General features: G+C 45.3%; 39 protein-coding genes. 20 read left to right on the top strand and 19 right to left on the bottom strand.

Going from position 1 to position 53295, the window contains the following annotated elements:
* The 4 genes from C7Y66_RS10530 to C7Y66_RS10515 form a co-directional block, all read right to left on the bottom strand.
* Positions 1-1156 (bottom strand): serine/threonine-protein kinase (locus tag C7Y66_RS10530; RefSeq protein ID WP_106545536.1); only part of this gene is annotated, 1156 nt, incomplete at its 3' end.
* 100 nt (positions 1157-1256) lie between these two features.
* On the bottom strand, positions 1257-1445 hold the full coding sequence (locus C7Y66_RS10525; RefSeq protein WP_106545535.1) for a DUF4089 domain-containing protein: 189 nt from the start codon (positions 1443-1445) through the stop codon (positions 1257-1259).
* Positions 1446-1447: 2 nt separating this feature from the next.
* On the bottom strand, positions 1448-2935 hold the full coding sequence (locus C7Y66_RS10520; protein ID WP_106545534.1) for a carotenoid oxygenase family protein: 1488 nt from the start codon (positions 2933-2935) through the stop codon (positions 1448-1450).
* Between the two features lie 213 nt (positions 2936-3148).
* On the bottom strand, positions 3149-4609 hold the full coding sequence (locus C7Y66_RS10515; RefSeq protein ID WP_106545533.1) for a folate/biopterin family MFS transporter: 1461 nt from the start codon (positions 4607-4609) through the stop codon (positions 3149-3151).
* A gap of 238 nt (positions 4610-4847) precedes the next feature.
* On the opposite strand from C7Y66_RS10515, the gene C7Y66_RS30490 reads away from it, so the two are divergent.
* Both C7Y66_RS30490 and C7Y66_RS10510 read left to right on the top strand, forming a co-directional pair.
* On the top strand, positions 4848-5117 hold the full coding sequence (locus C7Y66_RS30490; protein ID WP_146149769.1) for a hypothetical protein: 270 nt from the start codon (positions 4848-4850) through the stop codon (positions 5115-5117).
* Between the two features lie 339 nt (positions 5118-5456).
* Positions 5457-6263, top strand: a complete 807-nt coding sequence (locus tag C7Y66_RS10510) for a mechanosensitive ion channel family protein (protein ID WP_015154762.1) — start codon at positions 5457-5459, stop codon at positions 6261-6263.
* A gap of 39 nt (positions 6264-6302) precedes the next feature.
* Here the strand turns inward: C7Y66_RS10510 and hisB are convergent, their stop codons facing one another.
* Positions 6303-6935: an imidazoleglycerol-phosphate dehydratase HisB gene (hisB, locus tag C7Y66_RS10505; RefSeq protein ID WP_015154761.1), complete on the bottom strand. Its 633-nt coding sequence runs from the start codon at positions 6933-6935 to the stop codon at positions 6303-6305.
* 264 nt (positions 6936-7199) lie between these two features.
* Positions 7200-8939, bottom strand: a complete 1740-nt coding sequence (locus tag C7Y66_RS10500; RefSeq protein ID WP_015154760.1) for a polysaccharide biosynthesis/export family protein — start codon at positions 8937-8939, stop codon at positions 7200-7202.
* Between the two features lie 123 nt (positions 8940-9062).
* Between C7Y66_RS10500 and C7Y66_RS10495 the strand changes: the two genes are divergently transcribed.
* A complete protein-coding gene (locus tag C7Y66_RS10495; RefSeq protein ID WP_015154759.1) occupies positions 9063-9323 on the top strand; it encodes a hypothetical protein in 261 nt (86 codons plus the stop codon).
* On the opposite strand, the gene C7Y66_RS10490 is transcribed toward C7Y66_RS10495, so the two are convergent.
* On the bottom strand, positions 9317-9457 hold the full coding sequence (locus C7Y66_RS10490; RefSeq protein WP_281168650.1) for an ATP-binding protein: 141 nt from the start codon (positions 9455-9457) through the stop codon (positions 9317-9319). The two genes, C7Y66_RS10495 and C7Y66_RS10490, sit on opposite strands and share 7 nt — an antisense overlap.
* 495 nt (positions 9458-9952) lie before the next feature.
* Here C7Y66_RS10490 and C7Y66_RS10485 point away from each other — a divergent pair, with 495 nt between their 5' ends.
* The 5 genes from C7Y66_RS10485 to C7Y66_RS10465 all read left to right on the top strand — a co-directional run bounded on the left by C7Y66_RS10485 (position 9953) and on the right by C7Y66_RS10465 (position 15340).
* On the top strand, positions 9953-10615 hold the full coding sequence (locus C7Y66_RS10485; protein ID WP_106545532.1) for a restriction endonuclease: 663 nt from the start codon (positions 9953-9955) through the stop codon (positions 10613-10615).
* Complete coding sequence (locus C7Y66_RS10480) at positions 10612-12063, top strand: SAM-dependent methyltransferase (protein ID WP_106545531.1); 1452 nt, start codon at positions 10612-10614, stop codon at positions 12061-12063. Before C7Y66_RS10485 ends, C7Y66_RS10480 begins: the two co-directional genes overlap by 4 nt.
* Positions 12064-12282: 219 nt before the next feature.
* Complete coding sequence (locus C7Y66_RS10475; protein WP_015154758.1) at positions 12283-12507, top strand: hypothetical protein; 225 nt, start codon at positions 12283-12285, stop codon at positions 12505-12507.
* Positions 12508-12545: 38 nt separating this feature from the next.
* Positions 12546-14717: a polyphosphate kinase 1 gene (gene ppk1, locus C7Y66_RS10470; protein WP_106545530.1), complete on the top strand. Its 2172-nt coding sequence runs from the start codon at positions 12546-12548 to the stop codon at positions 14715-14717.
* 212 nt (positions 14718-14929) lie between these two features.
* Positions 14930-15340, top strand: coding sequence for a response regulator transcription factor (locus C7Y66_RS10465; protein ID WP_015154756.1), 411 nt, complete (start codon positions 14930-14932; stop codon positions 15338-15340).
* Positions 15341-15455: 115 nt separating this feature from the next.
* Here the strand turns inward: C7Y66_RS10465 and C7Y66_RS10460 are convergent, their stop codons facing one another.
* The 5 genes from C7Y66_RS10460 to nfi all read right to left on the bottom strand — a co-directional run bounded on the left by C7Y66_RS10460 (position 15456) and on the right by nfi (position 21472).
* Positions 15456-15638: a hypothetical protein gene (locus C7Y66_RS10460; RefSeq protein WP_015154755.1), complete on the bottom strand. Its 183-nt coding sequence runs from the start codon at positions 15636-15638 to the stop codon at positions 15456-15458.
* 113 nt (positions 15639-15751) lie between these two features.
* Positions 15752-16279, bottom strand: a complete 528-nt coding sequence (locus C7Y66_RS10455) for a hypothetical protein (protein WP_106545529.1) — start codon at positions 16277-16279, stop codon at positions 15752-15754.
* Positions 16280-16363: 84 nt separating this feature from the next.
* Positions 16364-18499: a cation:proton antiporter gene (locus C7Y66_RS10450; RefSeq protein WP_106545528.1), complete on the bottom strand. Its 2136-nt coding sequence runs from the start codon at positions 18497-18499 to the stop codon at positions 16364-16366.
* Positions 18500-18753: 254 nt separating this feature from the next.
* Entirely contained in the window at positions 18754-20694 is a 1941-nt protein-coding gene (locus C7Y66_RS10445) for a serine/threonine-protein kinase (RefSeq protein ID WP_106545527.1), read from the bottom strand.
* Between the two features lie 112 nt (positions 20695-20806).
* A complete protein-coding gene (nfi, locus tag C7Y66_RS10440) occupies positions 20807-21472 on the bottom strand; it encodes a deoxyribonuclease V (protein WP_106545526.1) in 666 nt (221 codons plus the stop codon).
* 283 nt (positions 21473-21755) lie between these two features.
* On the opposite strand from nfi, the gene C7Y66_RS10435 reads away from it, so the two are divergent.
* Complete coding sequence (locus C7Y66_RS10435) at positions 21756-22574, top strand: prohibitin family protein (RefSeq protein ID WP_106545525.1); 819 nt, start codon at positions 21756-21758, stop codon at positions 22572-22574.
* Positions 22575-23100: 526 nt separating this feature from the next.
* Positions 23101-23973 (top strand): sulfurtransferase, encoded by an 873-nt coding sequence (locus tag C7Y66_RS10430; protein WP_015154620.1) that lies wholly within the window; start codon positions 23101-23103, stop codon positions 23971-23973.
* A 116-nt stretch (positions 23974-24089) separates the two neighbouring features.
* Here C7Y66_RS10430 and C7Y66_RS10425 read toward each other — a convergent pair whose 3' ends face one another.
* On the bottom strand, positions 24090-24686 hold the full coding sequence (locus C7Y66_RS10425; RefSeq protein WP_106545524.1) for a gamma-glutamylcyclotransferase: 597 nt from the start codon (positions 24684-24686) through the stop codon (positions 24090-24092).
* A gap of 272 nt (positions 24687-24958) precedes the next feature.
* Entirely contained in the window at positions 24959-27985 is a 3027-nt protein-coding gene (gene sbcC / locus C7Y66_RS10420; protein ID WP_106545523.1) for an exonuclease subunit SbcC, read from the bottom strand.
* Positions 27986-28393: 408 nt separating this feature from the next.
* Here sbcC and C7Y66_RS10415 point away from each other — a divergent pair, with 408 nt between their 5' ends.
* Positions 28394-29017: a DJ-1/PfpI family protein gene (locus tag C7Y66_RS10415; protein ID WP_106216058.1), complete on the top strand. Its 624-nt coding sequence runs from the start codon at positions 28394-28396 to the stop codon at positions 29015-29017.
* 383 nt (positions 29018-29400) lie between these two features.
* Positions 29401-30342, top strand: coding sequence for an ABC transporter ATP-binding protein (locus tag C7Y66_RS10410; protein WP_106545522.1), 942 nt, complete (start codon positions 29401-29403; stop codon positions 30340-30342).
* Between the two features lie 140 nt (positions 30343-30482).
* Here C7Y66_RS10410 and lysS read toward each other — a convergent pair whose 3' ends face one another.
* On the bottom strand, positions 30483-31988 hold the full coding sequence (gene lysS, locus C7Y66_RS10405; protein WP_106545521.1) for a lysine--tRNA ligase: 1506 nt from the start codon (positions 31986-31988) through the stop codon (positions 30483-30485).
* A 151-nt stretch (positions 31989-32139) separates the two neighbouring features.
* On the bottom strand, positions 32140-33114 hold the full coding sequence (locus tag C7Y66_RS10400; RefSeq protein WP_106216057.1) for a M48 family metallopeptidase: 975 nt from the start codon (positions 33112-33114) through the stop codon (positions 32140-32142).
* 320 nt (positions 33115-33434) lie between these two features.
* Here C7Y66_RS10400 and C7Y66_RS10395 point away from each other — a divergent pair, with 320 nt between their 5' ends.
* From C7Y66_RS10395 to C7Y66_RS10380, 4 genes are all read left to right on the top strand, one after another.
* Entirely contained in the window at positions 33435-35072 is a 1638-nt protein-coding gene (locus C7Y66_RS10395; protein WP_015154613.1) for a helicase C-terminal domain-containing protein, read from the top strand.
* Positions 35073-35242: 170 nt separating this feature from the next.
* Positions 35243-35458, top strand: a complete 216-nt coding sequence (locus C7Y66_RS10390; RefSeq protein ID WP_015154612.1) for a DUF2839 domain-containing protein — start codon at positions 35243-35245, stop codon at positions 35456-35458.
* A gap of 433 nt (positions 35459-35891) precedes the next feature.
* On the top strand, positions 35892-36236 hold the full coding sequence (locus C7Y66_RS10385; RefSeq protein WP_106545520.1) for a DUF1815 family protein: 345 nt from the start codon (positions 35892-35894) through the stop codon (positions 36234-36236).
* A 124-nt stretch (positions 36237-36360) separates the two neighbouring features.
* Complete coding sequence (locus tag C7Y66_RS10380) at positions 36361-37137, top strand: MBL fold metallo-hydrolase (protein ID WP_106545519.1); 777 nt, start codon at positions 36361-36363, stop codon at positions 37135-37137.
* 98 nt (positions 37138-37235) lie between these two features.
* Here the strand turns inward: C7Y66_RS10380 and ftsZ are convergent, their stop codons facing one another.
* Positions 37236-38501 (bottom strand): cell division protein FtsZ, encoded by a 1266-nt coding sequence (gene ftsZ / locus C7Y66_RS10375; RefSeq protein WP_106545518.1) that lies wholly within the window; start codon positions 38499-38501, stop codon positions 37236-37238.
* Between the two features lie 916 nt (positions 38502-39417).
* Entirely contained in the window at positions 39418-40248 is an 831-nt protein-coding gene (locus C7Y66_RS10365; protein WP_106545537.1) for a cell division protein FtsQ/DivIB, read from the bottom strand.
* Between the two features lie 203 nt (positions 40249-40451).
* Between C7Y66_RS10365 and aroC the strand changes: the two genes are divergently transcribed.
* Positions 40452-41543 carry a chorismate synthase gene (gene aroC, locus C7Y66_RS10360; RefSeq protein WP_106545517.1) on the top strand — a complete coding sequence of 364 codons (1092 nt, stop codon included), beginning with the start codon at positions 40452-40454 and terminating at the stop codon, positions 41541-41543.
* Positions 41544-41612: 69 nt separating this feature from the next.
* On the opposite strand, the gene C7Y66_RS10355 is transcribed toward aroC, so the two are convergent.
* Positions 41613-42146: a vitamin K epoxide reductase family protein gene (locus C7Y66_RS10355; RefSeq protein WP_106168098.1), complete on the bottom strand. Its 534-nt coding sequence runs from the start codon at positions 42144-42146 to the stop codon at positions 41613-41615.
* Between the two features lie 270 nt (positions 42147-42416).
* Between C7Y66_RS10355 and C7Y66_RS10350 the strand changes: the two genes are divergently transcribed.
* The 3 genes from C7Y66_RS10350 to C7Y66_RS10340 all read left to right on the top strand — a co-directional run.
* Positions 42417-45842: a non-ribosomal peptide synthetase gene (locus C7Y66_RS10350; RefSeq protein WP_106545516.1), complete on the top strand. Its 3426-nt coding sequence runs from the start codon at positions 42417-42419 to the stop codon at positions 45840-45842.
* Positions 45839-50785: a non-ribosomal peptide synthetase gene (locus C7Y66_RS33250; RefSeq protein WP_106545515.1), complete on the top strand. Its 4947-nt coding sequence runs from the start codon at positions 45839-45841 to the stop codon at positions 50783-50785. The genes C7Y66_RS10350 and C7Y66_RS33250 overlap by 4 nt, the downstream gene beginning before the upstream one ends.
* Positions 50782-53295, top strand: a 2514-nt coding sequence (locus tag C7Y66_RS10340) for an amino acid adenylation domain-containing protein (RefSeq protein WP_106545514.1), incomplete at its 3' end; no start/stop codon positions are given. The genes C7Y66_RS33250 and C7Y66_RS10340, both read left to right, overlap by 4 nt.

The raw sequence follows: 53295 nt of genomic DNA, 5'->3' as shown, positions 1-53295 counted from the left end.
CTACGGGACTAGCGGGAGATTCTCGCTCTGTCGTCCCCCTTTGTAAGGGGGGTTGGGGGGATCTATCCGTTGGTACGGGAAGATCTACCGACACAGGGGCAGGTGGCGATACTGGCAATACGGACGATCGCGGTGCTGGCTGGGGAACGAGACTAAAAACTGTAGCAGTACTGAGCAATCCACCAATGAGCAACCCGCCAAAAATAAGATATTTCTGCTTTTTGCCCGAACTCTGTCGAATTGTAGGAGGGGGTATAGTTTGAGTTTCTAAAGTCTGCTGGTGAGGGGGAGCGATCGCATCTCGATCGACTTCCTGGCGCGAGGATATAGTATCTACAGATTGCAAATCGTTAAGCATTTTAATCGCAGTTGAGTAGCGATCGCGTGGCTGATACTCAACTGCTTTATTCAGTACCGCTGCTAAACTAGGACTCACGTTTGCCGCGTACTGCTGCCAGATAACTCTTTCGGTATGGGGGTCAACCTCTAACTCTTGTGGCAACTTACCAGTCAAAAGATAAATTGCTGTCATGCCCAAACTGTAAATATCGCTGGCGTAGATCGGTCGCCCTACGGCTTGTTCTGGAGCCATGAAACCAGGAGTCCCCAGCACCATTGTATAAATCGATCTACCTTGAGCCGCGATCGCCGTTGCCATTGTTTCCTTGACCGCACCAAAATCAATCATGACTGGCTGGCAGTCCGGTTGACGCAAAATAATATTGTCCGGCTTAATATCGCGATAAATAATTCCCTTACTATGGACGTAATGTAGGACTTTAAGTAGACTCACTAAGATTTTCCAGACAGTTGCTTCGCTCAGCACCCCTTCAGAGGTAACTTTTTTCGTGAGAGTTTCGCCCTCAATCCACTCCTGAATCAGGTAAAACTGTCCGTTTTCGCTAAAGTAGGCGTACAACTTGGGAATTTGATCGCTACCTGCACTCAAAGCTTCTAAGGTTGCAGCCTCACGCTGGAATCTGTCTTGAATGATTTGATACAGTTGCAAATCGTTTGCTACGGGTTTGAGTTGCTTGACTACGCAAGGACGGCGAGACGGCAAATATGTATCTGCTGCCAGAAAAGTTTCGCCAAATCCTCCTGCTCCCAGTAACTTAATTGTTTGATAGCGATTATTGAGTAGCGCAGTTGTCATGGAAAGTTTACTAGCAGTTTTTATACTGCTCGAATGCCATAACTCTACAGTAGCTATTTATTCAGATATCATCTGCTACCAAAAGAAACACCTAAGTCGATTAGGGTTCAAATACTGTAGCCGCTTCAATATCTTCTGGCAAAGCGAAATCGTTGACGATCTGGGCGATCGCTTTTATCTTGGCAAAATTATCTACCACTCCCGACCGATAAGCGGCTGGAATTGGTAAATCCAATACCAGCGCCATGCGATCGACATATTCAGCTAAATCTAAGTGCTGCTCGTCCATGATTAACTAGCGATCGTGCAATCTGGGGCAAAGTTACCGTGCAGTCCGTAGGGAATATGGTGCTTGAGATGTAAAGTCGCGATCGCTCCTTTATTCAAATCCCGACCATCCAAAATTACCACATCAGAACGGTGGTGGGTAGAATCATAAACCACACTCAGTACCCAGCCATCATCTTCTAGCGTCGAGTCAGGACGGGGGACAAAAATCGGTTCGCTGATAAAGCCACGCGGCGCAGCACTCCAAAGTTGCCGTTCTCCAGATTCTAAATCGATTTTAAGAATTGCTTGCAAAGGTGCATTTCCAGTCGATTCATGCGCCGCACCCATAAAGAGATAGCGATAAGGTCTACCGACTTTATTCTTATGAATGCTAGGAAATTCGCAACATCTCTCCTCTATGAGTTCTCGCGATACTGTTTTCTCTTGTAAGTTGAGATGAAAGCGCCACAATTGCCCAGGCTTGAGCGCATCAAAATCTACTTGCTTGAAATCGCTAGCTGGTTCGACTTCGGGGAAAGACTCGTAGCAAATTGAATCAACAACAATTTCCCCATCTTGTTCAAAAGCGTTGGCGTGGTGAAACACAAACCCAGCGTGAGTTTCTAAAATCTGAACCGACTCTTTAGGATGGCGGGGAATTAGGACAATGCGCGTTTTTTGGTGGGGTTGGAACTTGATACACTCTGCTGCCCCTCTTAACCCTAATGTAAAAGGTATTGGGTTAAAAGCAACGGGGTTTTGGAAAAGAATGCAGTAGTTAGGAGTAATAGCGAAATCGTGAATGAAGGCAAACCCAGGAATACTATGGGCGTGCTGGCGAATAACTTTTCCGGCGGGATTCAGTTCAAAAATAGTAACTGTGGTAGATAGACCAACCTTGAGGGAGAAATTCACCAAGCAAGGTTCACCGCCGTCCATATCGCAACTAGGATCGAGGCGAGGATGTGCTGCAAAAGGATCGCCTTCTGCGATCGCACCGTCCAGAAAATCTTTTCCCAAGGTTTCCAGATTGTGAGGATCGAGGCGATGGGGTTCTGCTGCTTCCCACAGTGCCAACAGCTTGCCACCCCAGTAGATCACGTTAGTGTTGGCAATATTCTTGAGTTTGAAGTCAAAGGCATTTGCCAACCAACCGCCAGGTTTTTGCGTACCAAAGACACCGCGATACAAAATTTTTCCAGCTTTTTGTTCCTCTACATACGCTTCTGTACGAATATAGCGATTGCGGAAGTGGGCGCGACCGTCACGAAATGCGATCGCGCTAATCATACCATCGCCATCAAAGGGGTGGTGAACTGGTTGTCCGTTGATATCCAACAAACCAGGTCCATTGCGGAATAGCGTTCCGCACAGTTCGGCAGGAATTTCCCCTTCGACATCATCAATTGAATAGTCGTATTCTTGTTTGAGCGATTCGTATCCTCGCTGCCAATCGTGGCGCTGGTATGACTTAGGAGAAACTGTTGTGGCGCGTTCGTGAAGTTGCATAGTTAGGGAGTCGGGAGTCGGGAGTCGGGAGTCGGTAGGGGCGGGTTTACTCAAAATCTCTGTTCGGAGCGAAGTTTGTTTTGGAAAACCCGCCCGTCCGGGGATCGAGCAAAAAAATGCCTTGCCCGTACAGATACAAAAATCAAGTCAAGATAAATTACAAATTATGACTATAACTTCATAATTCATCATGCAGCATTCATCTTTCATCCGTCACTCGGCAGGTTCTTCGACTGGTTCTTGTCGCAAAGAAGATGGTACTAACTCTGACAAGTTAGGTAGCAAAGTTTGCCCGATCTCTTTATTGTTAGTTGCATCTGGGGCGATCGCAGGTTGACCGCTAGCAGCAGTAATTTCTTCTTTAGCGGGCAGCCAGCTTAAAAATGGCAGGGGTAAAAGCGTTGATAAGTTAGTAATGACTACCAGAAGCCAGAGCAAATCGAAGTTATTCTGAGAAATGCCAAACCACCGCATCAAAATCGCTCCCATTTGATAAGAAGCTAGGGAGGCAAGATTTGATACAGACATCAACAAGGCAAACAAGGTTGCTTCTACTCCTGGGGGGCAAAGCCTTGCTGCCAACACCAAAACAGGCATGTAGGCAATTTGTCCCATCACCGTGAGGACAAGACTATCGCCTAAGCTAAACCAGCGATCGTCAATTCCTAAACTGCGGTTGGTATGAGTGACTAATAGCAGCATACTCATACCCAGGACGGCTGAAAGTAAAGTACTCCAAGCAAAAATGACGCGGAAAGATACACCTTTGAGGAAGCGCTGAAAAATCCACACGCCAACGAGGGAAGCGATACTCGTCACCAGACGTACCCTACCTAGAAATTCTGGTTCAAACCCTAATTCGTTGGTGGTGAAGAAAAAGAAGGCTGCATCAGCCGTGGGAGTGGCTTGCCAGAGAAAAATAAAGGCGGTAGGAAGCCAAATTGTTCTTTGGGCGATCGCTTGTCGTAGTTGTTTAATTTGAGTGTTGACACTAGACCAGTTGGCAAACGCTTGCGAGTCATCTGTTTTGCTGACTGGGACTTCGGCAATAAACCAAGCAATGAAAGAAACTATGAGGGGAAAAGTTGCCGTAATCAAAAATACCGTGCGGGTGGTGAAATGTTCTAGCAGCCAACCGCTGAAATAAGCTGTAATTAAACCACCAAAGGCTGAAGTTCCCCAACATAGAGATTGCAGCGAACCCGCATCAGCTTGAGATTCGACTCTTGCTCGTTCTACCACTAAAGAGTCTACAATCACGTCGCTGACGGCAACCGATAAAGAGCCTAGCGCGATCGCTCCTACAGCTGCCATTGGCGTATGTACGACTGTCGCCATACTCACCCAGGAAATCGCCCCTAAAATTCCCGATAAGATCAGGTAAGGACGGCGGCGATAGCCAAAAATGGGTAAACCATCAGAGACAAACCCAAATACTGGTTTAATAATCCAGGGCAGCGCCACAATGCCTAATAAGGACGAGACTTCGGCTGGACTCAATCCCAGTTCGTCTTTAAAGAAAAAGCTGACAGCAAGGCGGGCTAAGCCGAGAATTCCCTGGACGAAGTAGACAGTCAGGATTGCGATTAACTCCGTACTGGGTTCTTGACCGAAGAAAATCTTTTCTTTTAACGAGTCTTTTACCTTGGACAAGCCAGACGCGGAAATCAGCATTGATTAAAATAAATAAAATTTAAGATTTATCGACTTTTATATCATATCTACTTTGAAGATGTTAGCTGTCGGTGAGGCGATCGCAGCAGTACGAGTACGGCAGGGCTGTGCTTTTGCGGATATCCATAGTTTACCCGTGCTACCCATACTACAAAACTAAACGGCGATCGGGCGATCTCCTGAACTCAAACCCAACTTCATCGTCGCCAATACTACTCCAGAGTTGAAGATTTAACGATTGAAACGATCGGTTTCAGCCCTTGATAATTACAGTGCGGCGATCGATCGCCAGCGAATTTTGAGTTTTTCTAAAGGGCGATGCTGCCAAAACTTGACTTCGCCTGAGATTTTATACGAAGAAGAACATCAGTTGATAGCAATTCTCGATTGTGTAGATGACATTTGTAGGGGCGCACAGCTGTGCGCCCCTACCAGACGTGTATTGTATCCAATTAAAAATTGCTATGAATTAGGAAACAGATACGAACATATTGGCAAAAACACCTGATTTACACTTAGAATCAACTGTTCAAGAGTAGCTGTTATTACACATAAAATATCAGTGTTTCAAGAACTACCATAAAAGCTGCTTTTCGTGTCGCAAATATAGACACAGATCGCACAGAAGCATGGCTATACGCTCGATATTATTACTATTTTGAAATAGAAATTCTGCATTTGTTGCCATCTATAAATTTATTTTTAAACAGAGATTTAACTCACAAATTTACTATTTCTTAAAAAAAGTTGAATAAGTATAACCGCAGAGAGATGACATGGGAATATCTAGCCAAGACGAAAACCTAAGTCTGTTTGGATAGTCATCAAATTTTTCTTAATACAAAATATGGACATAGCGCAAATTGTGCAGACAGCTTCGCAAACACTAACTCAAGTAGGGTTGAAGCTCATTGGGGCAATTGTTTTCTGGATTGTTGGTCGATGGTTGATTAACGTTGCGGCTAGCCTTTTATCCCGCAGCCTCAAGCACCAAAAAGTTGATAAAACAATTTTGAGCTACTTAGTAGCTACGGTTAAAGTCACGCTGAATATTATTTTAGTCGTGGCAATTTTGGGCTTTTTTGGCATTGAAACCACCTCTTTTGCAGCTTTACTAGCGGCGGCTGGTGTGGCGATTGGTGCAGCTTGGAGCGGACTGTTAGCGAATTTTGCCGCAGGTGCGTTTCTCATGATTCTGCGACCCTTTAAGGTAGGTGACTTCATTACTGCTGGCGGCGTGACGGGAACCGTGCAGGAAATTGGTTTGTTTGCCACCACGATTAACACTCTAGACAACGTACACACGGTTGTAGGCAACAACAAAATCTTTTCCGACAATATTCAAAACTTTTCGGCAAATACTTATCGTCGCGTCGATCTAGTGGCTCAACTCAACCACAACACAGATCATAATGCCGCGATCGCCATGTTAAAAGAACGGCTGAGTCGAATTCCCAACGTTCTTTCTAATCCTGCCCCAGATGTAGAAATCTTAGAATTTAATTTAGCTGGTCCCGTGTTAGCAGTGCGTCCTTACTGCAATAATGCCGACTACTGGCAGGTTTATTTTGATACCAATCGCCTGATCCGCGACAGCTTTGGCGAAGCTGGATTTTCTGCGCCAGAACAACTTTACGCCATTCGGAATAATTAGAAATTTGTAGAGACGTTGCACGCAACGTTTCTACAATAATTACAACACGCCTTTAGAACTGGGAATATTCCCAGCCCGACGCGGATCGATTTCTACAGCCATGCGCAGCGATCGCGCCAAAGCTTTAAAAGTTGCTTCAATAATATGGTGAGAGTTAATTCCGTCGAGTTGACGAATATGCAGCGTCATTTGACTATGGTTAACCAGTGCTACAAAGAATTCCCGCACCAATTGAGTATCATAGGTTCCCACTCGTTGGGTGGGAATTTGCAGTCCGTAACTGAGATGAGGACGACCGGAAAAATCTAAAGCAACCTGAATCAATGCCTCATCCAGGGGGGCGAGAAAATGCCCAAACCGGATGATGCCCTTGCGATCGCCTAAAGCCTGGTGAAAAGCTTGTCCGAGGGTAATTCCCACATCTTCATTCGTGTGGTGGTCATCAATTTCAATATCGCCAGTCGCCTTGACTTCCAAATCGAATAGTCCGTGGGAGGCTATTTGATGCAGCATGTGGTCTAAAAATGGGATTCCCGTCGCCGCAGTGCATTTACCCGTTCCATCTAAATTCAGCGTTACTTGGACATCGGTTTCGCCTGTAGTCCGGCGGACAGAAGCAGTCCGTGCGGCAAATGTGACTTCGTTAATTGAGGGGCGATGGCTAATCTGCATGACTGAAATTTAGGGAGTAGGGAGCGGGAAGTAAAGCGATCGGATTCCATTTTTACTTCTTTCATCTTACTGTTAATAGTTCTAGCCATTCATCATCTTTAGGGATGTGACAGCAATTCTTGATTGCGTGCGTGACATCTGTAGGGGCGCACGGCTGTGCGCCCCTACAGATCGTATGAGGTAAATGTTGCTGCCACATCAAACAAATAGGGTACGTTGTTAGCGCACCCTACCCGCGATCGAACTAAACGCTATCTCAAAACGTTATCTCAATATATTCACGATTCCTAGCACCGGACTTAAGACAGGTCCAAATACAGCGCCAATTGCGTCACCAACCCCCGCTGCACTATTACGTCTGACGACAATAATGTCGTTGTCACGCATAGTTGGGTTATTTTCGTCGTTGATTCCTTTAGAAAAATCAAGCTTGACTCGGCGACTCGTAACCGTACCATCAGGATTGAGACGAATTAAATCTGCCGAACCCCTTCTAGCACGGGCGTTATCAAATCCTCCTGCGGTCAACAGCGCTTGGTTAAGCGGCGTATTGGGCTGCAAGTTGACTAGTCCTGGTGTTTTGACTTCTCCCACAACGCTAACTTGAATTGTCGCTGGAGAAAAACTGGCATCTGCTAAGGCAGTAGCATCTGCTGGGCTGATGTTTGTTGCCGTCGAAACGACTACAGTGTCACCTTCTTGAACGATCGTATCTTGGTTAGGATCTCCTTGCAGCAATTTCCAGAAACTCACGGTCATCTTTTGTTCGCCGCCATTTCTGGTCGGACGACGGATTTGAATGTTTCGCACGTCAGCCGAACTTGTAATTCCGCCAGCTAGCTGAATCGCCCGTGAGACTGTGGGCAAACCACCACCAGCACCTCCGCCGCCATCAATAGCTCCGCCGCCCCCTCCTTGGGTGTTACCTGGGGTAGTTGCAGCAGCAGCAGCAGTTCCACCCCCAATGATTACATAGGAACCAGGACGATTAACTTCACCTACAACTGTGACGGTACGGGGACGGTTGGAAGCCATAGCAAAGCTAGCATTAGAAAAGGCGCGAATATCTGCCATATTCACTTCAGTCGCCGTTGGTACGAAGACTGTATCGCCATCCCGTAAAGTGATGTCTTGTGGCAAAGTACCTTTTCTCACTAGTTCCATCAGATCCAGATTGATAATTCGCTCCGGTCCCAGTCCCTGCTTGCGCTTAAGCTGCACTTGCCTCAGATCGGCTGCTAGGGTGACTCCCTCTGCTAAAGTCAACGCGCCAACAATCGTAGGATATTGTACCCCTGGATTATCGCCTGCACCACCTTGCAAGCCCACAGTATACGAGCCAGGACGGACAACTTCACCCGCAATCACAACGTTAATTGGGCGTGGGGAAATTAGACTCACTGTGACTAGAGGACGCTTTAAGTAGCGAGAGTATTTTGCCGCGATCGCATCTGCTGCTTCTGCCTGGGTTAACCCTAAAATGTCTACAGGTCCGACCAGAGGCAAGAACAACTGACCACCAGGGGGAATCTGATAATCTCCGGTATATTCCGGCACTTCAAACACGTTGATGCGGATGCGATCGCCGCCTCCAAGAGCATAATCTACTGGTGTTTGGGCGGGTTGGTTGGCTGCTGGAGCTGTCGCCGGAGCGTTTGCTGGAGCTACATTGGGAAGTGGAGCTGCATTATTTCCTGGCGCTACTGGAGTAGTGGTTGGAGCCGTATTGTTGCTTGGCGCTACTGGGGTAGTGGTTGGAGCTGTATTATTACTTGGTGCTACATTTGGTTGAGCTGCGGGTTTGGTTGTTGGTAAAGACGGAAGAGTACGTGTTGGGCTAGCGGGACTGGTTGTTTCTTGCGCTTTTATTGGCGCTGGGCAAGCCATCGCCACTAGAGCAAAAAGTGTTAAACCTGCAACTGGCTTGGTAATTGCTTTAGACATACGTGTAGATTTCTGTGCGGAAATATAAGCAATTTCTTGCTGTTTTCTAGACTTCACCATTTTATGTTTTGTTGCCAGATATGGAATTTACTAGATATTCAGTATTAAGTATGCAAGATCGACATGAGCGGGCTTGAGAGTGGATTATGCCACACTTAGGCAAGCTTTGTAAAACTTCATTTAATGTCACAAAAAATCCGCTCTTACGAGCTGAGTGAAAGAGTAGCGGCGATCGCACAACAGAAAGCAGGGAAGCAACTATCAATTCACACTCTTACGCTGCGCTACACTACCCCTACGATACTCGCAAGCTACGTGTTAGCCAAAGGCGAAGCGTTCACGCAGTGTAGTGCGGCGTTTAGCGTTACGCAATTTACAATTAACTCCGAATTCCGAATTCCGAATTCCAAATTCTCCCCACACCCTACACCCTTTCTTCACTGATAACTGATAACTGATAACTGATAACTGACCAAGGGAATCGCGACAATAAATTTAGTTCCCATACCAACTTGTGTTTCAAACCAAATTTGTCCCTGGTGAGTTTCGACAGCTTTTTTTACAATTGCTAATCCCAAACCCGTTCCAGCAATATGGATAAAATTTCGCTAGTTCTAGCTTATTATTCCCCATGTCAGCTAGAAGATTTTAAGTTGAGAATGTAGCAACTATTCAAATTTCCAGTAGCTAGTTAAGTGATTTTACAAATACGATCGCTGTTAGTCTTGGCAATGAGTTGCGATCGCCAATCTCAATCTTATTTCTGGACACTTGCCACGGGCTATCCAAAATAGTATATTCTTTTTAACTATATTGCTAAAAGCTACAAAATATTTGTTAGCAAGTTCATTTTCTACTAGTGCTTGCTATAAGTCAGCAGGAACAATTAATTGTTTAATATAGCAATCCAAATTGATTTGTAAACGTTCCCCGTGTAGAGACGTTACATGTAACGTCTCTACACGGGGAATCGATTTCACGATTCATCTAGAATTGCTATAGTATCTAAAGTATTCCAAGAACCATCTCGTTTTGCATTTTTATAATCTTTAACGCGATCGCCAGTTGTAAATATGTCAATTTTGACCGTAGACACTCTTTGCTCTGAGGCAGTATTATTCTCATCTGCTGAGTCTCGTCACCCAGAACCTATATTATATGGTGTCACAGATGGAAAGGCTGTTGGAACATATTTGGAGCAGAAATTCAAGCTCTATCTGAAGGAGAAATACGAGTTTGTAGAAGGTAATTCAGCAAGTGGTATTGATTTTCCAGAGCTACTGATTGACGTAAAAGTAACAAGCGCTAGGCAACCGCAATCATCATGTCCTTTTAAATCTGCAAGGCAAAAAATATTTGGACTTGGCTATTCGCTAATTATTTTTGTTTATGATAAAGCAGATAACAGCACTAACCGAACAGCAACTCTAAAAATTCTACATACAATTTATGTAAATGCTAAAAGAACAGCAGATTTTCAAATGACACGTGGAATTCGTAATACCCTAGAAAATGAAGGTAATAAAGATGACTTAATTGCTTTTATGCTTGACCGAAATCTACCTGTTGATGAAATAGAAGTGGCTAATATCGCAGATGAAATATTAATAAGTCCACCCGCACAGGGATTTCTAACTATTTCTAATGCTTTGCAATGGCGGCTTCAGTATGGCAGAGTCATTGAACGTGCTGGTAAAGAAGAAGGTGTAATTGCTGTTTACAGATCTAACTTATGATTTCAAACAGTCAGAAAACAAAAATAGAGTACGGAGATTTTCAGACACCTCTGGAACTAGCCAATTTAGTATGTCAGAAATTGCTAGAGCTTAATATTAGCCCCAGTCTTATTATAGAGCCAACTTGTGGAGTTGGAAATTTTCTGGAAGCAACTGCACATTGCTTTAAGTTAACAAATAAAATTATTGGAGTTGAAGTCAATCATAGCTATTTACAAAAATTGCAAGTAAATCAACAACTTATTCAAGATGAGAGGATTGAGATTATAGCTGGAGACTTTTTTCAATATGACTGGATACCTTTGATAGAACAATTCAATGAAAAGATACTTGTAATAGGTAATTTTCCTTGGGTGACAAATTCACGACAAGGAACGATAGGTAGTAGAAACTTGCCCAGAAAAACTAATTTTCAGAAATATAGTGGTTTAGACGCAATTACAGGTAAGAGTAACTTTGATATTTCCGAATGGATGCTCATTCAGACAGTTCACTGGCTACAGAAAGATGGTGGTTACTTAGCAATGCTTTGCAAAGCTTCTGTATCAAGGAAAATACTAAGATATATTTATTCTAAAAGATTAAATATTGCTAGCTGCTCGACATATAAAATAGATGCCAAAAAATATTTTAATGCAAATATTGAAGCTTGTTTGTTAGTATGTGAATTCGATTCGTGTTCGCAAAACTATTATTGCAATGTCTTTGACAGTTTGGAAAGTTTAAACTCATATCGCATAGGATATGATAATAATCTTCTTGTTAGAAATTTAGAGTCTTTTCAAAAATTAAGCGCGTTATACGACGCAAATGCTACTATCAAGTGGCGCTCTGGCATCAAACATGACTGCTCAAGCGTGATGGAATTTCGTAAAATAGATAGCATGTTTATCAATGGTTTAGGAGAAATTATCGATTTAGAAGAGGATTATCTCTTTCCTCTCATTAAAGGCTCTGATGTTGCTCAAAATCGGATTGATACCACAAATCGATATATTCTAGTTACTCAAAAGTTTGTTGGTGAATCAACAGATTCTATCAAGGACATCGCCCCTAAAACTTGGCAATATCTAACTTCTCATGCAGAATATTTAGATAATAGAAAAAGCAAAATTTATCAAAATAATCCTCGATTTTCAATTTTCGGTGTGGGTGAATATACTTTTGCTCCCTGGAAGATTGCAATCTGCGGACTCTACAAAAAACTAGATTTTAAATTGGTAGCAAACCTGTTTAATAAGCCTGTAGTTTTTGACGACACCGTTTATTTTCTTAGTTTTACCGATTGGCAAATTGCTAATAAAACATTCGATTTATTGACTTCTCAAGTAGCAACAGATTTTTATTCATCTCTTATTTTCTGGGATGAGAAGCGTCCGATTAAAACTAGTATCTTAAATTGTCTCAACTTGAAAGCACTAGCAGAAATAAACGTAGGTAAGACTTAAGCTACTTAAATTTAATTGACACATACTATCCGATCTGGAGCGATCGCCTCTACGCGCTAATACCATTTTACTAAAACTATGCTACAGAAGATCCCCCAACCCCCCTTATCAAGGGGGGCTAGGGGGGATCTCTTTTGTCGTAGTCAAAGAGTAAATTAGTATAACATCTCAACAGAGTTAAAAATTTATTACCATTTGGTTAAATTACAATTAAAACTCATGAATAGTGAAGAACTAGCGCGCTACATCGAAAGCACAGATGGTATATCTAAACCCTGGCTGCTATTGCAATTGCGCCTGAAGAAGCTGCAAGAGCGATCGCACCTACTCACCCCAGAGGAATATGCTAAAGAGTTGGCAGACATACACCAAGGATTGATGAATCTGGGAGAATGGTGGCGGGGGATAGAGGACGAGGCGTTCGGAGTTGACTATCCTCTGTAGAGTAGCGACAACATTCTAGCTTTGCAGCCAAAACTTCTATGCCTAGAACTAAAAAAACAACCACTACACAAGAAATTGCTACTGAAATTAATTTCACAGATCCGCAATACTACTTCAATCGCGAGTTGAGCTGGTTAGAGTTTAATAATAGAGTTTTACATGAAGCGTGCGACCCGCGATCGCCTTTACTAGAACGATTGAAGTTCTTAGCAATCTTCAGCTCTAACTTGGATGAATTCTTTATGGTGCGTGTAGCAGCTTTACGCCAGCAACTAGCGGCTAAAGTCAGCAAACTCAGTCCAGACGGACGCACCCCAGAAGAACAGCTAGAAGCAATTGCTCAACGCCTGCGTCCCTTGGTATCGCAACAACACCGTCATTTCGAGCAAGTCCTCAGACCCGCTTTAGCGCGAGAAGGAATTTATATTTTAGACTACATGGACTTGAACCAGGAACAGCGGACGTACCTGGAACATTACTTTGACGAACAAATATTTCCCGTCCTCACCCCCCTAGCTGTAGATCCGAGTCACCCCTTTCCCCACATTTCTAATCTCAGCTTGAATTTAGCTGTAGTCATGAAAAATCCAGTGACGGAAGAAGAATTATTTGCACGGGTGAAAGTGCCAAAAGTCTTACCGCGATTTTTACCGCTTCCAGAAGAACTGCGGGTACAACACCATGACAAACCCGCGCATTGGACGGGAGTACCTCTAGAACAAGCGATCGCCCATAACTTAGAATCCTTGTTTCCAGGGATGAATATTTTAGAATATCACCTGTTTCGGATTACCCGCGACGCTGACATAGAACTGGAAGAAGACGAAGCCGACGATTTATTATTGGCGATCGAACAAGAACTGCGCAAGCGCCGTATTGGTGGATCGGCAGTTAGGCTCGAAATTCACTCTCAAATGCCAGACCTAGTACGTAATAGACTCTTACGAGAACTCGATTTAGAAGAAAGGGCAGTTTATGAAATTGATGGCATATTGGGACTAGGAGATTTAATGTCATTTATGGCATTACCGCTACCAGAACTGAAAGATCCACCTTGGAAATCCGTCGTTCCTCCACGCTTGCAACGCCTCAATCCTGCTTTAGCAGATACTGAAGAAGGAACTGATTTTTTCAGCCTGATTCGAGAAAAGGATGCTTTAGTTCACCACCCATATCATTCTTTTTCCTCCACCGTACTGCGGTTTATTAGCAGTGCCGCTCACGACCCGGATGTTTTAGCGATTAAAATGACGCTGTATCGCACCTCTGGCGATTCCCCCATTCTTAACGCTTTGATCGCCGCCGCTGAAAACGGTAAACAAGTCGCAGTGTTAATGGAACTCAAAGCGCGGTTTGACGAAGAGAATAACATTTACTGGGCGCGACGGTTAGAAAAAGCTGGAGTTCACGTAGTCTATGGCGTTGTCGGACTGAAAACCCACTCGAAAATCGTTATGGTCGTGCGGCGGGAAACAGATCGCATCCGACGTTACGTCCATATCGGCACGGGTAATTATAATCCCAAAACAGCCAGAATTTATACTGACATGGGACTCTTTAGCTGTCGGGAGGAATTGGGAGCCGATCTGACAGACTTATTTAATTACTTGACTGGATATTCGCGCCAACAATCATATCGCAAGCTATTGGTTGCACCAGTTAATTTGCGCGATCGCATGGTGGCTTTAATTCAGCGCGAAACTGAGTGTTGTCGCAATGGTGGTAGTGGTCGAATTGTAGCGAAAATGAATGCTTTGGTCGATCCGCAAATTATTGCTACCCTCTACGAAGCCTCTCGCGCTGGCGTGCAAATCGATCTAATTATCCGAGGAATGTGCTGTTTGCTACCCGGACTTAAGGAAGTAAGCGAGAATATTCGTGTTATAAGTATCGTTGGGCGCTTTTTAGAACACTCCCGTATTTTCTATTTCCACAACAATGGGGAAGAAGAGATTTATATCGGCAGTGCTGATTGGATGCCACGCAATCTCGATCGCAGGGTTGAGGCTGTCACCCCAATTGACGATCGCCATCTTGCCAAAGATTTACAAGAAATTCTCGGAGTCATGCTTGCCGATAATCGCCAAGCTTGGGACTTACAGTCTGATGGACGTTACATTCAGCGCCGTCCTGCCGCTAATACACCCCAATCGAGTTCTCAGAAGATATTTATGGAAATGGCTCTCAACCCTGGGACAACCAGTGACTAGGTATGAGTGGTGCATGATGCGTGGTTTAATTATGAATTGAATCGTCTTCCTTGTCTTCCTTGTCTCCCTTGTCTCTTACTCACAATCAACAACTATTAACAGTCCTTCCTACATTCCATCGTAGGGCAGAGGTAGTTTTACCTTGAACAAAAATATACTGTGAAAATCAATAGTTTACGATTGTCCGTCCTGGTAATCTTATTCGGTTTAAAATGCTGATGTTATCTTGCGAACCTTCCATTGTCAGAGTCTTGGTTGTAGACGATCACGAACTTACTCGTCTCACTCTGAAGCTAGCGATCGCTCACCAGGAAAATTTAGAACTAGTAGGATTAGCCAGTAACGGCAAAGAAGCTGTTGAAATGACGCAGCGCTTTCATCCAGATGCGATTGTGCTTGACTTGCAAATGCCAGTTATGGATGGTTGGAGTGCTGCTGCCAAGATTAAAGATATTCAGCCAGAAACTCAAATTATCGCCTATTCTTCTGTAGAAGATCCAAAACTCCACGACCGTCAAGCAATTGCCTGCTTTGATGCAATCTGCAAGAAAGACATCGCTACTCCAGAATTAATCAACATCATTAAAGAATTAAAACAACAACAAGAAATAAATCGCTCGTAAACAATGGTTTGAACAAGATGAGTTCGTAGCGGGAAAGAAGATTTGTTAGCACTGGAAAGCGATTCTAGAAATCGGCTTCCGGTGCTTTTTGTTTAGAAGGGGGGCAAATAATAGATTAGTTAGTCGCGTTGTCAGGAAAAGTGCGCTTAAATTCATCAAGTAAGTCGTCCATTTCTTCTAAAGCTTGATTGACATCTATTCTGAGCGTACCTAAGTTAGGTTGTTCTAACAAGCGCAACAATGATTCGCGTTTTTCTTCAACTAACACAATTCTTGCTTTCAAAGTTTCAATATCCATCGTTGAGTCCTTGTTTGATTCTGCCCTTATTGTAGTAGAAATCAAAAGTTAAAAGTCAAAAGTTAAAAGTTAAAAGCAGAAGTTGTTTCATCTCATCTGCACCTGAAGCTCCCCTACTCCCGACTCCCGACTCCTGACTCCCGACTATTTGATTCACCAGATTCTAGTCGTTTAGCAGTAAAAGCAATTTCTCTAGCTGTCGTACCTATACCGAGTTTACCTACTATCATTTCTGACTGAAACTGACTAGAAATTGCGATCGCATTTACAACTGCTGCTACAGGTCGGCGACAGATTGTCGCTAAAGGGACATTACCAGTTAATTGCAAGGTGCGATCGCTTAGTTTTCCTGTGAGAGTCGGTCTTTTTTCTCCAACCCTAGCCTTATGCGAACTACTCTCTGCTAACAATAAAGACCCGTTTAAGTAAATACCAGATTGCTGTATGTCTAACACCAAGTTTGATAACTCCAAACAATCAGGTAAATTTTGGTCGAGAGACAACAGATAACGCCCTTGAATTGATGTTTGTGCTTTAAGATTAGCCTCCCCATAGGCAGAAACAACTTTAAATAATAGTAAAACCGAACTAATTGCAACACCGTAAAAAGCTAAAGATTTGAGATTGAAATGGTTTTTCATTGTTACTTGTCATTCGTCATTGGTCATTTGTTATTTATGAATAGCTAGTCACCGAATTTTTATCTAGTCACTAGCCACCAGTCACTAACCACTAATAACATCAAGGTGAGAACTGACTTGACTGTGGCGACGGGCAATTAGCAAGGAAGATTGACACTGGATTGCTAATTCATCTGTGTACCTGCCTAGAGTTTGTCGTTCAATTCCCCAAGCGCGACTCATGCCAACTATGGTTAAATCGACACGGGCTGATGCTTCTACGACTGCGAGAATCGGTTCAGAAGTTTCTTTTGGTTGGATTATAGAAATGCGATCGCGCACTTTCTGCGGCAGTTGTTGCATGATGTTGCGTAACTCGTTACTGAACTCGCTTGGCGCTGGTGTTGCTTGCAGCACTGACAAACATGCCGTGTCGCAATTCGCTAGCAGGCGCAGGGCGATGACTAACGCTAGGTCATCGTGAATATTGCCAACATAAGGCACTAACAGCGATTCTAAGTTTTGTTTGCCGCGATCGATGTATACGGCTACGTCTACTGGAGCAACGCTGAGAATTTGACCGACACGTCCACCTAAACGATTGTTGCTAAAAGCCGGACGATGCCAACCGACGACAATTAAACTAATGCTGTCAAGTTTGGCAATCTCGGTTGTCGCTCTAGCAACGTCGTTGCTGACGCGAACGATGGGATGAATCAGAGAACGAATTGACGGTGGTTCTAGAGTTTGAATTAATTCTTCTAGCTGTTGATAGCGCTCTTGAATTAACCTGTCAGCGGCTTCTGGCGTGCTTTGGAAAGCGTAGTCTTCTTCGATTTCGATCAAACTGAGCGGATGGACGATCGCAGCAGCCGATCGCCCGCCAGCGATCGCTGCTGCTAATTGCAACAGTCCTTGTTGAGTACTGGGATTTGCGACTGGGACTAAAATTCTATACGCCGGAGTTACAGGCTCTATATCACCTGCTTGTGGTGGTTCTGGTTCTACCAAATCTAATTTAATCAGTCGCTTCGGATACGTCCATTCCAGCAGTGGTGAGGTCATAAACGTTGTCACCAATGCCATAATCACCAGCATGGTAAACAGTAAAGGCGAGATGACACCTAAGCTCAAACCAATGTTGAGGACGATCAACTCTGTCAAGCCACGGGTATTCATTAACCAACCCAAGGCTGATGCTTCTCGTTTATCGATGCCACTGACACGCGCCGCTACATAAGTACCGATGTACTTTCCGGCGATCGCCACTACCAAAACTAATAAACACAACAGCCACAATTCCGGGCGATTGAGCAAGCCAATTTGGGTTCTGATCCCGCTGTAGGCAAAAAAGACGGGGAGTAAAAAGATTAAAACGAAGTCTTCTGTCTTTTGGGCAATCTCCCGCACCAGATCGTGATCTTTGGGCATGACTGCACCGACTAAGAACGCCCCAAAAATCAAGTGGATACCAATGACTTCGGTAATTAAAGCAGAGATTACCACTCCCATGTAAATGCAAGCTAAGAGAAATTGCGTCAAACGTCCAGTACGATGAAAGAGTTTGGCAAGATACCGTAAACACCAGCGCCCTGCTGTCACCATCAAGCCTATGTAGACGATCGCGGCAATAATTGTCGGGATAGCCTTGACAAAATCACCCTCTTTTGCAACTGCGATCGCCACTGCCAAAACGCACCAAGCCGTGACATCATCTACTGCAGCGCACGTCAGTGCTAAAGTTCCCAAACGCGATCGCTGCAAGTTATTTTCGGTAATAATCCGCGCTAAGACGGGAAAAGCAGTAATTGACATCGCTGCGCCTAAGAACAAAGCAAAGGCAGTAAAGGAAACACTCCCATCAGATACCAAGGGATAAAGAATGATAGCTGAGAGCGTCCCTAAAGAAAAAGGCACTAAAATACTGACGTGAGAAGTAAGAATTGCTATATCTAACTGTCCGCTTAAGTATTTAGGATTTAGCTCTAAGCCAATCAAAAACATGAAAAAAATCAGTCCGATCTGAGACAGCACGTTTAAGTAAGGAAGTGTTTCAGAGGGAAACAATGCTGCGGCAAGATCTGGGGCAATTAAACCAAATAGCGAGGGACCAAGCATAATTCCCGCGATGATTTCACCTATGACCAGCGGTTGCTTGATCCAGCGGCATCCCATTCCCACAATCCGCGAGAGTGCTATGACGATCAGCACTTCAATTAAAACGAGAATGACTGCGTGCATAACTTCCTCCAGCAGCAGATGCCCCTACGATGATCTTTTAATCATCTCTGTAGTGTCAACTAATTTTGAATTTTGGATTTTAGATTTTGGAGTTACGCGCTTGAAAATTGAGATCTCGATCCCCCCTAGCCCCCCTTTTGAAGGGGGGAATTGATAGTCCCCTTTTTAAGGGGGTTGCTCGATCCCCCTAACCCCCCTTTTGAAGGGGGGAATTGATAGTCCCCTTTTTAAGGGGGTTGGGGGATCGGCTACTGCTACGGTACGCGCCAAACATCGATTGTACTATTCCCAGTCCCGCTGACTAATGTTTGTCCATTGGGACTGAAGGCGACAGCATTAAAATATTCTGCATTTCCTGTCACGTAGCCGATTAAGGTGTGGCGTAACTTGCCTGTCTCCAGATTCCACAGCTTGACAACGCGATCGCTACTGTTACTTGCCAGTGTTTTACCATCGGGATCGATCGCCACAGAAGTGACTACGCTGCGATCGCTGCTCAAAGTCCGAACGAGCTGACCCGTATTCAGATTCCACAGCTTAATTATCCCATCACTACTGCTACTAGCAATTTGTCCGTTGTTGCTCGTAGCTAGGGAAAACACATTTCCAGCACCACTGAGAGTCCGAATTAATTTGCCTGTATTCAGATCCCACAACTTAATCGTCTCGTCGCTGCTACCAGTGGCAAGAATTTGTCCATCGCGGCTGATGGCAACAGCATTGACATCGCCGGAATGTCCGTTGAGGTTACGCCGCAATTGACCTGTATTCAAATTCCACAGCTTGACAATTCCGTCATTGCTCCCACTTGCCAGAGTTTGTCCATCGGTCGCGATCGCCACTGAATTAACGTGGTTTAATCCGCCACTGAGAGTTTGGATCAGTTTACCCGTGCGAGGATTCCACAACTTGATCGTGCGATCGCCACTCCCACTAGCAAGAATTTCTCCATCAGGACTCATAGTCAGAGAATGGACGTGACCTGAATGTCCAGTTAAAAGACGCTGTAGTTTACCCGTGTTAAAATTCCAAATCTTAATTGACCCATCACCGCTACCAGTAGCAAACGTTTGTCCGTCTGGGCTGAAAGTGACACAATTATAGTTAGTAAAAATTGGTGCGTTTAGACTTAGAGGAGCGCGGTGAGCATCAACTGAGCGCCCACTTGCCGATCTTTCTAATAGTAAGCTGCTCGGTAAACTCCGCATCACCGCAAATACATCGGCTGGAAATACTCCAAATCGACTGTATGCATAGATTTGAGTTACAAGCAAAAAAAGTAGAAGAGTTGTACCACCTGCAACTAAAGCGCTGAGATTGCGCGGATGTAATCTAATTGGTGGCAGAGTTCGCCTGCGGGTAGGAGTAGAACTAAAGCGTTGAAGTTGTTGTAAGTCGTATAGTACTTTGTCTGCCGATTGGTAGCGATCGCTTATTTGGAAACGCACCATCTTGTCTAAAATTGCTGCTAGGTGAGGTGAAACTTGGGCGCGATCGCGCCAGATAACTTCCCCATCTGCATCTTCGCTTAATTCGCTCGGCGCAACTCCAGTCAAGGCTTGGATTGCCGACATTCCCAGCGCATATATATCGCTAGCATAACGCGGTCTGCCTCTAGCTTGTTCGATGGGCATATATCCCGGTGTGCCGATCGCGCGCGTGAAAGTAACTTGTCCGTTTCCAACAACTATCTGAGTATTAACTTGCTTGACTGCCCCAAAGTCAATTAAGATCGATCTCCCGTCTTTGTGTCGTCGAATGATATTACTAGGTTTAATATCTCGATGAATGACTTGACTCTGGTGGACAAAATTCAAAATTTCTAGTACATCTACAAGTAGATTGAATACCTCTGCTTCTGGTAGCTGCTGACCGTCTGCCAGCAACGTACTTAAGGGATAACCTTCAACGAGTTCCTGTACTAAATAAAATTCTTCGTTTTCAATAAAATAATCGAGTAAGTCTGGAGTTTTCTCGTGTCTTCTTCCCAAACTTTCTAAAACTCTAGCTTCAGAATCAAATAATAGTTTTGCTTCTCGTAATGTGTTTGGATCGTTGCTTGCGGGTTTCAACCGTTTCACCACGCACTGTCTTTTCATTCTGCGCAGGTCTTCAGCGAGGTAGGTTTCCCCATAGTAGCCGCGTCCCAATTGACTAATAATGCTGTAGCGCCCGTCTAGCAGTGTACCTAGCATTAGTCGATCTTATCCAGCAGCAGAGCATCCATATTCTTACCGAGTCAGCGATCGCAGTTAAACATAAAATAAGTCTTCTTTTTACTCCTGTCATCTGCCCTCTGCCTTATTTTCACTTTGACGAAGCTAATTTATCTGCAATGCGCGTAGTTTCTGGCAGACGATATTTTGGCGTACATTGCAAAACATAATCGATCGCAGTGGCTAAGCTGACTCGATGTCCACTAGAAATATACAGTGGTTTTGTTCCAGTTCTGGTTCTGAGTACTGCACCAATAGTTTCCCCTTTATCGGTTAACGGTTGCCAACTACCTCGTTCTTCTGGGACTTCTTGATGTTTGCCAATCAGTAAAGACTTTGCCACGCCTATAGTTGGTATATCCACAATTAACCCTAAATGACAAGCAATTCCAAATCGGCGCGGATGAGCAATTCCCTGACCGTCACACAAAATTATATCGGGCGTAGTGTTAATTTTTTCCAAGGCATCGAGAACGGCTGGAACTTCCCGAAATGATAAAAATCCTGGGATATAGGGAAAACTTGTCGGACGACGCGCGATCGCTGTTTCTTGCAATTGCAGACTGGGAAAACTTAGCACGGCAACCGCAGCTCGACTTATCGTACCATTTGCCTCAAAACCCATATCTACACCTGCAACATACTGTACTGGTGTCGGAATTTTATCTGTAGTAATAATTTCACCTCGTAATTTTTCTTGAATTGCGATCGCTTCTGCTGTAGTTAAAGTCCAAGTATGGCGTTGGTTAATTTTCATGAATCAGTTGTCAGTTATCACTTATCAGTGTAGAGACGTTATATGTAACATCTCTACAAAGTTATCAGTTATCAGCAACCAGTTATCAATAACTCAGGAAGATGCTTATCTTAAGATTTTTAGCAATTTTCCCCAAATTCTATTATTTGAGCGCTTAATACAATTAAAACCAAACAGTACGAATTAGTAATGAATAATTGGTATTGAATAACTGAATGAACAAGTAGACAGTGACTTGACTTTTCACCTAACCACTAGCCACTAGCCACTAGCCACTAATTTTATGAGAAACAGCGACTATCTTAAAACAAGTTTGCCCTTTGCTGGCGGGATCGTTCTATTAATTGTTGCATTCATCTTTCGTCCTTTTGCGATCGTTAATGTAGGGCAAAGAGGCGTAATGATGCAATTTGGCAAAGTTCAAGAGGGAATTCTGGATGAAGGATTACATGCGATCGTACCTTTTGTCACCACAGTTAAAACTTTGAGCGTGCGCGTTCAGAAAAGCAGTTTTAATGCTGATGCTGCTTCTAAGGACTTGCAAAAAGTCACCACAGAACTAGCTGTTAACTGGCACATCGATCCTACACAGGTCAATAAGATTTTTCAACGAGTCGGAGATGAAGAACAAATTGTTGACGGGATCGTTACTCCAGCCGTCTCTGAAGTTCTCAAAGCGGCAACTGCAAAAAAAACTGCGGAAGAAATTATTACCAAAAGAACAGACTTAAAAGCAGAAATTGACGATGCTCTAAAATCTCGTCTGGGAGATTATGGAGTCATGGTAGACGACGTTTCTCTAGTGAATTTTTCCTTCTCGCCAGAGTTTAGCAAAGCTATTGAGTCAAAACAAATTGCCGAACAGGAAGCCAAGCAAGCAGATTTTGTTGCCTTAAAAGCCACAAAAGAAGCACAAGCAGAAGTCAACCGTGCTAAAGGACAAGCAGAAGCGCAAAGATTGCAGCGACTTACTTTAACCCCAGAAATACTGCAAAAACAAGCGATTGAAAAATGGGATGGGCGTTTCCCTACAGTTATGAGCGGTAACAGTAGTATACCTTTAATAAATATCAATCCTGCCGATTTGAACAATAAGAAATAATTATGAGCGATCGGTTGATGGTGAGTGGCTAGTGGCTAGACTCTTTTCTAGTCACTAATCACTAGCCACTAGTCACTGACAACTGATAACTGTTACTTAAACTTTTTGCTTGCATTCATAATATCTCTTGTACTCTTCGTCTAAATTCTCTCGATTGGGAAACTTTTTATACAAAATTTTTTGCTGGAGTGGCTGTAAGCTCCTATACTAGTTATTTATATTTAAAATTCACGGAAAAACATTTATACCGAACTTTCTTTTGTTCTACGTAAAACGAATGCCTATTCCTAAAGATATAAGTCAACTGGTATAGCGAGACACTTTTTATTTGTGCTAGCTACCTTAATACTAGTTAGTGGATAGAACGTTCTATTTAATAGCACCAGTCTTGGTGGAATGCATTAGTTACTGGGTGCGGGTGCTGTCTTTTATAGCCCCGCTTGCCCATTTCACCTGACTGTGATGCTTCAGAGTGAGTCCGTAAGTCCGTAAGATTGTCCAAATCAAATAGGAATAAGGCAAAACAATGAAACCGCTGATTTCCCCAGAAGAACTTGCGACTTTAGTGCAGCAGGAGTCAATAGCGATCGTTGACACTCGCGCTCCAGAAGAGTACGCAATTGCCCATATTCCTGGCGCAGTCAATATTCGCGAGATTTTTACTTATTTAGCTGCCTCTACACCTGAAGGATTGAATAGCCTGCACGCGGAATTTACCAAACTTTTAGGCGTAGCTGGTATTTCAGGTAGAGAAAAGATTGTCATCTACGAAGAGGCGATGAATAAAGGCTTTGGACAATCTTGTCGAGGATACTTTCTACTGAAGTATTTTGGGTGTCAGCAAGTATCCGTATTGCATGGCGGTTATCAAGCTTGGTTGAAGATGGGGTTACCGACAACTGCGGAAGTTCCTACACCAGAACCAACAACGTTTGTGATGGACATCGATCCGGCAATTATGGTGACTACAGAACAGATGTTGCAATCTTTGGACAACCCAGCCATTATCAAGTTAGACGTGCGCGATCGCGATGAGTGGATGGGTGACAGTTCTTCTCCTTATGGCGTAGATTTCTGTCCCCGCAAAGGTAGAATTCCCGGTGCGGTTTGGATTGAGTGGTATGACTTCATGGTTCCCAATACTGAAATTCCTACACTCCGTTCCAAAGAAGAAGTTTTAGCAATGTGTGAGAAGGTGGGCATTACTCCAGAATCAACGGTGTATGTCTACTGTTTCAAAGGTTCTCGCGCCTCCAACACCTTAATCGCCCTTCAAGAAGCGGGAATTAAAAATGTGAGAAACTATTTTGCTTCTTGGAATGAATGGTCTCGCGATCCATCTTTGCCAATTGAGACAGGCAAACCAGTTAACAGTTATCAGTTTTCAGTGACCAGTTAACAGTGAACAAAGGGAGCAGGGAGCAGGGAGCAGGGAGCAGTAGAGAGTGATTAATTAATCTGAATTGCGCTCATGGCGCGAAAAGGCGCGAAAAGGCGCGAATTGCCCATTACCCATTACCAATTACCCATTACCACTTGCCTTTGCAACTGGTACATGCGATCGAACAATTGCCAGCAATATTTTTCTGACAAGCCGCAAGTTACTGCACCTCTAAGGACTACATCAAAATACCAGTCGTTAGGGGGCATTTCTGTTGCTAGTTTATTCACGACAACGTATGTCCTCACGCCTTTGTAGATACGTTCTCGGCTGTGGACGCTGATTCTTTCGTGACGATACCAATTTTCAGCGACTCCCTCACGGCGATCGAGGGCTTGGCTCAGGCGTTTTGGTAGCATGTACAATACCCCTTCCACGCTAGCTGTTTTATCGGGGACAACATCCAATACACCAGAGTTTCGCAACGGAGAATAGGAGTAGAAGCCTAACCTGTAGCCTTTGAGAGTCGCAGGACCGATCGCATATACGTGAGTTTTTTCACCGAGCGATCGCTTTAAATCTACCGGACACATACAAGAGCCGTAAGCAAAATAGTAAAACATCGGTTCGCGTTGCTGTTGCTGACTCAAATAGGCATTGCCGATCGCGTTTTTACCGATAGTTTCATCAGTACTTGCTACCCAGTCTTGTAATTGTCCTAGCCTGCTCATAAGCTGATGGTAGTAAAAAAGTCAAAAGTTAAAAGGCAAAAGGCTGAAAGCTACAACACGCTCAAGTTTAGCTAACTGCATGGTACAAATTAGATGTGCTACAGCTGACTCGCTATGAGCATTATCTTATCAGACACTCTAATTTAAAGCAACGTATCCCGATAAAATAACCGTAGATTATGATTAGTTGTTGGTTGTTAGTTGATGGTTGTTTTTCTCCCTCAGCAATCTTGCGCTCCCTCAGCTCCCTCAGCTCTCTTTCCCCTGCTCCCTTACATAGACAAACTTAACTGCGAACCATTTTGAGTCTTGACGACTTCGATGCGGGCTTGGAAAGCTTCTTTGAAATAGGGCATGTGCGTCACTGCGAGGATGCAGGAAAAGTCAGCAGCGATCGCGTTGACGGCGGCAATTAGGCGATCGCATCCTTCTTGGTCTTGCGTGCCAAACCCCTCATCAACAATCAATAATTGTAAAGATGCTCCTGCTCTTTGGGCTAACAATCTCGCCAGGGCTAGTCTAATGGCAAAATTGATCCGAAATGCCTCGCCGCCAGAGTAGGTTTCGTAAGGTCTAGTTCCCCGTGCATCGGCAATTAGAATATCTAAGGTATCGATCGTTTTGGCATTTTTTTTCGCTGCGCGTCCGCTACGTCCGGTTTTTTGGGTAATAAATTGGACGTGTAACTGGTTGGCAGACAGCCGCGCTAACAATTGGTTGGTTTCGGCTTCGAGTTGAGGTAACAGATTTTCAATCATCAGCGCTTGAATGCCGTTTTTGCCAAACGCCTGCCCTAATTCTTGATAAACTCGCTGTTGCCGACGAGCAACTTGGAGTTGTTGCTGCTGTTGTTCCTGCTGAGCTTGCATCGCGGCTAATTGCTGAGATTGCTGCTGCAAGCGTCCTAACTGACTGAGGCGATCGTCGAGTTGGCGGCGACGAAACGCCAATTGTGATTCTAGAGTTTGAATTTCAGTTGTGGTATTGGGAGACTGTTCTAATTTATGAATCACTTCTTCAATCTGAACGGCAAGAACTTGGCGTTCGGCGGTTCTGGCTTGTACGGCTTCAGCTAGATCGCGCGATCGCTGCTCTAGTTGAGGATACTGTTCTTGAGCTGAGAGTAGTTGTTGATAGCTCAATTGCCACACTTGGGCTTGTCGAATTGCCGTTCTTAGGGTGCTGTGTCGATCCGGATCGTAACCGATTTCGTCAATGCGACGAGCGATCGCGGCTATTTGTTTGGCACATTCAGACTCAACTTGGTATTGCTCGATTTGCTGAGACAAATCGTCAATTTGCGTTCTCATTTCCGGCTGTCGGGCGATAATTTGTGCCTGTCGCTTTTGAGCATCTTTAATTTGTGCCTGTCGCACTTCTGCCCATCGCAATTTATCGACCTCACTCCGCGCCAAAGCATGGCTTTCTTCGCTGTAGTTGAGTTGCTGAAGTTGGGAATTGAGTTGATTTAATTCTGTTTGTAAATCGGCAGCGTAGTCTCCCTGAGCTAGCGATCGCTCTAGGTGTTGTTTTTCTGCTGCAATTTGTTCTAAGCGACTTTGCAACTCATCGCTAGCAGATAGTTGCGCGATGACTTGTCCCCGTTGCTCTCGTAAAGCATCGTATTGGGTGAGTTTCTGCGCGACTTCCCGATATCGTCGTCGCAGTTCTTGAATTTCAGTTTCCGTGACTACCAACTGTTCTCGGACAACTATAAATTGTTCTTCAGTATCCCTTTTCTGTTCTTTAGTTTTGTCTACGACGCGATTCCAATGATGTTCGTCCAAAGGACGCTCACACAAGGGACACACCGCATCTGGTACGGAGAGCATCTGAATTTTTTGCTCGACTTCTCCTAATTGCTTTTCAAATTCTCGTTGTTGCTCTTGCAGGCGTTCTAAAAAATGGCGGCGTTCCTGTCCTTTTTCCCGTACCCGTTCGATATAGACTTTATCTTTCTCTAGCTGCTCGATTTGGACTGCTACGTCTGTCGCAGTTTGTTGTAGCTGTGACTGAGTCGATTGCTGCTGGCTCAAGGTAATTTGTTGCGTTTCCAGTTCTTCTAGTTTGGCAGTTAACCGCGCTTGGACTTTATCAATTTGAGCTTGCAGGGTATTACGCCGCTGGATCAAAGGAGAAACTTGGAGTTGCAGCCGATCTAAATTTGCCAAGCGATCGCGGGCGGCGGCGAGTTGTAAGACTCCTGCTTCTACTTCCGCCGATTTGCTCAGAGCTTGTTGGGTTTCCTGTTCTTGCTGTTGTAAGATGACTAGTTGACCTTCAGCACGTTGTAATTGGCGCTGAAGTTCGTTGACTTGCTGTACGAGTTGTTGCTGTAATCGAGTGTGCTGTTGTTGGGCGTGGCTGTATTCCTGAAATTTAGTGCTGAATTCTTCTTCCTGCCCTAAAAGATCTTGATAGTGTTGGTATCCGGCTTGAATTTCCGGCTCTCGATTTAAAATCTCTGCTACAGCTGCCAGTTGAGACTCGATCGCTAAATGCTCTTGTTGGAGGCGATCGCGATCCACCGTTAGATTTTGAGACTGCTGTTTGAGGAAACTTAATTGTTGTTCCCAGTTTTGTTGTTGGCTGCGAATGACTTGTAAGCTTTTGAGTTGAATGTCATCAAAAGCTTGTTCCTGCTGCAACTGGTTGACTTGAGCTTCAATTTCTGCTAGATGAGTGGCGATCGCTTCTTGTTGTTGTAGTTGGGTGGCAAGCGATTGCAAAGCCTGTTCTAATTGATCGGCTTGAGCGCGAAAAGATTTCGACAGATCTTTTGCCCGTTCCTCCAGTTCGTCATAACGATGCAGTTTGAGTAACTCCGCCAAAATTTCTTTACGTTCGTTGGGGCGCTTGAGCATGAATTCATCAGCTCGTCCCTGACGCAAATACGCTGAGTTAATAAATGTTTCGTAGTCCAGCTTAACGTGTTCTAAAATTAATGACTGAGTGGCTCGGACTCCCTTTTCAGTTAGCGAGCGAAAGCCTTGTGGGGTTTCGACTTGAAACTCTAGGGAACTGCTTTGTCCTCGGTAACGGGTACGAATCACGCGATATTTGTGGCGATCGCTGTGAAACAGAAAATCAACCCGTACTTCTTTTGCTCCGGCATGAATGATATCATCTTCCGCTACAGCACGACTCTGACCCCAAACCGCCCAGGTAATCGCTTCGAGTAGAGACGATTTACCCGCGCCATTCGAGCCACATATACAGGCAATATGTAACCCGCTAAAATCGAGAGTTGTCTCGCGATAACTGAGGAAGTTTTTGAGTATAAGTTGGACTGGAATCATTTAGGCTACTGCACCACACCCTCGATCTAGAAATAACAGTACAGATGCACTGTTACCTAGTTTATTGTAGTAAAAAATTGATAATGGTAATTGGTAATTGGTAGTTGGTAGTTGGTTGTCGATCGCTAGCGACAGCAAATACCTTCTAGTTCACCACCAAAACGATCTGACAAATCGCAAATGATAAATGTCAAATGATAACATTTTTTTAAAACAACGCTACAGAAGATCCCCCCAACTCCTCTTGATAACGGAGATTTTTTGGAGAGTGTCGCAGTTCTCCGATCTTCCAACCCCAATGAGTTAGAAGTTAAGAAAAAAGTTACACATGAGGTAAATTGGTACGCTCGACGACGAATTACCAATTACCAATTACCAATTACCAACTCATAATGGAGGACTAAACCAATGACGGCGAAAAAAATTTTGATGCTGGTTGGTGACTACGTAGAAGATTATGAAGTCATGGTTCCATTCCAGGCGCTACAGATGGTAGGACATACAGTTCATGCTGTCTGTCCTGATAAAACAGCAGGGGAAAAGGTACGCACGGCAATACACGATTTTGAAGGCGACCAAACTTACAGTGAGAAGCCAGGACATAACTTTGCCTTAAACGCCTCCTTCGATGAAGTTAAAGCCGAAAACTACGACGCTTTAGTTATACCAGGCGGTAGAGCGCCAGAATACATCCGTCTAAATCAAAAAGTTTTGGATATTGCACGCCACTTTGCCCAAACCAACAAACCAATTGCGGCAATTTGTCACGGCTTACAAGTCCTAGCAGCAGCCGATGTATTACAAGGTAAGAGTTGCACTGCATACCCAGCCTGCGGACCCGACGTGATGAAAACTGGCGGTTTATACGTTCACATTCCTCCAGACGAGGCGATGGTGGATGGTAACTTGGTTACAGCACCCGCATGGCTAGCTCATCCTAACTGGTTAGCAGAATTTCTCAAGTTGTTGGGAACCAAAATCGAGCATTTATCAGCTACCAATGACCAGTTACCAGTGAGCAGTTATCAGTGACTAGTGGCTGGTGGCTGGTGGCTAGAAAACCGATGAAGACTTCGCGATCGCTCTTACTAAGTGGCACAAGTTAAGTAGCAGCATTATCTGAAGCACCAAAATAGAAAAAGCTCTTGGGAGTCTTGCCGTGTTTCGACCCCAAGAGCTTTTTCTTTAATACCACTCCTCACACACAACTTTAGTTTAGGCTACTCCTCTAGGGGAAAACAGTAGCGAGTGACACTTTGCAAATTGGTTATCGGTTATCAGTGACTGGTGACTGGTGACTGGTGGCTAGTGGCTGAACTCTTTTCTAGTCACTAGCCACTAGTCACTAGCCACTCACCAATGACCAACAACAAATTTTTACAGTACCCTAGAGCAGCACCATACAGCAGCTTGACATGAGTGCTAATGCAATTCGGACTGCTCAACTATGTCGGAGTTTTGGTAATGTTACGGCTTTGGACAACTTATCGCTGGAAGTCCCGCAAGGAATTGTGTTTGGCTTTTTGGGGGCGAATGGTTCTGGTAAAACTACAACAATTAGGCTTCTACTAGGAATTTTAGAGCCAACGGCTGGTCAAGCTGAGGTACTGGGTTTCGATTGCCGTACCCACTCCCATGCCATTCGCCAGCGCACGGGTGCTTTGCTAGAACACCCAGGACTTTACGAACGACTCAGCGCAGAAGATAACTTAGAATTTTACGCTCGGGCTTGGCGCATTCCCACAGCCAAAAGGCGATCGCGGATTCAAGAATTACTTTCACACATGGGTTTGTGGCAGCGCCGCCATCAAAGAGTAGGAGAATGGAGTCGGGGCATGAAACAAAAACTCGCGATCGCTCGGGCGATGTTACATTCTCCGCCATTAATCTTTCTCGACGAACCCACCATCGGACTCGATCCCGTCGCTGCTGCTGCTTTGCGCGACAACATTCAGGAAATGGTAGCGCAGGAAGGAGTGACAGTATTCTTAACGACTCACAACTTGGCAGAAGCCGAAAAATTGTGTCAGCAAGTCGGCGTGATTCGTCAAGGTAAACTTTTAGCAGTAGGACATCCCGATCGGTTGCGATCGCAAGCTGGCAATCCCAAACTAGAAATTATCGGACGTGGATTTACAGCAAATGCGCTCGATTGGCTAGAGTCTCAACCGCTCATTGCTGAGATTGACATTTCTAAAATTAACAATGAGAGCGATCGCTTAACTATCTCCCTACATCAACTCATCAGTTCTGCTCCCATCGTCAAAATGTTAGTCCAAGCTGGAGTAGAAGTAGAAGAAGTTCGCAAAGTCAGTCCTACGCTGGAAGAGGTTTTTTTAAGCTTGATGGAACAGTAGAGAAATTCGGAATTCGGAATTCGGAATTAAATTCTCCCTCAGCTCTCTTCCCCGACTCCCGACTTCTGTACGGGCGGGTTTATTCGCTCAATTCTGGGTTGTTTCAGGGATATCCTGTAAAAACCCGCCCCTACAACTCCCTATTCGCTTGCTTCTGGTTTCAGTAAAGGAAAGGCGATCGCATCCCGAATACTGGCACAATCAGTTAAGAGCATCACTAGGCGATCGATCCCGATGCCTACACCACCAGTAGGTGGCAAGCCGTACTCTAAAGCTGTGAGAAAGTCTTCGTCTACTCCCTGTGCTTCTAAATCTCCAGCTGCTTTACGGGCTGCTTGTGCTTCTAATCGCTGTCTTTGATCGATCGGATCGCTCAACTCAGAAAATCCGTTGGCGGTTTCACGCCCAGCGACGAATAACTCAAATCGCTCTACCAAACCAGGCTTCGAGCGGTGAGGCTTGGAAAGTGGCGAAATTTCCACTGGATAATCGATGACATATGTAGGTTGAATCAGCGTGGCTTCACAAGTTTGTTCAAACGCCTCATTCAAGAGTTTTCCAATCGAAGTACATTCCTCAACTGCTTGAATTCCCGCTTGTTTCGCCGCTGCCTTTGCCTCATCTAAACTTGAGAAAGCATGAAAGTCTAATCCTGTTTTCTCCTGTACGAGATCGTGCATCGTCACCCTGCGCCAAGGAGGTGTGAGATCGATCGCCTCGTCTTGATAGGTGATTTGCAGCGTGCGTAAAGCTTCCCGTGTCACAGTAGTGATGATATTTTCCACCAACTGCATCACGTCGTGATAATCGGCGTAGGCTTGGTAAATTTCAATCGAAGTAAATTCTGGGTTGTGGCGGGTAGAAACGCCCTCGTTCCGAAAAATGCGCCCCAATTCAAATACTTTCTCAAATCCACCCACGACCAACCGCTTGAGATGGAGTTCCGTGGCAATCCGCAGATACAAATCCATTTCTAGGGTGTTGTGATGCGTGATGAAGGGACGAGCATCAGCCCCGCCTGCTTCTGCTTGTAGTACAGGAGTTTCAATTTCAATAAAACCCTGCTGCTCCAAAAAGCGGCGAATTCCTGCCGTAATTTGAGCGCGACGGCGAAAAGTTTGCCGGACTTCTGGATTGACGATTAAATCTACGTAACGCTGACGATAGCGCTTAGCTACATCAGTCAAGCCATGCCACTTATCGGGCAAGGGAAGTAAAGACTTGGTAAGAATAGCGTATTGGTTAACAAAAACCGATAATTCACCCTTTTCCGTGCGTTTGATCGTCCCTTTTGCGCCTAAAATATCCCCTGCGTCTGTCAGTTGCTTCAGATGATTGAAGGCATCTGGATCGATCTCTGCCATCGTAGTATCGATTCTTTTTTTATCTAAATACAGCTGGATCGTGCCAGTCTCGTCTTGCAAGCCGAAGAAAGCCAGTTTGCCAAAAACGCGGCGCGCGATGATTCTACCCGCGATCGCCACCTCTATTTCTACCTCTTCCCCATTGGGTAAGTCGGCATACTTTTCTTGTAATTGAGCTGCATGGTGGGTAGATTCCCAACGATAAGCATAGGGATTTAAACCCAACTGCCGCAACTGCTCGACTTTCTCTAACCGCGTGGCACGGATATCTTCTTCTGCCATGACTACTTTCCTAAAGGGAATGCACTGATAAAGGGACGCAATCTTTGATTATAAAGAATTTGTCATTCGTCATTTGTCATTTGTCATTAGCTATCTCTTCCTTATCTCCCTTGTCTTCCTTGTTTCCCTTGTCTCCCTCACTCCTCACTCCTCACTCCTCACCCCTCTTCTTGATTCGATCGATCTCGCGTTGTAGTTCTTCAATTTGACGGCGTAAATCCTCTGTTGCGGCAGATGGGGATGATTCTGTTTGGACGTTAACTGCGTTTTGAGCAGGCGATCGCGAATAGTTGCCTTGGCGAATTTGACGATATTCGGCAGAATTTGCCCATTGTTGCAGATAAGTTATCCGTTCTACCGCAAATGGATGCGTTAGAAACAAGTTTTGGGGAAAGTTATTGTAAAGCAGAAATTTATAAACTTGGTTCAAGCTATCTTGGTCGAGTTCTTGGAATCTTTCTGCTTGCCGGATAAACTCGTCTAAACTGCATTCATGACCGTACTGAATGCTACCCCCAGCTAGCTTCATCATCGTTTGCATGACTGGTTTAAGATCGTCCATCACCATCAAGGCTGCTCGATCTGCTGATAACTCGGCTTTTCGCTTCCATTCGTAGAAGGCAAAGATCAATCCACTACTGACTAAATTCCCCAAACCTAGAGTTCTAGCTCCAATATAGTTAGCCGTGGAAATCACCCAAGTTGCCATTTGAATCAAAATTGTATGACCGCATTTGAGATGTCCTAATTCGTGTGCTATCACCGTGCGAATTTCTGTAGGATTCAATAGATCCAACAGTCCAGTGTTGAGAACGATATTAGGCTCCTCCTGACCGAGAGCATAGGCATTGACGACGGGAGTTTGAGACACGAACAAAACTGGTTCTGGAGAAATATCTAAATCTCGAACGCATTCGCGAAAAATTTGGTAGACGCTAGAATACTGGCGCGCTCCCACTTGAATGCTGTTGCCCATGTGATAGACCATTTGGGGGCGTTCGTAGAAAAATTTGATGAATTGTGTCGCTACCAAATCAAAACCTGGTAAACTCCGTAAGGCTTGTTCCGCTTGCCGATCGAGCGGATGGCGAAAAGTTTCGCAAGAAATGTCTGGATAAGTTGGCATAGTTAAGAAGTCAAAAGTTAAAAGTTAAAAGTTAAAAGCTACAACTAGCCGATCGCTACACCCCACAACGCCAGTTGCTTCAACGGCGGGCGACGAAGTCCGCGATCGCGCCACCTCCGCACCGCACTGGCTCCCCCACACCCTACACCCTACCCTCTTCGCTCCTCGCTCCTCGCCCCTCAAAAGTTAGTAAAATAAAAGACTCTGAGGGTAAAACCTTCAATCCAGTCGTTGGAGAACAGACAACAAGCAGCTAACAAATACATAATAGGACTGGAATCGGGATGATAACTTCGCGCTAGGTAGAGAATTAGAAGTCAGTGATTGAAGTAGAGGTACATTATTCCCTGCATAACTTCCTGCGATCGCAGGCGGAGGCTGCATGGTCGCATCATTTGACGATGGCGCGACTCGTAGCTAGAGCTTTGCGGCTCGGACGTAGTGCTTTGATTCAGGTGGGTGCTGGTTGCGGCTATCAGGGACGTTATCGCCTGAGCTATCTAGCGCCAGCTCTACTTTGGCAATCTCCGGCGGTCATAGTAGCAACAGAGGAAGTGCAACAGCGTCTGTTGCGAGTAGAAATTCCGCCTCTACAGCAATGGCTGCAAACGAATAAAAGTATTATCGTCGGCGATCGCTGGATTCATCCCGATTTTCAAGGTATTTTACTCATTACCCCTGCGGCTTGGCTGCAAGCTCAATGGGCGGGAACGGGCGATTTTCCGCCCAACATTCCGACACTAATTGATGGGGTGGACGATTTAGAAGACTGGGCGCGATCGCAACTAACTGTTAGCATTCATCCTGGTAATTGGGACGAATTGATGCTGGCTTATCCCGATCGGGCGGAAGTGATTCGGGAAGCGCGAGTCCAACTGACAAAAGCCGTCTTCCGACATCCAGCCAACCCATACGAGTGCTATCTCGTCTCCCCAGCAGAGCGGGATATTCTGGAAAGCCTGTTTACTAGGCTAGGAGATAAGGAAGACAAGGGAGACAAGGGAGACAAGGTAGCATTGAATTCTGACTTCCGACTCCCGATTCCCGACTACGCAGCTAATGTCGGCGAAGACGCTTCGCCGCCCGCTGCTTCCCAACTCCCGAATTCTCTCTCTTTACCGAAGAATTGGTATTTGTTCCAACAGCGATCGCAAACACCAGACTGCTTGCTGTGGATGAGCCTAAACCGCTCTCAAGGCTTATTTTCACTCTACTGCGCTCCCGCAGAGGTGGCTTCGGCTCTTGCACCAATTTGGACTCGACAACCTGTAGTCTTCATGGGTAGTGCCTTAGATCGAGAAACAGAGGCTACGACTTATCGCAAGCGCTTGGGTTTACCAGAAGAACTGACTTGTTTGAAGTTTGCTGGCGATCGCCACAACGAATCAATTCAACTCTACACGCCAGAACGCTTTCCTTTACCCAATACCCCCCAATATCAACCCGCTTTGATGCGAGAAATTTATGCTTTGATTGGTGCGACGGTATCGCCAGGATTAACAATGATTTTAGTTGGTGATTTGCCTTTAAAACAGCAAATCGGGGCGCAATTAGCCGCAGAGTTTGGTTCACGGGTACAGGTAGAAAAAATGAGTTTGGATGAGAATAGCATTCTCGTCAGCGGTTGGGACTTTTGGCAGCAGCATCAAGGTATCTTGCCAGTACCGCAACTCACGATTATTACAACATTACCCATACCATCTCTAGAGCATCCAATTGTGGCGGGTCGAGTCGAATACTATAAGCGATCGCGTCAAGACTGGTTTGCCCTTTATCTATTACCTGCGGCTTTAAATCAATTACAACGGGCGATCGCGCCTATGCGCGATCGTCAAGGAGTCGTAGCTTTACTAGATAGTCGCGTATTACACCGCAGTTACGGACAGCAGGTACTTGCAGCTCTTAGCCCTGCCGCTAGATGTAATTATTTAGATGCTAGTTTGTTTGCAAAAGATTAGGGAGTCGGGAAGCGGGTGGAGGCGGAGGTGTCCTCCGCATCGGAACCGCGTAGTCGGGAGTGGTAACAATTTGGATTTATTTCTTCTGACTTCTGACTTCTGAGTTCTGGCTTCTAACATACGATATGATTCAGAAATAAGGGGTTTACAGCTTGGAATGGAAGTAGATTATGGGAGAAGCAAAGCGTCGTAAAGCTGCGTTGGGAGATAAGTACGGTCAAGAAGCACAAATCTTTCCCTGGCTTCCCGTGACTAAGAGTCAAGCACAGAAACTTACGCAGTGGAGTACCCGCATTAGTTGGATTGGTATTGGACTATTAGTTGCTTCCTGGGTCACAATTCGATTTATTGGACCCGCCTTTGGTTGGTGGCAAACTGTTGATTAGAATACAAGTAGTAACTCACTCCTGAGACCGAGGAGTGAAACAACTGAATTCAGAGATATTAAGAGGACAGCTAGAGTATTCAGCTAGATCGAGCTAAATACTTAAGTTGTCCTTATACTTTTCATAATTTATTTCTTTACGATCGCTCGCGAAGTCTTGCCTAGTTTCTAACAGCTATTGCGTCTATTTTTTGGAAGTTGCAGGCATAAATTAGATAATTCAATCTGGAATTTTTCTAAAACAGATTGTTTCAATACCGTAGGAACGGCGCTTTTACTTTAACCTATTCGGTACGTCTAGGAGGCAGATGAATTCGATCGCAAAGAAATGTTACAATCTCTTATTGCGATCGTCAAATTGCAGCAAAAATCTAAAGAAATTCTAAAAAAAATGAAAAAGGTTTACAATTAGATGTGGTGTTTGGAGGAAAAAAGTGTTTCTGAGATTGGCAGAGCAACACCGACAATACGTCCAAGATCTGGTAATGAACCTCCAAGCCTTGGCGATTGTACTAGAGCGGCGGGGATATCCTGCGTCTTGTTATACTTGCGGCGGACAAATGAGCAGTGCCTCATTTATGGTCAGTTTGGCAGATAATCATCTGATTCGGTTTTTGGTGTCCGATTACGGCATTACCTGGACTGAAATGAGAGACGATCGCGAACTCATGAAGTTGGAGGGTGCAGAGGCAATTAGTCAGTTACAAGAACTTGCTAATTTAGTCAAAAACGCCATTTCGCCCAGTGACTTGCCGAAGCTGATAACAAAGCGAGCGTGAAGAATTCGGAATTCGGAATTCGGAATTCACTAGTCAGCGATCGTAGTGGTTGTTGGTAATTGATTGTTAGTTAGCAGCGTTTAATAATTGATAACTGATAACTGATAACTGATAACTATGAAGTATGAAACTGACTAGAATCGATTTAAATAGCTGGTTATTAGAAATTGCTGGGCTGAGAGTGCTGATCGATCCGTGGCTGATCGATCCGCTAGTTTTTTATGGGCAACCTTGGCTATTTTCCGCGACTCATCTCAAGCCACCAGCATACAACCCGACTACGCTGCCAAACATAGATTTAATTTTAATTTCTCAAGGGTTGGACGATCACTGCCACAAACCCACGTTAGAACAATTAGATCGTCAGATTCCGGTGGTAGGTTCGCCTACAGCAGCGAAAATCGTCAAGAGCTTGGGTTACACTGACGTTCGTTCTCTGATACCGGGACAAACTAATACTTTTGGCAAGTTGAGAATCACCGCCGTTACAGGCGCACCAATTCAAGGTCAAGTAGAAAATGGCTATTTCCTCAAAGACGTGGAGAGTGGGGAAACAGTTTACTACGAGCCTCATTGGTTCCAGTCCGAGAAAGTTACAGCTCAATTTCAAGGTAGGCTAGATGTAGCGATCGCCCCGATTATCGGACAGGTATTTCCACTGCTGGGACAGGTGATTATGGGATCGACAGAGGCAATGCATTTGATTCAAACTTTGCATCCCCGCGTTTTCGTTCCTACATCTTTAGGCGAGATCGAAGCTCGGGGAATTTTACCGATGTTAATTCGATCGATTGGTAGTGTAGAAGAATTTAGCGATCGCCTAGCAGCTTCTGGCTCTAAAACTCAATTACTTCTACCTGCTGCTGGGGAAACTTTGGCGATCGAACCAATTAAATTGTAGATGTAGTTTCCTGAAACGCCACGCCGATAGGGGCGCACAGCTTGCGCCCCTACCAAGAAGAATATATTCGCTCCATAGAAAAACAATCGCGCTTCCGATCAACGTGAAGGTCGCCGCCGTTGCAAAAACTCGGGAATATCCAAGCCAGGTTTTTCTTTGTTGTCATTAGCTGATGGCGTTGACGGCGCTGCTGCTGTTGGGGATTTTTTAGCAATTGGTATACCTGGAGTCGGGGTAGTTGGTTCAGAATCAGCCTGATTGAATCCGGTAGCAATGACAGTGATTTTCATTTCCCCTTGTAGTTTGTCATCAATCACTGCACCAAAAATGATATTAGCATTGGGATCGACGACTTCATAAATCGTATCTGCTGCCATATTCACCTCATGCAGCGTCATATCGCTGCCACCAGTAATATTAATGACGACTCCTTTTGCTCCTTCAATTGACGACTCTAGTAAAGGAGAAGAAATAGCTGCGTTTGCTGCTTCTCTAGCACGGGTTTTACCAGAGCCGGTGCCGATCCCCATTAGTGCCGATCCTGCATCTGCCATGACTGCTTTCACGTCGGCAAAATCTACATTCACTAACCCAGGGATCGTGATAATATCGGAGATTCCTTGTACCCCTTGACGCAGAACTTCATCAGCAGTCAGAAACGCATCTCGCAACGCGGTCTGCTCGGAGATCACCGATAGCAGTTTATCGTTGGGGATCAGAATCATCGTATCAACTCGGTCTTTCAGTGCGTCTATCCCTTGGTGGGCTTGGTTAGCACGGCGACGACCTTCAAAACCAAAAGGACGGGTGACAACGCCTACAGTTAAAATACCCTTTTCCTTGGCGATTTCCGCCACAGTTGGTGCCGCACCTGTACCAGTACCGCCTCCCATTCCAGCGGTGATAAATACTAGGTCTGCTTCTCCTATAGCGTTAGCAATTTCATCTCGCGACTCCTCTGCCGCTTTCTCTCCCATTGCTGGATTGCCACCTGCTCCTAGTCCTCGCGTCAGCTTTTGCCCGATCTGTAGCTTTCTAGGTGCGGCGCTATGGGTCAGCGCCTGGGCATCAGTATTAATTGACCAAAACTCTACACCAGTAACCCCACTCTCAATCATTCGATTGACAGCATTGCCACCACCGCCACCGACACCGATTACTTTGATATTCGCTACCCGACTCGGAAGAATATTGCTATCGCTCAAGTTGTCCTCCCCAGTAGCAACTTCCCTGATGTAGTTTTGTCCGAGATGCAGCCCTGTACTGTTGAAGTCCCCAGTCGAATTCATGCCTAATGGAAAATCCGACCGCCCTGGAGATTGGGAGGTTTTAAGGGTAACGTCTATTTTACTGTTAAGTGTCATTGGAATCTAGGTGTGTACGAACAACTTTTTTTAAGCGTGACAATTTGGATAAGAGTTCACTATAGGTTTTTTTCCTATGGCTTATCCTCGGCAATTTCAGTTAAGGCATCGATGCTAACCTGACTTTGGCAGCGAACGGGCGAGCCTACTGCTGTTTTAAAGAGATTAGATAATTGGATGCACTATAGTTAACTTGAAATTGTTCTGTATAAACTGCTCGATCTGATACAAAGCAATTGCGACTGCTGATTTCTCGCTGCAAAGTTGTTTTAACTGAGGCTGCGGCAATTGTTGGCATCTCTAAAGCTGTCTCCTTTGTCTAGAACAAATGGTAAATAACACCGTATATTTTTACGCGATTGAGCAATAAACCGAATGCAATGCTTGTATTTCTTAATTTTTTAACAAAATCGAAGTTTTTTCGGAGATTTTGCTGATATCAGCAAATTTTTTCCTTACCTTTTTGTAAAAAAATCCAGTTATTCCACCGCGATCGCGGTGGAATGACTGAACTCTAGCCAGTAAAATCAATCTTTTTCATACTTGCCCCTATCTGATCGATACATTTTGTGACAGCGAGCGAATAAACTCGCGAATGACATCAGTTTTGGTTCTTTGGTGCTTTTTGCAGTATTGCTCCAATATAGACATCTCTGTGGTGGGAATTCTAATACTTAAGTGATTTTCTGACATAGGTGCTGCAACTTGCGCTACTCCGCAAGCAAGGTAATGCCTGCACCCATGTACATTCAAGCGTGATTCTACTGACAAGTTACAATAAGCTTGTCGATGACTCCAATTTACCTCAGTATAATTACAGAGGATGTCCAAATATATTTAAGTTGTTTATACATATTTCATACATGTTTAAAAAACTTCTAATATATAGCATCAAATCATCTCATAAAAGTGGAAATTACTGTAGATTACTTTTGATTATTTTTGGATTTGTCGGTACGTTCTGGACTGGGCTTTCTTCAGTTTCTTTTTGATACATTTGTACTAAAGGAGCGGCAGGATTTTTCAAGTCTATATAGTCAATTTGGCGAGAATTAATTTGAGTTGAAATCGGACTCATTTGAGCCAAAACATGAAGTTGTTTGGTTAATCGTTCGCTGTAAGGACCGAGGTGGACGGTTCCTAATTCAGTTTTGAGAATGAGATTGCTTGGATCTTGACAATCAATTTCCAAAACTTCAATTCCACTTTGACCGATTTTTTGATAAAGGGAACTCCAGTAAGCGCGATAAGTCTCTGGCGAACCCAAAACTTTTAATTGAGGCTTAAGACGCTGCCGAACTTGGGCAGGGTAAGATTCAAATGGAATCCACGCGCCCCGCGAGTCGAGAAAGCCAACAGATGCTTTGGAGTAGGGTGTGGAACTATTGGGAATCAAACGGGCGATCGCTACAGCTACAGGCGTGCGTTCTTGCACTTGGACGACTAAACTAGGAGGAAAGAGTCGGCGAGCCACCTTAGCATCAGCAATTGGAGGGTAGGATTCCAAAGTTTGAGCGATCGCCATTGGCGAAATTTGCAGCAGCGATTGAGGATATGCTAGAGCGAGGCGCGAAAGAATAACTGGCTTAGATAACAAACTGTTACCTTCGATCGCCACTTGTCGATTGTCGCGTAACACCCAACTAGGTCGCGTCATTGCCCAAATTGTAATAGCCAAAAGCCCCGATAGAGATAGTGTCTGCCAAATAGCCTTTAGTACCTGCCCAAAATCGCGGTTTCGTCTCATTTCGCTCTCCCCGTCAACTCGCGCTGACATATTAGCGCAAGTTAGTGAGTAGTGAGTAGTGGCTAGTGGCTAGCATCTGAGTCTTCATCTAGTCACCAGTCACCAGCCACTAATCACCGATCGCTGATAACTGAAAAAAATCCCCTACATCTAAAGCTTCAGAATGTGATACAAAAATCAACAGTTCCTCACAACACAGCATCATGGGCAATACCTTCGGACATTTATTTCGGGTGACGACTTTTGGCGAATCGCACGGTGGCGGTGTGGGAGTCGTCATTGATGGATGTCCACCACGCTTGGAGATTTCCGTGGAGGAAATTCAGTGGGAACTCGATCGCAGGCGACCAGGGCAAAGTAAAATTACGACACCCCGTAAAGAAGCTGATAGCTGCGAAATTTTGTCGGGGATATTTGAGGGAAAAACACTAGGGACACCAATCTCGATTTTGGTGCGCAACAAAGATACCCGTCCCCAAGATTATGACGAGATGCAACAAAAGTATCGCCCTTCCCATGCCGATGCTACCTATGATGCTAAATACGGGATTCGTAACTGGCAAGGCGGGGGACGTTCTTCAGCTAGAGAGACAATTGGCAGAGTTGCAGCAGGGGCGATCGCTAAAAAAATCTTACATCAAGTTGCTGGGGTAGAAGTTGTTGCTTATGTTAAGCGCATCAAAGACATAGAAGGCGTTGTCGATCCCAGCAGCGTAACTCTAGAACAGGTAGAAAGTAACATTGTCCGCTGTCCCGACCCCGAATGTGCCGATCGCATGATTGAATTGATCGAGCAGATTGGCAGACAAGGCGATTCTGTCGGTGGTGTTGTCGAGTGCGTAACGCGCAACGTACCTAAAGGTTTGGGTTCTCCAGTATTTGACAAACTAGAAGCAGATTTAGCGAAAGCTGTCATGTCTTTACCCGCTACCAAAGGCTTTGAAATTGGCTCTGGGTTTGCGGGAACTCTGATGACAGGTAGCGAACACAACGACGAATACTATACAGATGAAAATGGAGAAATTCGCACTGTTACCAACCGTTCTGGTGGGGTACAAGGAGGAATTTCTAACGGCGAGAATATTATTTTGCGAATTGCTTTTAAACCAACAGCGACAATTCGGAAGGAACAAAAGACAGTCACAAATGCAGGGGAAGAGACACTATTAGCAGCCAAAGGTAGACACGATCCCTGCGTGTTGCCCAGAGCTGTACCGATGGTAGAGGCAATGGTAGCTTTAGTACTATGCGATCATTTACTGCGGCATCAAGGTCAATGTAGTGTATTAAGTTAACAAAAGTCGAAAGTCAAAAGTCAAAAGTCGAAAGTCAAGATTGACCAATGACCGATGACCAATGACAAATTATCGCGTGTTACTTGCTTTTACATCCTCGCGACGACCGAGTAGAGTTCGAGTAGCAGCCATAACTTCTGGTGCGGCAAGTATTATCGATACAAGCGAACAAAATGTTGCTACCTGGCAATATTCACAAAGTGCCTTGTTCTCATTCCATTCTTCCCGCGCTAGTTCGAGCGAAAGAACTCCATCGAATAAGAGCTTAACGCCCATTGCGATCGGTAATATAGGATTGCGTCTGGCGCGGTCTATACCCCCAGCAGAAGCTATCCAGGCTGTGAGGGCGTAATTAAGTGTCATCAGGGGTCCATCGGGCGAATTGAAGCGACTGTAGGCATAATTAGAAGCATCTACGCGGTCTGCATCAAAAAGCTGCTGTCCTGGAGGATCGGGTAAATGGCTAACGACTCCAGTTTGGTAGAGTGTAACAAGTTGTCCCATCGCACCGCCCACTGTAGATAAACCAATAATCCAGCGCCGACGAGTCATATCGGGGCTTTGTCCTTTACGCAGTTCTTGGCTTAGTTGTGTTGGTTCCATATGGACGCGATCCTCGGCAAATAAATTGCTTCCCATTCTCAGCAAGTAACTTGGTGCGTACCACATACCATAGAGATAGTTATTATCACATAGCAATTTTATCTCTCAAGCTCCGTTTCTCCCGTTACATTTGAGCGCGTATTCTTGCAGGCATGATAGCTTTTGTTAAAGAAGCTGCATGAAATCACTCTATCTCTATCTCAGTGCAGATAAATTTTATACTCCATCTTTGTTAGATAGAGTCAGCCGATCGCGCAGGCAGATTCGTCAATGACTTCAATAGAATCGCTCGATAACATTTCTGAGGAAGTCTTTGTTTTTCCGGCATCGTTTGCACAACAACGGCTTTGGTTTCTCGATCGCCTATTTCCTGGTACTTCATTCTATAATGTGCCGACGACGGTTCGTCTATCGGGCGTGCTTGACTTAAAAGCGTTGGAAGAAAGCTTTAATGAAATTGTCCGCCGTCACGAAATATTGCGTACCAACTTCGGAGTGCAAGAGGGGCAACCCGTACAACTAATTACGTCCCATTCAAAGGTATTTCTTAAGATATCCGATTTACAGCAGTTGCCTGCAAGCGAACGAGAAGCAGCAGCGCAACAGGCGATCGCGCGGGAGATCCAGCAGCCTTTTAACCTGGATCGAGGTTCTCTGCTGCGAGTAACGCTGCTACAACTAGACGAGTCAGAGTATGTTTTGGTCATCAATCTGCACCACATCGTTTTTGATGAGTGGTCGATCGCGATCCTAATTCGAGAATTAGAATTACTCTACTCTGCTTTTAGTACGGGTAAACCTTCCCCTTTGCCCGAACTGTCAATTCAATATGCTGACTTTGCCCACTGGCAACGACAATGGTTGCAAGGGGAAGTGCTAGAATCGCAACTATCTTACTGGCGATCGCAGTTACACAATTTATCCGTTCTAGAGTTCGAGAGCAATCGTTGCCGTCCAAAAGAACGAGGCGATCGGGGAGCAATTAAGTTACTAGAGTTGCCACAAGACTTATCTCAAGCACTTTTGGCACTGAGTCATCAAGAAGGCGTAACGCTGTTCATGACATTACTAGCAGCGTTCCAAGTCTTGTTATATCGCTATACAGGACAGACCGATATAGCTGTAGGATCGCCAATTGCCAATCGCAATCGGCGGGAATTAGAGGATTTAATTGGCTTTTTTGCCAATAGTTTAGTTCTACGAACCGATCTCTCAGGTAATCCCAGCTTTCGCGAGTTGCTGGCTAGAGTGCGACAGGTGACGGTAGAAGCCTACGCTCATCAAGATTCACCCTTTGAGAAGTTAGTGGAAGAGTTGCATCCAGAACGTCAAGGAAGCCGCAACCCATTGTTTCAAGTGGTATTTGCGCTGCAAAACGCACCTATAGAACAGCTAACGCTACCAAAGCTCTCGCTCTCTTCCTTCAAAGTGGAAACAACAACCGCTCGGTTCGATCTAGAGTTTTATCTATGGGAGTGCGCCGAAAACTTTAGGAGTTTGTGGGGCGACGGGTGGCAGCAGTCGGAAGGATTGCGTGGTGTTTTAGTTTACAACACCGAGCTGTTTGAGCCAAGTGCGATCGCCCGGATGCTAACTCATTTCCAAATGTTATTAACTGGAGTAGTTACCGATCCCGACACAAATTTAGCAGATCTACCGATTTTGAGCGCCGCAGAGCAGCATCAATTAGTAGAGTGGAATCAAACTGGACGTAGTTATCCAGAACGCGGCATTCACCAATTGTTTGAACTTCAGGTAGAACAAAGTCCAAATGCTATTGCAGTAAGTTTTGGCGATAGACAATATACCTATCATGAGTTGAATAGTGGTAGCAACCAACTGGCACATTATTTGCGAAAACTAGGTGTAGGTTGCGAAACGCTGGTAGGTATCTGCATGGAACCTTCTCCAATGGCGATCGCTTCTTTGCTAGGTATCCTCAAAGCCGGAGCAGCTTACGTTCCTCTAGATCCAACTTATCCCCCCGAACGGTTGCAGTTCATGTTGGAAGATGCTCAAGTATCTGTACTAGTGACGCAACAAGCATTAGCCCCCCTTTTTAAGCTCAGTTGGGGGGATCGAAATTTAAAAGTTGTTTGTTTAGAAAAGGATTGGGAAGCGATCGCGCAAGAAAGCGAGCAGAACCCAAGCGATCGAACAACCGTAGATCGCCTTGCCTACGTAATTTATACTTCTGGCTCGACGGGAACCCCAAAGGGCGTAGCAGTAACTCATCGAGCCGTAAATAGATTAGTATGCAACACCAACTACATCACCTTAGAACCTGGGGATAAAGTCGCTCAATGTGCCAATCTGTCATTTGATGCAGCAACCTTTGAGATTTGGGGCGCACTGCTAAATGGAGCGCAATTAGTGGGGTGCGATCGCAAAGTCATGCTTTCTCCCCAAAAGTTTGCTCAAGAGATTCGACAGCAGGAAATTAGCATCCTGTTTTTGACAACCGCTTTATTCAATCAAATGGCGCGAGAAGTACCCGACTGTTTTCGTTCGCTGCGCTACTTGCTATTTGGGGGTGAAGCAGTTGATGTCAGGTGGGTAAAAGCAGTCAAGCAGCACGGCGCACCCGCACATTTGCTGCACGTATATGGACCGACTGAAAACACTACATTTACTTCCTGGTATGAAGTGCGAGACGTAGCAGAAGCAGCAACATCAATTCCGATCGGTCGTCCCGTTGCCAATACCCAAGTCTACCTGCTGGACACTCATCTAAAACCCGTACCTATTGGCGTTACCGGAGAAATTTACATTGGTGGCGATGGATTAGCACGAGGATATTTGAATCGTCCTCAGTTGACGGCTGAACGATTTATTTGCCAAGGGAGCAGGGAGTCGGGAGGAAGAGAGCTGAGGAAGCTGAGGGAGCTGAGGAAGCAAAAAAACACGCACCACTCAATTACCAATTACCAATTACCAATTACCGATACCCGCTTGTACAAAACCGGAGATCTCGCCCGCTATCTTCCCGATGGTAATCTCGAATTTGTTGGTCGTACTGACGCGCAAATTAAGTTGCGGGGTTTTCGGATTGAGTTGGGCGAGATTGAAACAGTCTTGAAGCAGTATCCGAGTGTAGAAGAAACTGTTGTTGTGGTGCGGGAGGATGGGAGTAGCGATCGCCGTTTGGTTGCTTACATTGTCCCAAACACGAAGAGATCCCCCCAACCCCCCTTTTTAAGGGGGGCTAGCGAATTCCTTCTTGAGAAAAAGGGGTTAGGGGGGATCGGCGATCTGCGCAGCTTCCTCAAAACAAAACTGCCAAATTACATGCTGCCTTCCGCTTTTGTAGTCTTGAAGGCTTTGCCACTAACACCTAACGGCAAAGTAGATCGGCAGGCACTTCCCTCACCCGATTTTACTTCTGTCGATCTACCAACCCTTGCACCGCGAACGTCGGTTGAAGCTCAGTTAGCGCAGCTTTGGGCGGAAACTTTGGGACGACAAGTAGGTATAAGCGACGATTTTTTTGAGTTGGGCGGACATTCGCTCTTAGCCACGCAATTAGTTTCCCGAATACGCGATCGCCTTGGGGTAGAAGTGCCACTGGGAGTTCTATTTGAAACACCAACGATTGTGGCGATCGCGCAATATATTGATACGCTCCGTGGGGCGGATCTGGTACAAACGGCTGAGGCTGAGACATCCGCTCAAAATCGCGAGGAGGTAGAATTTTGACAAGTATTGAGTTCTTAGCCTACCTACGCTCTTTAGATATTCAGCTTTTCGTTAAGGGAGAAAGCTTGCGCTGTAACGCTCCTGAAGGGGTATTATCTCCCCAGTTACGGGCAAAAATTGTCGATCGCAAATCTGAGCTGATCGCCCTGTTGCACCAGGCAAATGCTCAAATCGATCGCTCTCCTCAGTTGGTAAGAATATCGCGCGATGCCGAAGGCGGTATGCTCTTCGACCATGCTTCGCAAACGCTACGCGACCATCGCTCCCTACCTCTGTCATTCGCTCAGCAGCGATTGTGGTTTTTGGATCGCTTAGTACCTAACAACCCTTTTTACAACATACCTTTTTCAGTTCGGCTGCAAGGGAAACTTGACTATGTAGCTTTGAAGCAAGCTTTTGGGGCGATCGTCGATCGTCACGAAGCCTTGCGTACCAACTTCGTCAAGCTGGATGGGCAACCAGTTCAGATCGTTGCCCAAAAAGTCAATTTATCTCTGCCTGTTGTGGATTTGCGGCATTTACCCCCAAACGAACGACAACTCACAGCCGAGCAAATCGCTACAGAAGAAGCCCAACAGCCATTTAACCTAGCCACCGATCTGCTACTACGAGTGAAATTGTTGCAGTTAGATGCAGCTGAATACGTCCTGTTGCTAAATCTGCACCACATTGTTGCCGATGGTTGGTCGCTGGGGGTACTGGTGCGAGAACTGGGATTACTCTACACCGCTAAGAGTGAAAGCAAACCCTATCCATTAGCAGAATTGCCGATCCAGTATGCCGATTTTGCCTATTGGCAACGGCAATGGCTGCAAGGGCAAGTATTGGAGTCGCAACTGTCCTACTGGCGATCGCATCTGGCAGATCTACCGATCCTGAATCTTCCCACTGATAGAACCCGCCCTGCTGTACAAACCTATCGCGGTGCAACACAAAGCCTAAAGTTATCAAAAACTCTCACCCAGTCCCTAGAAGCCATAAGTCAGCAAGCAGGCGTAACTCTGTTTATGACCTTGCTGGCAGCATTTCAAACGTTGCTACATCGCTATACCGGACAAGAAGATATTGCCGTTGGATCGCCCATAGCTAACCGCAATCATAGCCAATTAGAGCCATTAATTGGTTTTTTTGTCAATAGCCTGGTGCTGCGTGTCGATCTCTCCGAGAACCCCAGCTTTCGGGAATTGTTGACAAGAGTGCGACAAGTGACATTAGGAGCCTATGCCCATCAAGACTTACCTTTTGAGAAGTTAGTAGAAGAGTTGCACCCAGAGCGCGACTTGAGCCGTAACCCTTTGTTTCAAGTCGTCTTTGCGCTTCAGAATGCCCCGATGCAACCGTTAGAGTTACCTGGGTTAATGTTGAACCCGTTGAAGTTTGACGTGACTACCACGCGATTCGATCTAGAGTTGCATTTGTGGGAGTGCGATCGCGGGTTGAATAATTTGTGGGAAGGATCGGTAGATGGACTGAGTGGTTTCGTAGCATACAACACCGATTTATTTGATGCATCTACGATCGCTCGAATGCTAGCTCACTTCCAAGCATTGTTAGAAGGCATAGTTACCAATCCCGATACACGCATCGCTAACTTACCCCTATTGAGTGCAGCAGAATACCATCAACTATTGGTGGCATGGAATCAAACTAGCTGCGATTATCCAGATTTGTGCATTCATCAATTATTTCAAGCACAAGCAGCAAGAATGCCTGATGCTACTGCGGTTGTTTTTGCAGACGAGCAACTAACTTACCAGGAATTGGATCGACGGGCAAATCAACTAGCACAGTATTTACAACAATTAGGCGTTACTTCTGAATCTTTAGTAGGAATTTGTCTCGATCGCTCTCTAGAAATGGTAATAGGCATATTGGGCATTTGGAAAGCAGGCGGAGCTTATATTCCCCTCGATCCAAATTATCCCAGCGATCGCCTAAAGTTCATGCTTGACGATACTCAAGTGGCGATCGTGCTAACCCAGAGTTCTTTAGCTCCCCTTTTTCAGGAGAGTTGGGGGAATCGGACTGAGCCTGGAAACGAAGAACCAGAGTTAGCCCCCGTTTTTCAGGAGAGTTGGGGGGATCGTTTAATCTGCCTAGATACTGACTGGAAAACCATCGCCACATACGATGATGAAACACCCAACAGCAACGTAACAGCCAATAACCTAGCTTACGTCATCTACACCTCTGGCTCGACCGGAAAACCGAAAGGAGTTTTAGTAGAGCATCGAGGACTATGTAATGTCGTCCAAGCTCAAATTCAAGTATTCAAACTACAACCAAAAAATCGGATTCTACAATTTAGCTCCCTCAATTTTGATGCGTCTGTTTTTGAGATGTTACTAGCGTTTGGGGTTGGCGCTAGCCTTTACATCCCACCCAAAACAGCCCGTTTACCTGGAGCCGAGCTAGTTCAATTCTTGCAAGACAAGGCGATCGATACTACTATTCTCCCCCCTGCGGTTCTAGCAATTTTACCAACAGCAGAACTGCCCACTCTTCAAACAGTAATTTCTGGCGGTGAAGCTGTTAAACACGAAATCGTGCAGCAATGGGCTGTAGGTCGTCGCTTTTTTAACGCCTACGGACCAACAGAAGCAACAATCTGGGCGACAGTTGCTCAGTTAAGCGCTACTGATAATAATGATAACAAGCCATCCATTGGTCGTCCTATTTCTAACACCCAAATTTATCTTTTAGATTCTCACCTCCAGCCCGTACCAATTGGAATAGTTGGCGAATTGTACATTAGCGGTGATGGGTTAGCACGGGGCTATTTAAATCGTCCCCAGTTGACGGATGAACGGTTTGTCTGTTTAGGCAGCAGGGAGCAGGGAGCAGGGAGCAGGGAAGCAAGGGAGCAGAGGGAGAAAAAACCCAATTACCAATTACCAATTACCAATTACCAACTACCAATTACCGATCGCCTTTACAAAACCGGAGATCTCGCCCGCTATCTTTCCGATGGCAATCTTGAATTTGTCGATCGCATCGATAATCAGGTAAAAATTCGGGGATTTCGGATTGAATTAGGCGAAATAGAAACACTATTGCTTCAACACCCAACAGTGCGAGAGACTGTGGCGATCGCCCATGAGAATGCTACAGATAAGCGTATAGTCGCCTACATCGTATTGAATCGGGACAGCACTCAGGAACTCCCAAATTTGCAGGAGGAGCAGGTTAAGCAATGGCAAAATCTTTACGACCAGACTTATCATCAGCCTGCTACAAATAACGATGCTACTTTCAACATCATAGGCTGGAATAGTAGCTATACAGACCGACCAATTCCAAAAGAGCAAATGCAACAATGGGTAAGCGATCGCACCCAGCAGATTTTGAGTTTGCAGCCTCAGCGGGTATTAGAAATTGGTTGCGGTACGGGTTTATTGCTGTTTCAAATTGCGCCACACTGTACTCAGTATTGGGGAACTGATTTCTCATCTGCATCCATTGAATACATCGAGCAACAGTTAGCAACTCAACCATTGCCTCAAGTCAAGTTACTTCAGAGGATGGCAACTAACTTTGAAGGTCTAGAGGCAAATAGCTTTGATGCAGTGATTCTTAATTCGGTCGTGCAGTACTTTCCTAGCGTAGATTATCTCCTGCAAGTGCTGGAACAAGCAATTTACACTGTTGCCCCTGGTGGCTTTGTCTTTATTGGAGATGTACGGAGTCTACCCTTGTTGTCAGCTTTTCATGCTGCGGTTCAATTGGAGCGGGCAGATAATACCGTAAGTCGAGAGCATCTGCAACAGCAGGTACAGACGGCGATATTTCAGGAGACGGAACTGGCGATCGATCCTGCTTTCTTTCATGCCTTGAAACAGCACTTGGAACGAATTAGTCATATCCAAATTCAGCTCACACGCGGTCGATATTGTAATGAATTAACTCAGTTTCGCTACAACGTAATTTTACATATCGAGGCAGATCCCCCCTCGCTCCCCCCTTCCCAAGGGGAATTAGGGGGATCTTCATCCCCCCCTTTCCAAGGGGGGTTGGGGGGATCGTCCCAACTGAATTGGACTCAAGACAATGTAAATCTTGCCCAAGTACGCCAGCAACTAGCTGAAAAGCCAGCAGCACTGAGTATTACAAAAATTCCTAATGCCCGTGTCGTAGGAGCAGTTAAAACGGCTCAATGGCTAGTAGAAGGAACGCAAGCACCCAAAACCGCAGGCAAAATGCGCGAAGCATTGGAGCAGGTGACATCGGGTATTGAACCGGAAGATTGGTGGGATTTAGTGGCAGAATTGCCCTATACCGTTGACGTGAGTTGGTCAAATGCAGATAATACGGGATGTTATGATGTTACCTTTCAGCATCAATCCACCACAAAAAATAGTGCGATATTGCCTTTTCAAGAGCAAGTGAATCTAACTCGTCCTTGGAAAACTTACGCAAACGATCCTTTACAGACACAGTTTGCCCGTCATCTGATTCCCCAACTACGAAGTTACTTAGAGCAAAGCTTGCCCCAGTACGCGATCCCTTCTGCCTTTGTGGTATTAGAAGCACTACCCCTGACACCGAATGGCAAAGTCAACCGTCGCGCACTTCCAGCGCCTGACACGATCCAGCGATGGGGGACTGATGACACGCCGCGATCGCCCATCGAGCAGAAACTTGCGAATATTTGGGCTGAACTGCTAGGACTCAAGCGTGTAGGGATTCACGATAACTTCTTCCAGTTAGGGGGGCATTCGCTGCTAGCAACTCAACTAACTTCCCGTATCCGCGATGCATTCGGTGTAGAGTTACCTTTACGCAACGTGTTTGAGTCACCCCAAGTCGCCCAACTTGCCAAAGCGATCGCCCATTTACAGAGCAACCAGCCGCAACAAACGCCCCAGATTGTTCCTCTTTCTCGCGCTGCTCATCGTCGCTTGCGATCGTCCCTCAACCGCGATACAGAGGAAGGCGATCGTTGAATACCAATCCTGTCTCGAACGCTGAATTTGTCTTTCCGGCATCGTTCGCCCAGCAGCGATTGTGGTTTCTTCACGCCTTAGCGCCTGGAAATCCTTTCTACAACATCTCGGCTGCGATTCGCTTGCACGGACACCTCAACATTACTGCCTTAGAGCAAACATTTAACGAAATCGTGCGCCGTCACGAAGTTTTGCGAACAAGATTTGAAATGTCAGAGGGACAACTGCATCAAGTTGTGGTAGAGAGCGTGAGTGTACCTCTCGCTATTGTAGACTTACGTACTTTACCTGCAAGCGATCGCGAAGCAGCCGCAAGACAACAGGCGATCGCCCTATCTCAGCGCCCCTTTGACCTGAGCGCAGATTTGCTATTACGGTTGACAATTTTTCAATTAGATGCATTTGAACGCATTCTATTATTGAATCTGCACCATATTATTGCCGATGGTTGGTCGATCGGCGTACTGGTACGAGAACTCGGCACGCTCTACACTGCCTTTAGTAGTAATAAATCTTCTCCTCTAGCAGATTTGCCCATTCAATATGCTGACTTTGCCCACTGGCAGCAGGAGTGGTTGCAAGGGGAAGTACTAGAGTCGCAACTGTCGTACTGGCGATCGCAGTTAGCCGATCTTGCAGTTTTAAATCTTCCCACTGACAGAGCGCGATCGCCCATTCAAAGCTACAAAGGTGCGACACACAATTTTCAGCTATCAAAAAATCTCACTCAGTCCCTAGAAGCTTTCAGTCAGCAAGCAGGCGTAACTCTATTTATGACCTTGCTGGCAGCATTTCAAACGTTGCTACATCGCTATACCGGACAAGAAGATATTGCTGTTGGATCGCCCATAGCTAACCGTAACCGCCCTGAAATAGAGCCATTAATCGGCTTTTTCGTCAATAGCCTAGTGCTGCGAACAGATTTATCTGGCAATCTTACCTTTTGGGAATTGTTGGGACGAGTGCGGGAAGTAACGCTAGGAGCCTATGCACATCAAGATTTACCCTTCGAGAAGTTAGTGGAAGAGTTGCGCCCAGAGCGCGACTTGAGCCGACATCCTTTGTTCTCTGTGGCGATCGCTCTGCAAAACACGCCGATTACAGCTTTAGAATTACCTGGACTCGCTTTAAGTCAGTTTGAGTTTGACAGCGGTACGAGCAGATTAGATTTAGAGTTTCATTTATGGCAAACTCCTGCAGGATTGCAAGGGCAGATAATTTACAGTACCGATCTATTCGATCGCAGTACGATCGTCCGAATGCTAGGACATTTTCAAACCTTACTCGAAGGAATTGTTGCCGATCCACATCGACGACTAGCAGACTTACCAATTTTGACAGTAGTAGAACGACAGCAGCTATTAGTGGAATGGAATCTTACTCAGCAAGATTACCCGTTGCAGTGCATTCATCAATTATTTGAAGCTCAGGCAGATAAAACGCCAAACGCGATCGCTGTTGTCTATAAAGACGAGCAATTAACTTACCAAGAATTGAACTACCATAGCAACCAACTTGCCAGCTATTTGCAAACACTTGGAGTTGCGCCAGAAGTCAAAGTTGGTATTTGCGTAGAGCGATCGTTCTTGATGATGGTGGGCATTTTAGGAATTCTGAAAGCTGGCGGAGCCTATGTCCCTTTAGATCCCGTCTATCCCTCAGAACGTCTCAAGTTCATGTTAGAGGATGCCCAAATAACTATCCTACTAACACAACAATCCTTAGCCCCCCTTGGAAAGGGGGGTTGGGGGGATCGTCAATCCTTAGCCCCCCTTGGAAAGGGGAGTTGGGGGGATCTCCGATCGGTTTACCTCGACCGCGATTGGGAAATCATTGCTCAACAGAGCGGGGAAAACATAAACAGTGGTGGAACTGCCGCCAATCTTGCCTATATAATTTACACTTCAGGATCGACCGGACACCCCAAAGGGGTTTTAGTCGAACATGGCGGACTGTGCAATCTAGCCCAAGCGCAAATTCGCACCTTCGATCTCAAACCAGAGCATCGAATTCTCCAATTTGCCTCCCTTAGCTTTGATGCTTCTATCTTCGAGATTGTCATGGCATGGGCAGTAGGAGCAACCCTATATCTAGTGCCAGAAGTAGCACGTCTAGGATCGGAGTTGATTTCGTATCTAAAATATCACGCCATCACCCATGCTACCCTTCCGCCCGCCGTACTAAAGCCTTTATTACCCGCTCAATTGCCTGCCCTGCAAACTCTAATTTCTGCTGGGGAAACTTGTTCGCCGGAAATTGCAGCCCGTTGGACAAGCGATCGCCATTTCTTCAATGCTTACGGGCTGACGGAAACAACTGTTTGGTCGACGATCGCTGAAGTCAGTGGTAGTAAAGATACAACTATCGGTCGGGCGATCGCTAACACTCAAATCTACATCCTCGATGCCCACCTCCAACCCCAACCCATCGGTATTCCAGGTGAAATATACATTGGCGGAGTCGGTTTAGCAAGAGGCTACCTCAACCGTCCTGAATTGACTGCTCAACGG

The organism is Chroococcidiopsis sp. CCALA 051 (assembly GCF_003015105.1).
In the GTDB taxonomy this organism is placed as follows: Bacteria; Cyanobacteriota; Cyanobacteriia; order Cyanobacteriales; family Chroococcidiopsidaceae; genus Chroococcidiopsis; species Chroococcidiopsis thermalis.
This window is presented reverse-complemented; position numbering and strand designations above follow the sequence as displayed.

Bases quoted from the DNA above. Each gene is read 5' to 3' on its own strand.
- C7Y66_RS10525 (WP_106545535.1), bottom strand. From the start codon at position 1,445: ATGGACGAGCAGCACTTAGATTTAGCTGAATATGTCGATCGCATGGCG.
- hisB (WP_015154761.1), bottom strand. From the start codon at position 6,935: ATGCAGATTAGCCATCGCCCCTCAATTAACGAAGTCACATTTGCCGCA.
- C7Y66_RS10480 (WP_106545531.1), top strand. From the start codon at position 10,612: ATGATTTCAAACAGTCAGAAAACAAAAATAGAGTACGGAGATTTTCAG.
- C7Y66_RS10510 (WP_015154762.1), top strand. From the start codon at position 5,457: ATGGACATAGCGCAAATTGTGCAGACAGCTTCGCAAACACTAACTCAA.
- C7Y66_RS10475 (WP_015154758.1), top strand. From the start codon at position 12,283: ATGAATAGTGAAGAACTAGCGCGCTACATCGAAAGCACAGATGGTATA.
- ppk1 (WP_106545530.1), top strand. From the start codon at position 12,546: ATGCCTAGAACTAAAAAAACAACCACTACACAAGAAATTGCTACTGAA.
- aroC (WP_106545517.1), top strand. From the start codon at position 40,452: ATGGGCAATACCTTCGGACATTTATTTCGGGTGACGACTTTTGGCGAA.
- C7Y66_RS10430 (WP_015154620.1), top strand. From the start codon at position 23,101: ATGAAACCGCTGATTTCCCCAGAAGAACTTGCGACTTTAGTGCAGCAG.
- C7Y66_RS10465 (WP_015154756.1), top strand. From the start codon at position 14,930: ATGCTGATGTTATCTTGCGAACCTTCCATTGTCAGAGTCTTGGTTGTA.
- C7Y66_RS10435 (WP_106545525.1), top strand. From the start codon at position 21,756: ATGAGAAACAGCGACTATCTTAAAACAAGTTTGCCCTTTGCTGGCGGG.
- C7Y66_RS10455 (WP_106545529.1), bottom strand. From the start codon at position 16,279: ATGAAAAACCATTTCAATCTCAAATCTTTAGCTTTTTACGGTGTTGCA.
- C7Y66_RS10425 (WP_106545524.1), bottom strand. From the start codon at position 24,686: ATGAGCAGGCTAGGACAATTACAAGACTGGGTAGCAAGTACTGATGAA.
- C7Y66_RS10520 (WP_106545534.1), bottom strand. From the start codon at position 2,935: ATGCAACTTCACGAACGCGCCACAACAGTTTCTCCTAAGTCATACCAG.
- C7Y66_RS10485 (WP_106545532.1), top strand. From the start codon at position 9,953: ATGTCAATTTTGACCGTAGACACTCTTTGCTCTGAGGCAGTATTATTC.
- C7Y66_RS10380 (WP_106545519.1), top strand. From the start codon at position 36,361: ATGAAACTGACTAGAATCGATTTAAATAGCTGGTTATTAGAAATTGCT.
- C7Y66_RS10450 (WP_106545528.1), bottom strand. From the start codon at position 18,499: ATGCACGCAGTCATTCTCGTTTTAATTGAAGTGCTGATCGTCATAGCA.
- C7Y66_RS10500 (WP_015154760.1), bottom strand. From the start codon at position 8,939: ATGGTGAAGTCTAGAAAACAGCAAGAAATTGCTTATATTTCCGCACAG.
- C7Y66_RS10515 (WP_106545533.1), bottom strand. From the start codon at position 4,609: ATGCTGATTTCCGCGTCTGGCTTGTCCAAGGTAAAAGACTCGTTAAAA.
- C7Y66_RS10355 (WP_106168098.1), bottom strand. From the start codon at position 42,146: ATGGAACCAACACAACTAAGCCAAGAACTGCGTAAAGGACAAAGCCCC.
- C7Y66_RS10350 (WP_106545516.1), top strand. From the start codon at position 42,417: ATGACTTCAATAGAATCGCTCGATAACATTTCTGAGGAAGTCTTTGTT.
- lysS (WP_106545521.1), bottom strand. From the start codon at position 31,988: ATGGCAGAAGAAGATATCCGTGCCACGCGGTTAGAGAAAGTCGAGCAG.
- C7Y66_RS10415 (WP_106216058.1), top strand. From the start codon at position 28,394: ATGACGGCGAAAAAAATTTTGATGCTGGTTGGTGACTACGTAGAAGAT.
- C7Y66_RS10460 (WP_015154755.1), bottom strand. From the start codon at position 15,638: ATGGATATTGAAACTTTGAAAGCAAGAATTGTGTTAGTTGAAGAAAAA.
- C7Y66_RS10495 (WP_015154759.1), top strand. From the start codon at position 9,063: ATGTCACAAAAAATCCGCTCTTACGAGCTGAGTGAAAGAGTAGCGGCG.
- C7Y66_RS10445 (WP_106545527.1), bottom strand. From the start codon at position 20,694: ATGCTAGGTACACTGCTAGACGGGCGCTACAGCATTATTAGTCAATTG.
- sbcC (WP_106545523.1), bottom strand. From the start codon at position 27,985: ATGATTCCAGTCCAACTTATACTCAAAAACTTCCTCAGTTATCGCGAG.
- nfi (WP_106545526.1), bottom strand. From the start codon at position 21,472: ATGAAAATTAACCAACGCCATACTTGGACTTTAACTACAGCAGAAGCG.
- C7Y66_RS10365 (WP_106545537.1), bottom strand. From the start codon at position 40,248: ATGAGACGAAACCGCGATTTTGGGCAGGTACTAAAGGCTATTTGGCAG.
- C7Y66_RS10410 (WP_106545522.1), top strand. From the start codon at position 29,401: ATGAGTGCTAATGCAATTCGGACTGCTCAACTATGTCGGAGTTTTGGT.
- ftsZ (WP_106545518.1), bottom strand. From the start codon at position 38,501: ATGACACTTAACAGTAAAATAGACGTTACCCTTAAAACCTCCCAATCT.
- C7Y66_RS10400 (WP_106216057.1), bottom strand. From the start codon at position 33,114: ATGCCAACTTATCCAGACATTTCTTGCGAAACTTTTCGCCATCCGCTC.
- C7Y66_RS10390 (WP_015154612.1), top strand. From the start codon at position 35,243: ATGGGAGAAGCAAAGCGTCGTAAAGCTGCGTTGGGAGATAAGTACGGT.